The sequence below is a fragment of the Bremerella volcania genome, assembly GCF_007748115.1.
GTDB classification, from domain to species: domain Bacteria; phylum Planctomycetota; class Planctomycetia; order Pirellulales; family Pirellulaceae; genus Bremerella; species Bremerella volcania.
The window spans coordinates 519,045-576,715 of the sequence record NZ_CP036289.1 but is presented as its reverse complement, the minus strand read 5'-3'; the positions used below and the strand labels follow the sequence as shown (position 1 = coordinate 576,715).

Sequence of the window (57,671 nt, the reverse complement as noted above, 5' to 3'; positions counted from 1 at the left end):
GCGTCTGTTGGTCTTCACTTCGCATGGACCTATCCGCGTCGATGTTTTGCTTTGGATCGACGACAAGCCGTACGACCACGCCTTGGAAGAACTGGTCGATCATGTCCTGACGCTGGCCGACGCCAACCAGGATGGCAAAGCAACCTGGGAGGAGTTGGCCAATCAGCCGGAGCTGCGCAGCGGTCAGTTCGGTAACCTCTCGTTCGAAGACCCCCGTCAACGAAAGCAAAACATCGATCGCTACGACACCAACCGCAACGGTTGGGTCGACCGCGCCGAAGTGCCCCGCATGGTCAGTCGCAGCAGCGCCCGTACGGAAGCGTTCTCCGTTCGTCGAACCTCGTATGCCGTGAATCGCAGCCGGACCGATTCCCCCTTGCGGCAACTGCTGGATGAAAATGGGAATGGCGTGATCGATCACGACGAGATCACCTCGGCCGCGCACCGACTTCGCCTGCGTGACCTGGACGACGACGAGATTGTCACACCGATGGAACTGATCACGTCTTCGGGAAGTTCCATGGATGACATGACACGCCGCGGCGATCGGCGTCGTTTCTTCGGTGGCCAAGGCATGTTCACCCTGGACGACAACACCCCGTGGAACGACCTGCTTTACGCCATGCAGGAAAACTACGAACGCGGCGGGCAACTTCAGCTCGACAAGTTTCCGAAAGACAACCTGCTGCATACGATCGACGCGGATGGGGATGGCGTGCTGCATCGTGACGAGCTACCCAAGCTCGCCAGCTTGCCGCCCGAATACGAATTGACCATTCGCTTTGGTGGAGACTTGAAAGAGCAGCCGCGAATTGCCATGGTTCCCTTCAAAAAGTCTTCGGCCGAACCGATCACCAGAACGGACGAAGTTGCCGTTAACCTGGGCTCGGACTGGCTTGTCTTCCGCACCAGGGATAATGTAAGTTCCGAGTTTGCCCATCAGCAGGCCGAAAATCTATTGCAGATTTACGATGGCAACCGGGATGGTTATCTCGAGGAAAGCGAACTCCCCGAGCAAGGCACAAACATCAACTTTGCCCTGGCCGACAAAGATGAGGATGAAAAGCTATACGTCGAGGAAATCGAGGCCTCGCTCTTGCAGCGAAATTGGATCCAGCGCTGTCACATTCGCCTGCAGGGGATCGACGGGGATGATCCCCTGTTTCGTGCCATCGACCCAAACCGGGATACCAGGCTATCGGCCAGGGAATTGCAGCAACTCAAGTCGCAGCTCAGTCAGATGGACGTCGACCAATCGCAGTCCGTCGAGTTCGAGGAGATTCCTGCCCTGTTGGTGTTCGAGTTCTTTCGCGGAGATCAAGACAACAATCCGGTAGTGCCGCAGCTTTACAGTGAATCGCAAGACGCGACCGCCACCAGCAACCTGACGCCGGAGTGGTTCCAAGGCATGGACTACAACGGAGACGGCGATATTAGTCTTCGCGAATTCCTGGGCACTCCGGCCCAGTTCTCGGAATTGGATGCCGATCACGACGGCTTCATCACCGATGCCGAGGTTCTCTCGCACCCGAACCTGTTCTAACAGGCCCTTTCTGGCTGGCCCGCCGGACCGTGACAGGCGCCGTCCCTCCCCCCGAAAGCACCGCAGGCATTGCCTGAGATATTAACGTTTTGTAAATATAACCACTCAAAAGATGTAAGGGCTTTCTTTGCCAGGGGTTATGCCAGAAGATTAACCTTCGCTGGAATGGCCCCAAAAACTCCGAGAAATCCGCTTATTCTTAGTCGAATTGGTCGCCTGGAGACGAGCTTTTCCGAGTGTTAGCGCATTGTTAATGCTAATTTCTCCCCCATGCGAAATCGTGGTACTTACTGGACCACCTCCGATTTTGTTTGCCCTGCTTCTGGAAGGATTTGACCTGATGTTGCGTCGCCACATATTCGCGCTTTCCACACTTCTGGCATGCCTTTGCCCTGGAGTGTTGATGGCTCAGCTGCAAGTCGATCCGAAGCTGCCGGTTTACGAGCGAGTTTCGGGTGTTTCTGGCACGATCAAGAGCATCGGCTCGGACACGATGAACAACATGATGACCCTGTGGGCAGAAGGGTTCCAAGAGATCTACCCGAACGTCCAGATCGAAATCGAAGGGAAAGGATCGTCGACCGCTCCTCCGGCCTTGATCCAAGGGACCGCGACCTTCGGTCCCATGAGCCGTCCGATGAAGGCCAATGAAATCGACGACTTTGAAAAACGGTACGGCTACAAGCCAACCGAACTGGGTACCAGCATCGACATGCTGGCCGTTTATGTGAATAAAGACAATCCGATCGCAGGCCTGGCACTTCCTCAGGTCGATGCGATCTTCTCGACCAACCGCAAAGGGGGCGCCAGCAAGGATATTTCTCGCTGGGGCGAACTCGGCCTGACCGGAACATTCGCTCAGTCCCCGATTAGCTTGTATGGACGTAATTCGGCTTCGGGTACGTATGCGTTCTTCAAGGAAAACGCACTGTTCGGCGGCGACTACAAGCCTTCGGTCAAAGAACAGCCTGGTAGCTCTTCGGTCGTGCAAGGGGTTGCCACCGACAAGTTCGGCATTGGCTACAGCGGCATCGGCTACAAGACCTCGGACGTTCGTGCTTTGCCGCTCTCGATCGAAGGCACCGATTTCGTAGAACCAACCGCCGAGAACGCCGACGACTATCCGTTGTCACGTTTCCTGTTCATTAGCGTTAACCATCGCCCTGGCAGCGAACTGGATCCGCTGCGCCGTGAGTTTTTGAAGTACATCTACAGCCAGCAAGGACAGAAGGCAGTCGTCAAAGATGGCTATCTGCCCATCCCGGCTGTCATCGCGGAAGCTCAGTTGGAAAAGGTCGGTATCAAGAACTGAACCGTCACCGCGCCATCGTGTGAACTCCGCTTTTTCGTATCGCCCAGTCGATGTAAGAATCGCGGGGCTCCTTCCTGTTGTTGTTGGCATCACACGTTTCGCCGTTGATGGTTAAACCAAGGTTTCTCGCTATTCCATGAGTGGCACGCAGCCAAGATTCACCGGAAGAAAACGCAAGCTCAAGACTCATTGGAGCGTGCGTTGGTCGGACATTGTCTCCGAAGGCGTCATCACGGTTGGCGGGATTGGTACGATCGTCGCGGTCTGCCTGGTGGCGCTCGTTCTGGTGATGGAGGTCATTCCTCTGTTTCGCGGGGCGTCGATCAAGCCGCTGAATATCCGCGAAGCCCCATGGAGTTCTGGCGAGGTCGTTCACTTGGAACTGAACGAATACCAAACCATGGGATGGCTATTGACCCAGGACGGCACGCTGAAGGTCGTCCGTTTGATCCCGTCGGCCAAAAAGGATTCTGAAGCGGAATCGATGAGCCCCCTGGCTTTCGAGGTGGTTAAAGAAACCAAGCTAATCGACGACAGAGAGATCACGGCGATCTCGACGTCGACAGGGCAAACCGATTTCGTCCTGGGCATGGACGACGGAACGGTCCGAGTCGGCAACGTCGAATTCGAGACGACCTTTGTGGACCCGGTCGAAATCAAGAACTGGTTTGTCGACCAAACCAACAGCGTCTCTGGCAAGCAGCTATCGCAGCCTGGTGATACGGCGATCTACAAGGACGGGGTCGTCCAGATGACGCCCCAGGGTCAGTATCGGGCTCAGAGCGTCGACTGGACGCTTGGCGACCCGATTGCCGTCAGTGATTCACCAATTGTCCTGCTGGATCATCTTCCTGAAGCGAGCACGCGTTCGAGTCTGAGCGGAAAGTCGACCACGTTCGTGACCCTCACCGGCGACGACCAATTGAAGCTGGGCGTCGTGAGCGAAAAGAAAAGCCTGCTCAGCGGCAAGGTCAAGCTGGACACCAAGCTGTACGATCTTCCCCCGGCAACGGAAGACGACGGCGATCCCAAGTTCGTGCTTATCGATGATCTCGGAAACAACGTCCTGGCCGTCAAACAATCAGGCCAGCTGAGTCGATACGACATTCGCGACAAGAGCAACATCGTCATCGCCGAAACCATCGATCTTACCCCTGATTCCGATGCGCTGGTTACTTCGTGCGACTGGATTTTGGGGCGTGAGACCTTGTGCGTGGGAGACAGCGATGGCAATTGCTCAGGCTGGTTCCAGATCCGCCTGTCGGATCGAACGGATGAGAGATTTGCCAACCGCAAGAGTTCCGACGGGTTCGCTTTAGTGCGTGCCCATACGTTTCCTCAAGGCCCCGGAGCGGTCAGTGCGTTCGGAGCTTCATCCCGCAGCCGCATGTTCATCATTGGTTATGCCACCGGTCAATGCTCGCTGTTCCATATGACGACCGAAAAGTACGTTGCCGACCTGATGATGCCTGGAGGCGGCCTGGTAAAGCTGGCCAGAATTGCTCCTCGCGATGACGGTCTGTTTATCGAAGCCGATGGCAAGATTGCTCACTTTGCGCTCTCCCCTGGTTTCCCCGACATCACGCTGGCTTCACTCTTTTTGCCGGTTTGGTATGAAGGTTATGCCGAACCGCTGAACATGTGGCAAAGCTCTTCCTCGAAAACGGAAGACGAACTCAAGTTCTCTCTCTTCCCGCTTATCTCCGGTACGTTCAAGGCCACGTTTTACTCGATGCTGTTTGGGGCACCACTGGCCTTGTTGGCAGCCGTGTACACCAGTGAATTCAGTACCCGCCGTACGCGAACGTTGGTGAAGCCCACCGTCGAAATGATGGCCAGTTTGCCGAGCGTGGTGCTTGGATTTCTGGCGGCACTTGTCTTCGCGCCCGTTGTCGAAGAAGTGGTCCCTGCGTGCCTGGCAGCCCTTTTTACGGTTCCCTTCACGATCCTGCTGGGTGCGTTTATCTGGCAAGTCATGCCGCAAGCTTTCACGCTCCGGCTTCAGCCTTTCCGACTTTGGTTTCTCGCTCCTGTACTGATGCTGGGGATCTACCTGGCATACTGGTTCGGGCCGTCGATCGAGCAGTGGTTGTTCCTCGGCAACATCAAGTTCTGGCTTGTTCATCCCGAACAAGGCTCCGGCGTGGGTGGCTGGCTGCTGATCCTGATTCCCTTTTGTGCGTTCGTTACGTTCTTGCTGGACGTCAATGTTCTGAATACCTTTTGGCGGGGCAGTGTCGCCAAGGCGCCCCGGTTCACCTTCTCGCTTTTGAGCCTGGGAAAGTTTGTACTACTGTCGATCGTCACCTTCTCTTTGGCCTACGCCCTGGGAACTTTATTAGACCTGGCTGGCTGGGATCCTAGAGGCACTTACATTGGCGAGTTCGACCAACGCAATTCCTTGATCGTCGGCTTTGTGATGGGCTTTGCGGTGATTCCCATTATTTACACGCTGGCAGACGATGCCCTTTCCACGGTCCCTTCCCATCTACGGTCCGCTTCGCTCGGATGTGGTGCCACCCATTGGCAAACGACCGTGCGAGTCGTTATCCCAACCGCCATGAGCGGTCTGTTTTCGGCGCTGATGATCGGCCTGGGACGAGTCGCCGGAGAAACGATGATCGTGCTGATGGCCGGGGGCAACACGCCGATCGAAGACTGGAATATCTTTAACGGCTTCCGAACCCTTAGTACGAACATCGCGATCGAACTACCGGAAGCCGTCCAAGGAAGCTCGCACTACCGTGTGCTGTTCCTCTCGGCGTTGGTACTTTTCCTGCTGACGTTCTTGATCAATACGGTCGCCGAGGTCGTGCGACTTTATTTCCGGAGGAGGGCCTACCAGTTATGAGCCAACCTCAGGAAAACGCGAACAGCCACGTTAAGAAGTATCAACGCAAGGTCCGCCCAGGGCTCACGATCCTCTCTCAAGGGGAACCGATGATCTGGCTTTCGGGCGGAGCTTTGGCCTTGGCGCTATTGATGATCTTCGGACTCCTGGGGCTCATCGTCTATCAAGGCATGGCCAGCTTCTGGCCCGGCAGGCTGTACCTGGTCACGCTGAAAGATGGCTCGGTCTTGATGGGAGAACTCACCGACGAGGAAGACTACACGTCTGGCAGCACTTCGTCCGATCAATCCGAGAACGGGACGGCCAAGCCTAAGCCTTCCCATCGGTGGCAATACCGGACCGATAACTTCGAGTTCAAAGCGGCTCAAAGCGGCACGTACCAATGGGTGACCCAGGAAGAACTTTCCGATACGCCTCCGACGATGCCTGAGTGGGCGATGCTCTTTGAACGGACAAAGCTGGGACGCTTTATCGGCACGCCGCAGAAGTTCGTCACCTCGAAGGCTCGCCCGATCTCATCCGATGAAGATGACTTGAGCGATATCCACTCCTTCTTTGCCAATAACCAATCACGCCTGCCTGGGCCCGATGTGCAAGACGAAGATGCCCAAGCGGAATGGGCTGCCACGCTCGAATCGCTCAAGCAAGAGATTGACTCGGTCCAAGAAAAGCTAAATGCCCTTCAGGCCGAGAACACTCAGAGCTTCATCACCCAGAATCGAAACGGCAAGCAAGATCTAGTGGGTGTTACCGAGAGCGGCGAAGTCCTTCCCCTTTCCGACGTCGCGGTCGGACAGAACCTGGTTGCCATCCGAGAAGTCCTGGAGGGCCCCCAGGCAACCTACGATGCTTACCGGCAACATCATGACTCCGCGAGGGAGAGCGTTCATGCGATTGACCGCATTGCCGAGTACGAAGTCGGCGAGAGCAGTCGGCGTCAGGAACAAGCCCGTCTTCAACTTCGATCGCAAGAGCTAGAGCACGACGTTTTCGTCGAGGGCCTGGCCAACGAGATCTATAACTTGAAGATCGAATTGAGTGCGATTCAAGCCGACAAACAAAAAGACGTCCGAATCGTCGAACGTGCGACGCGTGTCCTCGGCAAAGACTCGGCGATGGCCAAAGTCGGCCCGGACCTTGTGGCGGCTTTAAATTCCCAGCGGACGAGCGAAGAGTCGCGGATCGAAGCCAGGCTGGATGAAATCGAACAGCTCTTGGAACAAGTCCCACCTGCTGCCCGGCAAGCCGTGGATCACTTCGTGGAGGTTCGTTTCGAGGTCGACAATCAGATTGCCGCGCTTCAGGAACGGATCAATGAAATCGAGGATCGCAACAATCGCTACGGGTTGTTTGCTACCACCGCCGAAGGAACGGAAGCGGAGCTAAAACTTGGCGACATCGTCCGAGCTTTCCCGGCGAATCAACTTGATTGGCTGGGGCGGCTGAACGTCTACTTCTCGCGCTGGGGCGAGTTTCTTTTGGCCGACCCGCGTGAAGCGAACTCCGAGGGGGGCGTTTTCCCGGCGATTTGGGGCACGGTTGCCATGACGATGATCATGTCGCTGATCGTCGTGCCGTTTGGCGTTTTAGCAGCACTCTATCTGCGCGAATATGCCAAGAGCGGCCCGATCGTCAGTATCATTCGCATCAGCATCAATAACCTGGCCGGCGTGCCGAGCATTGTGTTTGGGGTGTTCGGCTATGGCTTTTTGATTCTTGTGGTCGGTGCCTACATCGATGGTGGTCCCAGCAATGCCAACCTGCCGACCATGCCGAAACTGTGGTGGTGGTTGACCGCGGCGGGCCTGGCTATCGTGGCCTTTTCCGCGTTCATCACCACATCGTATTCGCTGGGCAGCCGAAAGGTGCTCACGCGGATGCGAACGCCGACGCTTGGCATCGCGAGTCTTCTGCTGTGGATCTTGACGACCGTCGCATTCATTGCGTTGGTGGCCTTTACACCCAACTTCCATGGCATGTATCAGGCCAACCTTCCGAACCCAACCTTCGGCAAAGGGGGCTTGCTGTGGGCCAGTTTGACGCTGGCGCTGTTGACCTTGCCGGTCGTGATCGTCGCGACGGAAGAAGCCTTGGCAGCCGTTCCCAATTCACTCCGCGAAGGCTCGTACGGCTGTGGAGCGAGCAAGTGGCAGACGATTCGCCGCATTGTTCTACCGCACGCCTTGCCTGGCATCATGACCGGCATGATTCTGGCCATGGCTCGCGGTGCCGGTGAAGTCGCGCCCCTGATGCTGGTCGGCGTGCTCAAGCTTGCTCCGGAGTTGCCGGTCGACCTGAGTGCCCCTTTCGTCCATCTTGACCGAAGCTTCATGCACCTCGGTTTTCATATATTCGATCTAGGTTTTCAAAGCCCCAACAGCGAGGCGGCCAAGCCGATGGTCTTCACCACGACGCTGCTCCTGATCACCGTGATCGCCACCTTGAACCTGTTCGCCATATGGCTGCGTGCCCGGCTGAGAAAGCGATTTCAGTCTGGTCAGTTTTAGCCCCATACGACGCCCATGTTTCGCCTTCGTGACTAGCAGAAGCCAAACTCCATGAGTCAACCACAATCAGGAACTTCGGAAACAAGCCGGCTCGAATTGATCGCCCAGGGGCACAACTTCGCTCCCGTGGTGCACGATGCCGTCTTCCGTGAAGAAAAGGTCCTGGAGATCAAGAACTTCAATCTCTGGTATGGAGACAAGCAGGCCCTCTTCAATATCAGCATGCCCATACCGCGCGGTCAGGTAACGGCACTGGTCGGGCCATCCGGGTGCGGCAAGTCGACCCTGCTGCGATGCGTCAATCGCATGAACGACTTGATCGACACCGTTCGGATCCAAGGCGATATCTTCCTGAACGATCAATCGATCTGCGATCGGGGGGTCGACGTCATCGAGCTTCGCAAACGAATGGGGATGGTTTTTCAGAAACCTAATCCATTCCCCATGAGCATCTTCGAAAACGTCGTTTACCCTTTGCGGATCGACGGCGAACGCAGCCGTAGCGTGCTCGAAGGGGTTTGTGAACATAGCCTGAAAGGTGCCGCAATCTGGAGCGAAGTGAAGGACCGACTCCACGAAAGTGGCCTGAGTCTCTCAGGCGGTCAGCAACAACGCCTGTGCATTGCACGAGCCATCGCGAGCGAGCCGGAGGTATTGCTGCTGGACGAACCGTGCTCCGCGCTCGATCCGATCGCGACCGGCAAGATTGAAGATTTGATTCGCGAACTCCGCGGCGAGTATTCGATTTTGATCGTCACGCACAACATGCAGCAGGCCTCGCGAATCAGCGATTACACCGCGTTCATGTACCTGGGTCGGCTCGTCGAATATGGCCAAACCGTCGATATATTCACCAAACCCAAACTATCCGAAACCAACGCCTACGTAACGGGACGATTTGGTTAGGATTCGCCCCACTTACTTTTTGCGAAAGGACGCCGACGATGATGCCTCGATTGCCCGTTGCAGCCAGACTGCTGACGCTCTTGGTGTTGACGACCTTTATTTGCTGCGCGGCCGTTGCCCGCGCCGATGAAACGGCCGCGCGTTCCGCGGACCACCAGAAATTCACCGAAGACTTCTGGACCTTCCTGCAAGACAAATACAGTGATTGGAAGCAGTTGGAAGGCTTCCCTCAAAACGTTCCTGCTCCCGAGGCCGGCACCGACGGCACCATCTACGTCAACGATGCCGCCGCGAAGGATCTTGCTAAACTCGATTATGGTTCGATCGTCGTTGTCGAGTACCAGCGGGACGGCAAGCCCTATGCCCTGTCGGCGTTGTTTCGTGCGCGCCCTGGCGTCAATAAAAAGAATGACGACTGGTACGAACTGTACTACCTTGCCGACGGCACGATCGTTAAGTCCTCGGCCGATTCTTCCAAGTACAACCGACCGGGATTTCTCACCAAGGTAATCGATGGCCGCCTGTGGGTTCTTTCTTTGGATAGCCCAAGCATCTCAGATCTGGTTGCCGGGGAAGGTCCCGAGAAGCACGTTACGCTGCCTGGTGCCGGTCCCGATCGGAAGACTATCAAAACGGATTCGCGAGAAACGGCCATCCATTACCTGTTTGCCAAACCAGGTTTCGTAACTTACTTCGAGGATGGCCGTGCCTGGATCTTCGCCAAGAATACCGAGGCCGCGACGCACTTCAAAAAAGAAGGGCTTCCCGAAAAGCACGTCACGCGTATTGGTGCCGGTCCGATGCGAACCACGATCAAAGCTCCCGACGCCGAAACGATCGACATGTTCCTCGGTAAGCCTGAAAAGTAGAAATCTGAAAGCGACCACTCATGACCCGCCACTGGATCCGACAGATCGAAGCCGTTCGTTCGCACCTCCTCTCGATGGGATCGCACGCCGAGGCCCAAGTTAGCGAGGCGACGCGGGCACTGAATGATCTCGATCGAGAGCGGGCCCTCGATGTGATCGCCGAGGACGACCAGCTCGATGAAATGGACGTTGCCCTGGAAGAAGAATGCCTGCACTCGATTGCCCTCTTTCAGCCGGTGGCGTCGGATCTTCGTCTGATTATTTCTTCGATGTCCGTGGGCCACGAACTGGAACGAATCGGTGATCTCGCGGTGAACATCGCCGAAAGCGTGGTCCGACTTCGCGACGGTGGTATCGCAACCAATCAGATCGTCCTGCCAGAGTGTTTGAAGCAAGCAAATCAGCAAGCCGTCGAGATGCTGCGCAAGAGCCTGGATGCATTCATCGATCGCGACGCGTTAACTTGCCGTCAGTTGATTCTTCAAGACCGCGAACTCGATCGATTGCATCGCCAGATATTCCAGTGGCTCAAGGACGGCATCTCGAACAATCCCGGTGACCTCGACTGGATGATCGAGATCACCGGCATTTCCAAACATATCGAACGAATCGCGGATCACGTCACGAATATCGCCGAGATCGTCATCTATTGGATCGAAGGCGAAATCGTTCGCCATCGTCAATCGTTCGACGACAACGAGGAAGCGGCACAATGATCTCGCAAACCATCCAGACCACGGAAGGCTTTAGAGTATCAGATCACACTGACCCAACCTGTTTCCTTCAACCAAAGCGTGAAGACGAACCGTGGCTCAACGCAGCATATTGATCGTCGAAAAAGCAGGGGGGCCGCTTCACACAGTCGCGCACAACCTGCAACAAACCGGCTGCCAGGTTTACCTGGCCAGCGGAACGCGTGATGGCCTGCAACACGCGATGGAATACGTACCGGACGTGGTCGTCTTGTCGCGGTCGTTGGAAGAAGTAGAAACTCTTGATCTTTGTCGTTCGATCCTGCGTCACCTGGGAGAAGACTCGACACCAGCCATCTTGATCGCCCCAACCGGCGGGGATTTAAGCGGCATTGATGACCCTGCCCACGATTCTCGCTTGGCCGAGTCGCTGGCTCTCGACCTTTTGGCTCAATCGGTCAAAACGCTGACCTTTCGTGCCCGCCACACCGTCGACACGCAAGCTGTTCTCGAGTGCCATGGCATCCGGCTCGACCCTCGCTTTTCCCTGGTCGAAATGGACGGCAATCGTCTGGACCTGACGCCTACCGAGTTTCGGCTACTGCAAGCACTGCTATCGCGTCCAGGACACGTTCTTACCAGGGCTCAGCTCGAAGAAGCCGCCGGCCTTCCAGCCAAGGACCGCGAGCCGGAGTCCGATTCCGAGAACGCTAGCAGAACTCGCCGGATCGATGTTCATGTCAAATCGATTCGCGGCAAGCTCGACCGGAAGGGGATCCTCATCGAAACCGTCCGGGGGGTGGGCTATCGTTTCCGCGAAGCCGCTTGGAATATAAACTCTTTGAATTAAATCTCTTACGCCAAAAACCACACCAGCGAGGGTACGTCTTCCCGCCAAAATTCTTTCGCGCATTTTGCGGAGCTACGTACTTGAAGATGAACTGGCGATTAAGGTATCGTTAATCAGGCGTGGTGAAGCTTGTCAGGGTTCTTAACCCGAAGACAATCAGTTTCGCCAGGGATGTCGTGCTAGCAAGTACGGTTGGCAGGCGATGCCAATCGGAACGGAATCCACCAAAACGATGGAAAGCGCGACGGATTATCGTGCTGATTCGGGAGTCATTGAAGACCCCGCGACATGGAACGGATTTCCTTCCCGTGATGATTCTCTCTCGAATTGACGATAGAGAATGGAAGGAAGATAGAAATCATGGTCGGTTTGAAAGCGAATAACAGTTTGAGTGGTAAAACCCTCTGGGAACGGCGTGAGCTTCTCCGAAGCCAAGCCAATGTGCGATTTGTCGATCCCGAACAGTTTTGTGCCTTAGCGGTCTCTTGCCGCAAGATTACTCGAGCAGATGAATCCGCAGCTGGTCTTAAGGGCCTGTTCAGCGAAGACGATGGCCTGACGTACTACGTCGAGGAAGAAACGCTCGATAAGTACCGCGATGGGGCCGATGTGCCTGATACGTCGTTGGAACTTGTTTAGTCGCCCTATCGCTGCCTACCTGGCTGGCGATCTCATCTCGATGGGTTCAGCACATTCTTGTTGCTGAATCATGGATGGACTTATTGAATTCCCCCACTACTTCGGTGGGAGCTGCCGACCCTCTGCCAGCAGCCGCATCACCGATAACCCCTACGGGTTGTCTGCTTCCGCATCCGTTTCGTCGAAGTGTGCTTCCGGAGCGTGTGAGCCACGCGGAACGCGAACGCTCTCGACCAGATCCTGGACCTCTTCCGGAGGTGGAGACGTCATCCGGCTGATCACGACCGCCACGATGAAATTCAGCGCCAGGCCTATCGCCCCGACCCCTTCCGGACGAAGGCCATTGGGGATCCAACTGCTTCCCTGGAACCAGGGGGTCATCAGTGGCTCGTCAAAGCCCAGCACGCGGTCCGAGCGGCAAAGGATGATGTAAACGGCCGTGAACAGAATGCCCACGATCATCCCCAAGGTCGCTCCCTCTCGATTCATTCGCTTGTCGAAGATCCCCAGGAAGATAATCGGGAAGAAGCTTGCCGCTGCTAGTCCAAACGCGAACGCGACCACTTCGCCGATGAAACCTGGCGGAGCAATCCCGAAGTAGCCAGCCACCAAAATCGCTCCGATGATCATGATTCGAGCGATGAGCAGTCGCCGGGGCTCGGAAGCATTCGGTTCGAAGAAGTGCACGTACAAGTCGTGAGCCATCGAACTGGAAATCACCAAAAGCAAACCAGCGGCCGTACTCAATGCGGCTGCCAGCCCTCCGGTAGCGACGATCGCGATCACCCAGGGCGAAAGCTGCGCGATCTCAGGCGTGGCCAGCACCAGGATATCTTTGTCGATCTTGACTTCGTCAAAGTTGCCGTCGACGTTCTTCAGCGAAAGAATGCCGTCCTTGTTCTTATCTTCGATCGTAATCAAGCCGGTCTTCTGCCAGGTATCGACCCACTGAATGGGGACTTCCTTGCCTTCATCATTAACCCGGTAAACCGGGATGTACTCTACGTCATCGTCCGACTTGGCAACTTCGCCAATCCGGGCACCTTCGAGCGTATTCAGAATGGAGTAGCGGGCAAACATGGCCAGCACTGGTGCCGAGGTGTACAGCAAGCAAATGAACAGCAGGGCCCAGAAAGCGCTGTACCGAGCTGCCCGAACGTTGGCCACCGTATAGAAGCGCACGATCACGTGCGGCAGGCCTGCCGTGCCGGCCATCAACGCGAACATGATGAGAAACACGTTCGCCATGTCGTAGTTGGTAAACGGCTGCGTGTAGGATGAAAAGCCGAGGTCTTCTTGAATCAAGTTAACCTTCTCAGCGATATCCCCCGTCGCAAAACCAATTTGTGGAATGGAACTGTCGGTCAACATTCCCGACAAGGCAAACGTCGGAATCAAGAACGCGGCGATCAGCACGAAGAACTGCACCACCTGGGTCCAGGTAATCCCCTTCATGCCACCTAACACGGCAAACACGCCGACGATGACCATCCCCAGCACGACCCCCTGCCAGGTCTCGACTTCCAGGAAGCGGGCAAACACGATCCCCACGCCACGCATCTGACCGGCGACATAGGTAATGGAAATGAACACGGCACAAACGGCGGCCACAATTCGAGCCGTTTCGCTGTAGTAGCGTTTGGCGACAAAGTCAGGCACCGTGTATTGACCAAACTTTCGCAGGTAGGGCGCCAGCAACATCGCCAGAAGGACGTAGCCACCAGTCCAGCCCAGAAGAAAGACCGAGCCATCCGAGCCCAATCCGCTGATCAGGCCTGCCATGCTGATGAACGACGCGGCGCTCATCCAGTCGGCCGCGGTGGCGGCTCCGTTGGCAATCGCAGGCACCCCCTGCCCGGCCACGTAGAACTCGCCTGACTCCTTCACACGGCTTCGCCAGCCGATGTACAGGTAGATCATGAAGGTGATCGTCACGAACCCAAAAGTCCACGCTCGCGTCGCCGTCATGGCGGCGCCTATTAGCGGCATTTGTTCGATAAAATCCACGGACTACTCCTTCACGTCATGTTTGCGATCAAGATAGTCCATCACCAGAGCGTAGACCAGGATCAACACCAGAAACACATACATCGACCCCTGCTGAGCGAACCAGAAGCCCAGGGGCAAATTGCCGATCTGGAATTGATTAAGCCACTCGATAAAGAAAATCGAACAACCAAAGGCCACAAAAGCCCAGATGGTAAGCAGCACGCCGATGACCATCAGGTTTTGCTGCCAATAGGCGACCTTTGGTTCCGGGCGGCTGGGAGGTGGGGAAGAAGACATGCGGGATTTTCCGGGACAACAATTTTCGAAAGAAAAGAAAAGTTGTCGCTAGGAAAATCAATTCTTATGCGTCTGTCAACTAGACGCATCCCTAAGTACCGCTTGAAAAGGGGGTGAAGAGCTGCAAATCGTGAACGATCCGGGGAAAGCGTGTGGCTTTGGTGTCCTTTCCCGATGCTATCCGAGTGCAGCTAGTTCCGCTCCAAGGTTACTTGACCAATCATGGCCCATGTCGCCAAAAATGCGACGCCTAACCAAGCGTGGAGTAATTCGACAGGCATATGCAACGGTCCCAACCAAGTGGTTTCGCTTTGCCCATCCATGAGTCACTTCACCCATCCGTGGCTAGTTACATGTATCGGACAGTGCATGCATACTTTTTTCAGAATTTGGCCTGCCTCGGATTTAATGGATTAAACGTTACCTACGCCCCTGCTCCCCCGGACAATCGACGCGCCAGGGGTTGCCTGTCCCGCACCGGGTTGTAACGGATGTAGCGACTTGGCCAGTTTTACGCAGCACGTGCGGGGGACAGGCGCCGTCTAGGTCGGCAAAAGAATCTCGCCTCGACCCATTTGGGCCAGGTCGCCGTGGAACAGGTCGTAGTCCCGCCAAGCAATCAAGCGAGCGACCTCCGGTACTTCCTGACAGGCGAAGTCTTTGGCCAACAGCGGCATCATGGTCGGCTTGAAGCGACAGGCATGCACGAAACCTGCCATCAGATCACTTTGCTGATTCCCGTGCAGAATGATCGTTCCGCGGCGCATCATCAGCCCCGGGTTGGTTCCCGCCTTACCGCCGACGAAGATCGTTCCGGCCAGCATCTCGTACCCGACAAAGTCGCCGCAATCGTTGGCGATGGCGATCGTTCCGCGCCGCATCCGGTGTCCTACTTCACTGCCGGCCGAACCGAGAATAAAAACATGGCCACCAGCCATGCCACGATTCTCGCCAGGCAGGGGCGCGCCGACACGATCGCCGACGTTGCCCAATACCTTCAGAAAGCCCCCTTTCATCCCTTCAGCCAGATTGTTTCCAACGTGGCCATGAATGAAAAGCGAACCCTCCCGCATCTCCTGGCCGGCGTGATGGCCGACCGAGCCTTGCACGAATAACGTGCCGCCATCCAGACCGGCACCAACGTTGTCCGCTTTCGAGAGATTGCCGATGATCCGGAGCGTCTCTTCGCGACGCGTCTCGATTTCGACGTCAAAGAGCTCCCCCAGTTCGACGCGTCGGTTTCCTTCCCAAACCGTCACCTTCGCCACCTCTGAAAGCGACATCGGCAACAGACGTGAAGGCAACACGCCTCGTAGATCGAGGCCAACCGTGATATCGTGACGTAAGCGAAGTCTCATGAATCTATTACGGCAATCCTGGGCGACATGATACGTCCTTTAATATAACCGACCCCGACCCAAGCGACATGACCACCCTGCCCCGATACCAGCGAGCCGCTTTGATCGTCTGTGGCGGTGAAAGCCGCCGCATGGGGCAATCGAAGCCGCATCTTCCGTTCGGCAACGAAACGATGCTCGAACGCGTCATACGGATCGTCTCGCCGTTGGTGGAAGAGGTCGTGCTGCTAACGGGCAAGAGTCAAGAACTTCCACTGCTTCCTTTTGACTACGTCGAACTGCCAGATCGTGTCGAACAACAAGGCCCGGCGGCGGCGATCTATGAAGGCCTGAAGTATGTGACCGGCTGGTCCGAAGCCGCGATCGTGCTGGGATGCGATCTGCCTCTGGTAACGCAGGCGTCGATTGAATACCTGTTCGAGCAACTTTCGTCGTACGATGCCGTCATCCCCCTGCACGAAGGAATGCCTCAGCCATTGGCCGCCGTTTATGCCAACAGCGCCAGGGAAACCTTCGAGAATATTCTCTTCTCGGGTAACCAGCGTCTGTTGTCGTGCATCGAACCTCTGAACATTCACTGGATCGATCCGCGCGAGCTTGCCGGCGTCGATCCTAATTTAGGTTTACTAAGAAACGTCAACACGCCGGACGCGTATCGCGAAGCGTTACAGATCGCCGGCCTGAAACATCCACTGGAAGATTGACTCACACGGGGAAAGAAACCACATGGCTGACGCAGCTCAATGGGAATTGACCAAACAGCGGATTGCCTTCACTGACAAGATGTTCCGTGACTTCATCGACGGCCTGGAACCGGAGCTTTGGTTTCGTATGCCACAAGAAGGAGTCACGCATATCGCCTGGCAGGTGGGGCACATCACCATTGCCAACTATGGCTTGGGGATGCTTAGAATCCGCGGCAAACGGGCCGAAGACGCAGGCCTGATTCCTGAGAGCTACTCGGCGAATTTCGGCCGCGGCAGCGTTCCCTCGCAGGATCAAACGATTTACCCCTCTCAGGAACGTCTTATTGAGATCTATAAGCGAGCCAACGACCAACTGCTGGAGGAACTGGAAACCTACACGCTCGAGCAACTCGACGAACCGAGCTTGCCGGATCATCCCCTTTTCAAGACCAAGTTCGAGACGCTCGTCTTTCTCCCCTATCATATGATGATGCACCTAGGGCAGATGGGGCTGTTGCGCCGTCTCTCAGGCAAACCGCCGCTACGCTAAGAAGCGGCCCAACGGGGAGTGCTGGCTTGCCGAAGAGACGTTCGCTACGTTCTGATCTTCTTACAGAGCCGAATCACACAAATCGGACGGGCAAGCCCCAGGCAAAGCTAACTACCCCCAAGAAGCAGCAAAAGGACTCGCGTCCAATCGACGTAAGTCCTTATGTGCTCGAATATTGCCTTTGAGCGGAGGACAAGGGATTCGAACAGATGAAGAAACCACTGGAAAAACGATATCTTCCGAGCAAGGCGGCGCAGAATCCGGCGCACTTCGCGCCACATTGTCACCTGATCTTTTGTCAGTAGTCAACGCCTGGGATAGCCTCTCGGAGTCCGTACGCCGCGAAATTATGCTGCTTGTTCAAGATGCTCGTATCAACAACGCCCCCTAGCCGCCGGAGATTCACCCCCGTTGATCTCATGACGTTTCCCTTGTCGAGAAAATGACTTGGTAGTCTCGAATAATCAACGACGGCACCTAACCCTCGCCAGCCCAATTTGCACGGTCAACGAAATCGGCGCATAAAAAATGCCGCCCTGCACTAGACATGACGGCTGGTTGCTCCGTAGAGCAGTGCCTGCGAATTTTTCATTCTTGTTACGAAAAGAGTCACAGGCAGGAATCAGATACACGCCCTGAAGTATAGCCACTCCAATTGGGGTGTCAACGCAGTCAAATGGTGATATTCTAGGCTAGTGAATTTCTCCTATATCTTGTCCGCAATACAACGACTGCATTCTAAAAAGACAATTACATGTCTGATCTTATTCTTGGCCTCGACATTGGCCCAACTTCCCTTGGATGGGCTTTGTTTTCTGAAAACACTCTAGTTGACTGTGGAGTGCGAATATTCCCCGAAGGTGTCGACCGTGATCAGCAAGGTGGCGAGAAATCGAAGTCGCAAAGCCGCCGCGTGGCACGGGGGATTCGGCGGCAGATTCGTCGTCGTGCTCAAAGGATTCGGCAGTTGACCAAGGCTCTTGTTGACGCAGGTCTTTTCCCAGTTGAACCGCAGGAGCAGGAGAAGGTTTTATCACGGAACCCGTACGAACTTCGAGCGAAGGCACTTCGTGAAGAGCTTTCACCGCATGAACTCGGCCGCGTATTTCTGCATTTAGCAAAACGTAGAGGCTTTCTGTCTAATCGTACGACCGACCGGAGCGGCGGAAGTGAACTGAAGGGCATCAAAGCGGATATGGCTCAGCTAGATGCAGATATTACATCTGCTGGCTACGAGACGTTAGGTGAATATCTCTATCATCTTGGTAGTGGCAATGACGCATTTCCGGTACGACTGCGTGGACGCCATACGCTTCGTGCTATGTACGAACATGAATTCGAGAAAATTTGGAATGCTCAGGCCAACTATCATCCTAAGCTACTCACGGTTAAGTTGCGTTACGGCCAGGAAGGCAAAAGCAGCTATCCGCTTACCCCAGTTGCGCGTCGTAAAGATGAATCGCTGCTAGAACGCTTTGGGCTACATGGCCTCTTGTTCTTTCAACGCAAGATGTACTGGCCGAAAAGCATCATCGGACGTTGCGATTTAGAGCCCAGGGAAAAACGCTGCCCGAAAGCGGATCGCTTGGCGCAGAGATTTCGGATCTTGCAGGAAGTCAATAATCTGCGGCTTATTTCACCCGCGGACCGAAAGGAATATACATTCGCCGAGTTCCTCGGTCCCGATTCCGATAAGAAGCTCGTGGACTATTTGTGCGAGGCCAAAGAGAGAACTTTTCCTCAGATTCGCAAGAAGTTCAAGCTGCCAGAATCAATTCAGTTTAACTATGAGCGTGGCGAGCGTTCCAAATTAAAGGGGCATGAAACGGATGCCCTCTTTAATGGGAAGAATGGACTGGGCAAAAAACGCTGGAGCGAAATCGCTGATAGGGTCAAGGATGAAATCATCCGGATTGTGCTGGAGGAAGATCGAGAAGATATAGCATTATTGAAGTTGACCAACGAGTGCGGCCTTACATCGGAAGAAGCCCAGAAGGCTGCGTCTCTCCACCTGCCTTCTGGGTATACGAATTACTCGCGGCTTGCCATTTCCAAGTTGCTTCCCCATTTGGAGATTGGCATGCCTTTGATGGGAAATGACGCTTCTGATTCCGCGCTGCATGCGGCTGGTTACCTCCGGCCTGATGAAAGAGAGGTAAGACAGTACGACCTTTTACCTGAGCCGCCTGACGTTCCCAATCCCCTGGTTCGCCAAGCACTCTATGAAATTCGGAAAGTGATCAATTCACTCATTCGTGAATACGGCAATCTAGGAACTATTCGTGTGGAATTGGCCCGCGAGGCGAAGAAATCCGCAGAAGAACGGACCCAGATTCGGATTGCAAACGCAAAGCGAGAGCGAGAAAACGCCAAAATTGCCAAAGCATTGCAGGACATGTCCCCCGCTATCAAGCCGACTCGGCGCAACATTCAGCGGTATTTGTTGTGGCAGGAACAGGGAGGTGTTTGTATTTATTCAGGCAAAAGTATTAGCCAAGCTCAGCTGTTCAATTCCGGAGAAGTAGATGTCGATCACATTCTCCCTCGATGGAGAAGCCTCGATGACTCCATGTCCAACAAGGTAATCTGCCATCGCTCCATCAATAACGAAAAAGCGGATCGAACGCCATGGGAGTGGCTAAGTCATAATAAGGAACACTTCGACGAGTTGCTCCTTCGTACCCAAAAGTTGCCTTATGGAAAACGCCAGCGTTTCATCAAGCAGGACGTTGAGCTTAATGAGTTTGTTGAGCGTCAACTTCGTGATACGACGTATATTAGCCGTCTACTTGCTCAATATTTAAAAGGGCTTGGTGTTCCGATTACCACCGTCAAAGGGTCGATGACAGCGGAGTTGAGACATCATTGGGGGCTGAATGCTTTGCTGAACGAGGATGGATCGAAAAAGAAAAATCGTTCCGACCATCGTCATCATGCAATCGACGCGATTGTCATTGGCCTGACGGATGCGAAACGCCTCCATGCTTTGGCGAACGCCCGCGGCAAAGACGTGGAATTGCCATGGAAGGACCTTCGTCATGATGTCGCAAAAGCATTGGGACGCATGAACGTTTCTCATCGTGTTCGCAGACGCATTCAAGGGGCATTGCATGAAGCCACCATCTATGGGCCTACCCAAAAGAAGGAGCGCCCGATACCGAGTGAACAAAGGCCTTGGGCTAAGGATTGGATTGAAGATCAGCAAGTCGTTGTCCGCCGCAAGAGTGTTTCCGACCTGACCAATACCAAGCATCTAGCAAAAATTCGCGACAAAGCGACTCGCCAGATCCTTGAAGATCATTTGCTTCGACAGAAGATCGATCCAGCCAAGCCCGGAGCAATTCCCAAAGAAGCTTTCACCGGCAGCAATACCCCACAGATGCCATCTGGTGTGCCTATCAAAAAGGTTCGTATGGTAGAGGAGGGACAAACTTTTCGTCCGATCCGAGAAGGGGACAATAGACAGCTTACGAAGCCTGGTAGCAATCATCATATTGCTTATTTCGCCGTGGAAGAAAACGGAGAAGAGGTCTGGAAAGGCGAAGTGACCGTTATGTGGGACGCTGCTCGCCGGGCGAAAGACCTTGATAAGTGCGGAAGCATGGTTTGTCGCGACGATGGCCATCAGGGGCGATTTGTCATGTCACTGTCTATCGGCGAGATGTTTGAGATGACCCAGGATGATGGCGAGATCGTCCTTTGTGTTGTTCGGAAAATCGACCAACGTAGCAGGCGAGTCTTTTACAAAAAGCACACTGATGCGAGACCGGTAGCAGATCTTAACTATGATAATCTCTACCTAACGCCCAAAAACATGCAACTGCGCGATGCCCGTAAGGTGACAGTGACTCCATTGGGACAAATACGAGATGCAAGCGATTGATATATTGAATACCTCACGGGTGTAATTACAATTTCTTCTGACGCGCTAGTTGCGCATTTATGTCACGGACGACCCAACTTCATCTGTGTATTGTGGAAGTTTGGGTTCTATGATCAAACGCACCGTTGAAATTTCCCGTGAGTCGTTCCATTTAGGGTTGCGGCACAAGCAGCTCACTCTCAAGCGAGAAGGGGATATCGTTCACACGATTCCCTGTGAAGAAATTGGAATGGTGGTTGTCGATCATCCTGGCACCACCTATACACATGCGGCGCTCCGGCATTTGGCGGAATCTGACGCAGCCGTTGTCATTTGTGGAGAGAATCACCTTCCAGCCGCGATCTTGCTTCCTTTGGCCGATCATAGCCAGGTTGTATGGCGGTTGAATGAGCAGATTGAAGCGTCAAAGCCGCTATGCAAACGACTTTGGCAACAGATCATCCGCGCGAAGATTGACGCCCAAGCTTCGATATTACCAAAGCATTGTCCTGGTCGCAGGAAGTTAAAGGCACTAGTCCCTGAGGTTAAGTCAGGCGATGCATCCAATGTGGAAGCAAGGGCAGCCAAAATTTATTGGCAGTTCTGGTACCCAGAAGTGGAGTTTCGCCGCGATCCTGACAGCAATGGAATCAACTCATTGCTCAATTATGGATACGCGATTGCTAGGGCAGCCATCGCCCGCGCCATTGTTTCCGCCGGATTGACGCCCGCATTAGGGCTTCATCATCGAAATCGCTCCAATCCTTTCTGTCTGGCAGATGACTTGATTGAACCTTTTCGTCCCATGGTCGACGAACGGGTTCGGGAACTCCATCGTCAAGGTTACGAATCTCTAACCCAAGAGTGTAAGGGAGAGTTGTTAAAGCTCCTATCTCGCCAGACAACGATTGTGGGCGAAAGCGGTCCTTTCATGGTTCATTTGCATCGTATGCTCGGTTCCTTGGTTAGGTGCTTGCGCAAAGAGCAGACTACCTTGGAGATCCCAGTGCCATGCGAATAACAGGGTACCGTGCGATGTGGATCATGGCCATGTTCGACTTGCCGACCGATACGAAACAAGCACGAAAGGAATACGCTCTATTCCGAAAGCGTCTGCTTGAAGATGGCTTTCATCGTATGCAATACTCTATTTACCTTCGCCCATGCTCATCGAAGGAAAGCACGGAAGTTCATTTGCGACGGATTCGCGCATTTCTCCCACCTGAGGGAGAAGTGGCAGTGCTCTCCATCACTGACAAACAGTATGAACGCATGGAATTTATGCTCGGAAAATTACGCGAATGCTCTCCTCAAATGCCCGATCAACTCGAACTTTTTTAAGGTCGTTTAGGCGTAACTCATTGCGACTAAGCCACTTAGCAGGAAGGTAGTGTATCTGATTCCTGCCTGGGACCAATCCGCAACTCGCCGAAGTAATGGCATACCGCGTGCACGAGTGTATCTGATTCCTGCCTGGGACCAATCCGCAACTTGATCGGGTAGGGCAGGATGTAGTTCTTGAGTGTATCTGATTCCTGCCTGGGACCAATCCGCAACGCTTCAGCAGCTTACCGGCTCGGCGATCCAGTGTATCTGATTCCTGCCTGGGACCAATCCGCAACGCATCTAATCCACCGTTGCCCGTGCCCGCCAGTGTATCTGATTCCTGCCTGGGACCAATCCGCAACTCCTGAGTTGGGTTTTCATACTGGCAGGCGAGTGTATCTGATTCCTGCCTGGGACCAATCCGCAACATCTTGCCCTTTGCATCGGCAAGCTCTTCTAGTGTATCTGATTCCTGCCTGGGACCAATCCGCAACATGCGACCCACGCAAACGCATATCGGTCCAAGTGTATCTGATTCCTGCCTGGGACCAATCCGCAACGGCCGAGGCGACGTGGCCGGTGGTCGATGCAGTGTATCTGATTCCTGCCTGGGACCAATCCGCAACTCGACCCAGTAATCAAGCACCGGACCGCGCAGTGTATCTGATTCCTGCCTGGGACCAATCCGCAACCACGGCGAGTGATCGCCGCATGAAAACTAAAGTGTATCTGATTCCTGCCTGGGACCAATCCGCAACTAGTTCGACGTCGAAGGCGTCGATCGAGAAAGTGTATCTGATTCCTGCCTGGGACCAATCCGCAACCACCAGTCGCCAGCATCCGTCGAGTTCTTTAGTGTATCTGATTCCTGCCTGGGACCAATCCGCAACCGGCCACTCGCTGGGCTCGCCGCCATGGGAAGTGTATCTGATTCCTGCCTGGGACCAATCCGCAACTACCACGCCCTCGGGGCGATGCGCTGGGATAGTGTATCTGATTCCTGCCTGGGACCAATCCGCAACCGTTATCAACCGTGCCGAGCGTGATCTCTGAGTGTATCTGATTCCTGCCTGGGACCAATCCGCAACAGTTCGGGGAAGCGGGAAGTCGATTGATAAAGTGTATCTGATTCCTGCCTGGGACCAATCCGCAACGCTTGGTCCTTGAGGTTGCCAAGCTTCACGAGTGTATCTGATTCCTGCCTGGGACCAATCCGCAACGAAAATCGTACCGACCTTGTACGAGAATTGAGTGTATCTGATTCCTGCCTGGGACCAATCCGCAACATCTCTCGCATCATGCGGCACAAGTCGTACAGTGTATCTGATTCCTGCCTGGGACCAATCCGCAACACTGACCGCCCAGGGCTGTTACACCTGCACAGTGTATCTGATTCCTGCCTGGGATGGCCAATTGGTGCCACTGATAAATGATAATATGCAAAAAGGATTCTCCCGGCTCCTTATGTATTTCAAAAAATTTGCGGGCACCCAATCGCGGATTTTCAGAGTCGAATCATATGATTTTCGACCATGCGTGGTATCAGTGGTCCTTCCCCCATTCGAACATTGGCGGTTTTCTCCGTAGAATTGGGCTACAACCAGAAAAGCCGGCGCAATTTGCGGCGCGGAAACCGGTTTTCCGTACGCATGCGAGGCCCCTCCATTTCTGTCCGTGATGACCGGTATCGAACACCCCTATAGTTCAATATCTAGCAATAGGCCCAATATGCCGGGAATATCGTATTTTCCCGAGTGAAACGCGTTTTCGCTATAGGTGATCAGAGCCGCGAAAAATTACCAACTCGTTGTTGTTCCTTGTCGATGAAACTCAACCAAACCTGCGCCAAATGACAGCAAAACAACTCCCAATATATGTCGGTTCACCTGAGTCCATTCAGACTTTCCTGGCTTGGCTTGATGACTTCGAATCGGCGTTAGTGACGCGAAGCGAAGACGGGAGTTTCGTCTGCGATATCGGCAAGTTAAATGCAGTCATTGCCACTGCAGACAACTATCTGCATTGCTTGAATCCCGTCGATGCCGAAAAGGTATCTGATCTACTTCGTGACTTGCAGAAACATACGGCCGCCTTACTGGCGGCTGGTAGAAGTGCGTTCATATCGCCAACGGCTGCCGATCTTGAACTACGTCAGAAGGTGGCCCACGCAAAAAAGGCTGCTTCAGACTATATTGTTTGGCTCAGGCTACAGTCCAAAAATGTCGTAACTACCCCAGCGAAAAAGACCAATTCGAAATCAGCTCCCACCTCTACTAGCTGGATGGGCGTTCGGGAATTAGCGGACGCCTATAAAGTACCCGCCGACAAGTTTGATGCTTTCTCCAAGGCACTCCAACGAAAACGCTTGAGTCTGGGCGATGAAGCGTGGCAGGAAGTCCATAATCCGCAACCGAACCAACCGCGTTTTCTCTATCGTGCGGATGCCACGGCAATACAAGAACTGGCTTCCAGGTACGTCAAGTAGCGGCAGCCTAGTTGTCCGCCCATTGTCCGCCCAAAACTTTTCCTAGCGTTTTCTTGCGACTACAGGCCGTGTCCTGCGGGAGGACAAATGTCCGCCCAACGTCTTTCCGCAACTCTAAACGCTGATTTCCGGGAAAATACAGATATGCGAGCCACACTTCGTGGTTCGGACCTGTCGCACAAAGGAATGTACGACCATGAACGAAGACACCGGCAAACTACTCGTGTCCCCCAATGAAGCCGCGAGGTTACTGTCCATCTCGCCAAGGAAGCTCTGGGACATGACCTTCACCCAAACCCCAGGCCTTCCGCACCTGAAGATGGGTCGATTGACCCGATACCGGATTGCGGACCTGCAAGCCTATCTGGAAGCGAATCTGAAGGGAGGCCAGCATGACGCCCGTTAATCTTGTTCTTAGTAGTCTCAAGAACGTGAAAAAGACTAAATCGGGCTGGCAGGCGCATTGCCCAGCCCATTCTGACCAGCATTCCAGTTTGAGCGTTACCGAAGGCGAAGACGGAAGAGCCCTCATCCACTGTCATGCTGACTGCCCTCCTGATCAAGTTTGCGCGTCGATGGGCCTGCAAATGTCGGATCTCATGCCAAACGAAACGGAATTCAACCCAAGCAAGAAACCAGACAAAGGTAAAATCGTGAAAACATACGCCTACGAAGACGAGGCCGGCAAGTTGCTCATGGAATCGGTGCGATACGAGAATAAGACATTCCGTCAGCGAAAGCCCGATGGGCATGACGGATGGGATTGGACAGTGAAAGGGGTTCGAGTTGTCCCGTTTCGCCTTCCCCAGCTACTAGCCAACCCAGACGCTTCTGTTTTCATCGTCGAAGGAGAGAAAGACGTTCATTCTCTGGAAGCAATCGGACTCGTTGCCACTTGCAATGCCGGCGGCGCTGGAAAGTGGAATCAAGAGCACGCTCAGTTCCTCCAGAATCGCGATGTAATCATTCTGCCTGACAATGATGAAGCCGGAGAGAAACACGCTGAGAAGGTCGCACAGACGCTTGTAGGGCTTGCTCGTAGCATCAAACTCATTCACTTGCCCGGCTTGCCGTTAAAGGGTGATGTGAGCGACTGGATTGAATCAGGCGGAACCGACGACAAACTAGCTGAACTGGTGCAGGAATCTGAAATATGGCAACCGCAACAAGTCGCCTATGAAACAGGCGATAGCTTGGATTTCGAGCCGTTTCCCATCGAGTTTTTACCCGAGCCAGTTTGCAGTTTTGTCCGAGACGGCGCAAGAGCGATCGGGTGCGATGAAGTCTTCCTTGCACTTCCATTGCTTTCCGCTCTCGCATCTGCGATTGGTGATTCTCGTTGCTTGCGACTAAAAGATGGGTGGGAAGTGCTACCGATCCTATGGACAGCCGTCGTTGGGGAAAGTGGAACTGCAAAAACACCGGCCTTCAAAGCAGCATTGAGCGCCGTTCGAACTCGTGAGAATGAAAACCTCGAAGAATACGACGGTTTGATCCGACAGCATGAAGATGCGATAGCTATCTACGACAAGCAGTTCCAGAAATGGAAGAAAGGTAGCAATGCAGACGAGTTACCACCAGTGAAGCCGGTAGAACCTCAGGCGACTCGCCACATTGTCGACGATACCACGCTCGAAGCATTGGTCCCTATTCTCAAATCAAATCCCAGGGGCCTGCTTCTTGCACGAGATGAACTCTCAGGGTGGCTTTCCTCTTTTGACCGATATACGCAGGGTAAAGGGGGTGGAGACGCCGCACGCTATCTTTCGATGCACACAGGCGGGGAGGTGACGATTGACCGAAAGTCAGGCATTCCCAAAACGCTTCGGGTACCTCGTTCCATTGTTTCGATCACCGGCGGAATACAGCCGGCAGTATTAAAGAAGACTCTTGGCCGCGATCATTTCGAAAGCGGTATGGCCGCCCGATTCCTTCTCAGTCATCCACCACGCAGAGCGAAGAAGTGGACCGAAACGGGTATTTCCTATGAGCAGCAGCAATGCCTCTCTGATGTGTTTGATCGACTGTACTCGCTAGAGCCGGAGATAGTCGAAGACGTGAATCGTGATCCGGCAGTAATAACACTTTCGAAATCGGTTAAGTCGTTGTATACGACGTTCTATGACCGACATGCCAAGGAACAAAGCGAACTCAGCGGAGAACTTGCATCGGCCTGGTCGAAGCTTGAAGAATACGCGGCGAGGCTGGCACTCGTGATCCATTGCGTTAGATGGGCCGCGAAAGACGCCAATTTGAAGAATGATCGATCGATTGACGGCGATACACTTTGCATGGCCTTAGAATTAACCGAGTGGTTCAAACATGAGACGCGACGCGTCTACCAGATAATGGCAGAGTCACAATCTCAACGAGAAGAGAGAGCCCTAGTCGATTGGATTAAGAGAAGGGGCAATCCGATAACTGCTAGGCAAGCACGGCAAAGTAGCCGCCGATTTGAGACAACAGAAGATGCCGAGTCAGCACTAGACAATCTGGCCCGGAAGGGGTTGGGATCCTGGGAACAATCATCCATTGGAAACACTGGGGGACGTCCTACGCGTTATTTCAGCCTCAATTGACTGTCTACTGTCTACGTATCCCCAACAGTCTTCGAATAACTCCCGGGTTTCGTAGACGTTGACTGCGAGTAAGTTCTCACACTCGCATCCAAGATACTCTCGGCGACCTCTCGCCCCGATTCACTCAAGACCGGTAAGTGATTTCTTGGGACTTGCCGGCTTGAACAAAAAAACAACTAGCTAGCCCGCACGAAGCGGCATACAATCGCATAGAACAGTAATTACGGAGAATCAAAGAATGGCATCGATTTGTAATGACCCGAACGGTACCCGTCGCATTCTATTTGTCGCTCCCGACGGCAAACGTAAGACGATCCGTCTCGGTAAGATTAGCAAACGCAACTGCGAGGCCGTAAAACACCGAGTCGAATTGCTGCTATCAGCAAAGATTACCTGCCATGCCTTGGACGGCGATACTGCAAGATGGGTTGCAGCCTTGGAACCCCCTCTAGCAAAGAAGTTAGCCAAGGTAGGTCTAATTGAGGATCGAGAAAAACAGGAGCGGGCATTATTGGGACAGTTTCTTACGGAATACGTTGCCAAGAGAATCAACGTCAAGCCGGCGACGCGGGAAGTCTGGTCCCAGCCAATCCGCAACCTGAAGGAATTTTTTGGCGAAAATCGTGTCCTCGATACTATCACGGAAGGGGACGCAGAAGACTTTAAGCTTCACCTGATCGGCACTGGACTAGCGTCTACGACGATCCACAAGCGACTACAGTTTTGCAGAACGTTTTTTGGAAATGCCAAGAAACGAAAATTGATTCCGGAAAATCCCTTTGAGAACGTCAACCATAAAGCGATAGGCGTAAAGGATAGACAACGCTTCATTACGCGCGAGGACACGGAACGGCTTCTAGAAGTCTGCGATCCTACATGGCGGGTAATCGTCGCGCTGGCACGGTATGGCGGTTTGCGGTGCCCTAGCGAAGTGCTCTCACTGCGATGGCAGGACGTTTACCTACCGAAATGCCGGATGATTGTTCGATCCCCCAAGACCGAGAACCACGGCAAAGACCGACGAGAGATTCCAATCTTCCCTGAGTTGTTTCCGATCCTCCGAGACGCCCAGGAAATTGCCCCAGATGGCGCGATCTACGTTATCGGAGGCAACTATCGAGACAAAGCGAATACTCCCCAGGGATGGCGCAACATCAACCTGAGAACTCAATTTGAAAGAATTATCGATCGAGCCGGCCTTACACCATGGCCCCGACTGTTCCAAAACCTTAGATCTAGCAGAGAAACCGAACTTCTCGCCGATCAGCACTCAATCCATGTGGTAGCAGATTGGCTTGGGAACACCCCTAGCATTGCCATCAAGCATTATCTTCAAGTCACGGAGGAAGATTTTCAGAGGGCAATTAAAGGATCGAAGAGAGACGCACAAAGCGGCGCACAAGTGGCGCAGAAAACGACGCAGCACCGGCATGCTGGCGTTCGTAGCAATTCGCAGGAGTCGCCCCTAAAGCGTGATACAGAGGCCACTTCTGCGAAGCGTTGCGAGACGCAACCTGTTGCTACAAAAGACTTTAGCGGAGGACAAGGGATTCGAACCCTCAACCGGTTACCCGGCACTTGATTTCGAGTCAAGCTGCTAGCCAGTTCGCGTATCCTCCCGGCTTGGGAACTACTCAGTTTACTGTCTCTTTGGTTTCTATCAACCCGGTCTGAAATCGTTCCTGGGGCAAAACTTGGGACCGATTTCCGCGGGCCGAGGTTCGCGCCAGGTCGGAGACGGACATTTCGCATCTTTCGGTTTTTGCGTTTCTATCTCCGAAATCTGAATTGTCCATTAACTTCACCATCATAAGATGCAGTTTCTAAGCTGTTTGATGCCCTGATCTTGCGAGAATCTTTTCGCCAATAGGGAATATGATGGACAACTCAAGTGATCAACTATTCACGACTTTAATCGACTCCCTGCTTCAGCTTCGCGAGGGGGCCCTCAAGTTGGAAGAGGATTTCTCCTCTTCCCTGGCGAAGATCCCTGAGTCGCAGCGGCAATGTGGTCGGAACCTGGTGCATTACCTGAGTGTTCGCCAGCATGATATCCGTGAATTGCAATATCAGTTGCATGCCTTGGGATTGAGTTCGCTCGGCCGCATGGAAGCCTACGTGCTGCCGACAATCGATGCCGTGCTTACGGCCCTTTATCGCCTGGCCGATCGGACGCCGCCTAAGATCGATCTGCAAAACTCCTACGAGGGCTTCCAAGCCGGCCGCGCCCATCTCGATCAGAATACGAATGTTCTGTTCGGCGAACCAGGTAGTTCTCGGCAGCAGCGCATCATGGTGACGATTCCCAGCGAGGGCGCCCGGCAGTATGGTCTGATCTTTGAGCTGTTACAGGCAGGCATGGACGTCATGCGCATCAATTGCTCGAAAGATGACCACAAGACCTGGGCGCAGATGATCGAACACCTTCGGCGCGCCGAAAAGGAAACGGGCCGTCGGTGCAAAGTGCAGATGGACCTGGCCGGTCCTAACCCACGAACCGGCCCGCTGGAATCGAAGCCCGGCGTATTGCATTGGCGTCCCCGTCTGAACGACGTCGGGAAGATCCGGTCGCGCGCGAAGGTATGGATTTCTTCTCGGGACACTGGGCATCAAAACGCCGATGAAGTCCTGCCAGTTCCCCCTGATGCCATGGGCAACATTCAACAGGGGGACAAGTTACTGGTCACCGATACTCGCGGCCGCAAGCAAACGCTTACGGTCATTTCCGTGGAAGACGGCGGCTGCTGGGCTGAGGGGGAAGACGAAGCATTTGTCGAACCCAATGCCCCTTTCTGTGTGCTTCGAAGTGACGAGCAGGTATTTCAAGGAAACATCGCTCAAACGTTTGCCAGACAAACCGACCATGAATTCAATGTTCGAGTTGGCGATCTTATCGTGCTGACTGATGGCGATATTCCGGGGCACCCTGCCCGAAAAGATGCCAACGGCAACATGACTGAGCCTGCGAGCATCGGTTGCAACTTGCCTGAAATCTACCAGGACGTGCGTCCAGGCGATCGCTTTTTCTACGACGACGGCGAACTGCAAGCCGTTGTTCGCGAAGCGTCCGCGGAAAAGGTTGTCATCGAAGTCACGCAAACACGCAAAGACGCGGTGAAGATCAGGAGTGACAAAGGAATCAACTTTCCGGACACCCATTTCAATCTGCCTGCGTTGACTCAGAAGGATCGGGCGGATCTTGATTTCATTGTCGCGAACGCGGATCTCTTAGCCTATTCGTTCGTGCGGCATGTCCGTGACGTGGAAGACTTGATCGACGAGTTGAATGCTCGCGGCGCCGATTCACTCGGAGTCATTCTTAAAATCGAAACGCAACAGGCCTTTCAAAATCTCCCCGAGTTGCTGCTCGCGGCACTTCAGCATCCGCCGATTGGGGTGATGGTGGCTCGCGGAGACATGGGTGTCGAGATCGGCTTCAACCGTATGTCGGAAGTTCAAGAGGAAATCCTCTGGCTGAGCGAGGCGGCTCACGTACCGGTGGTCTGGGCGACGCAGGTCCTGGAGAGTCTGGCCAAGAAAGGACTACCGACCCGGGCAGAAGTCACCGATGCGGCCATGAGTGGCCGCGCAGAATGCGTGATGTTGAACAAAGGAGAGCATATTGTCGAAACAGTCCAGTTTCTCTCCGATGTCTTGGAACGAATGCAACACCATCAGCACAAAAAACTGGCGACGCTGCGAAAACTCAGCGTGTCGAATATCTATTCGAACTCTTAGAGCGGTTCCAATTCATCTGTAGCGTCTTTGGCTGGCTGCGGCTGCGCGGGACTTCGTTGACCTGCATCGACGAATCTAGAGGATTCGCCTGCTTCGGTCGCCTTGTCCAGCTTGCCTCTCCGACGCCCAGGACGCTACCCCTAACCTGGAAACTCTCTAGCCGCTGGCCGTCGTGAAATAGTACCGCGTCAAGTGAAAGAAGACCGGCGCGGCGAAGCAGATGGCGTCGATACGGTCCAACACGCCAGCGTGCCCTTCGACCAACGTGCCGTAGTCTTGCACGCCGCGATCACGCTTGATGGCACTCATCGCCATGCTACCGGCGGCACCCATCACGGCGATCACGATCGACATGACGGCACTCTGCCAAGGGTTAAACGGCGTGGCCCCGGTAAGACTCAGCATCGCTCCGACGACCGCGGTAACGCCAGTTCCCGCGAAGAAGCCTTCCCAGGTTCGGCTGGCGTTGATGTTCGGGGCGATCACATTCTTACCCAACAAGCGGCTACAAACGAAGTGCAACAGATCGCTGAGCTGCGCTATCAGCAGAAAGTAAAACAAAAGGCCCGCGGTGCTCTTGGTCGAGTACTCCGGATCGGTCCAATCGGTCAGGTAAAGAAGTGCTGGTGCATAGCTGAGCGAGTAGACGCAAATGTACAGGCCGGCCTGGATCTTGGCGATGCGTTCCAAAAAACGTTTGTAGTCGCCAGCCACGGCGATCCGTGCGGCAATGAACAGGAAGCCGTATACGGGGATCAAAATGCTGAACAACTCGTACTGCGATTGTCCCATCGCTACCAGTACGTATTGGGCCGGCGTCAAGATAAAGAAGACCCAGAACAGCGTACGGTGGTCGCCCAGCCGCGTGGGTGTCAGGGTAATGAACTCGCGGAGCGCCCAGAACGAGATCAAAAAGAACAAGATCACCGTGGCAACAGGCGACGGAATCGTGAACGTGACGGCCAGGATCGCGGTCATCAGCCACCAGGCTCGCACGCGGCGAATGAATGCCTGAACGATGGCCGGGTTCACGCTTGAATCGGGCTGACGCCGCAGGATCTGTCCTGCCCCGGTGGCGATCAACAAGCAGCTGATCACGACCCCCAGCAAGATACCGGTCGCACCATCCAGCAGAAACGCCGTTTGTTGAGCCAACAACGGTGCCGTGAGAATCGTGCTAAGGGATGCGTGCAGCAAGTCCATGATGTCGTTTCAGCGTCAGACGTCTCGCAACCGGGAAACCGCTTCCCGAGCGCGGACGAGAAAGTCGGTCTTCGGTTCGCCGTTTTCCAGCCAAATAGGCGGGCCGAAAATCACACGGCTCAACAGGGGAACCGGTAAGTATTCTCCCTTGGGCAAGATGCGAGTCATATTGTCGACATACACCGGCACCAATTCCAGGTCAGGTCGCTTCTTTGCCAGGTAAAAAAGACCACTTTTGAAATCGCGGAGGTTCGTTCCGTCGTTGCGGCTTCCCTCGGGGAAAATGATCGCCGAGTACTTATCCCCGATCTCCTTGAGCATCGATTCCACCGGGCTGCGATGGACCTTGATGTTCTCGCGATCGATCAGCATCGCATTCAACGAATGCGCCAGGTAACGGCGGAACCAGCCACGGTCCCAATAGTCCTTCGCCGCGACCGGCTTGGTCAACTCGCGACAATGCTTGGGAAGCGATGCCCAGATGATCACCGCGTCGATGTGACTGGTGTGATTGGCAAAGTAGATCCGTTGGCACGTATCAGGGTGGCAATCCACCCAACGTACACTGCTTCCAGCGACTACTTTCGCCAGACCAGCCAAGAACGGACCCGTGAAGTTGAATTTCACTTGCTCTGAAACCTTGCCTCCAGCACGACACAAACGGAATACCTCCATCGTATCGCACGACCGCCAGTAAGACTAGCGGACCCTGAGTACGAAACTCTAGTGCTGACGGGACTTTACGATGCTTTTGCGTCGGTTCTTTGGGGAACCAGGACCGGGTTGGAAGCCGGCTGGCGGGCCGCATGCAAAGCCGCTTGAACCTTCTGGCGGTAGACTCCGCTGATCAAGTCCTGGTAGCCGGAGACCATCGCGTCAAGCGAACCGTACCGCAGCACTTTCTCCCGGGCAGCTTTCCCCATTTCGGCTCGCTTTCCGGCATCTTGCATCAGCGTGGCCATTGCCTGGGCCGTTTCCTCCAGGTTGCTGGCCGTCACCAGCAAGCCATTCACGCCGTCGTCCACGGCATCCGGGATGCTCCCCACGCGGGGGGCGACAACCGGAAGCTGGGTCGACATCGCTTCAAGAATCGAGACCGGGCTGGCTTCGTTTTTCGAGGTAAGCGCGAAGCAGTCCATCGCCGAAAGAAGCTCAGGGATATCGCTACGACTGCCCGTCATCGTGACGTGATCCTGAAGGCCAAGCTCGTCCCGCAGCGACTCGATCCCTGTTCGCTCAGGCCCATCCCCCACGATCACGAAGTGCGATTTTGGCGACTGCTGAATGACGCGAGCCGCGGCCTTCAAAAACAACGCGTGATCCTTTTCAGGTCGCAGGGCCGCCACGATTCCGCACACAGCGGTATCTTCCGAGACTCCCCACTCACCGCGGATCCTTTCGCGAGTCTGGGGATTGGCGACGAAACGATCGGTATCGATTCCGTTGGGAATGACCGTGACCTTCTGCTGCGGGAAACCTTCCACTTCGACCAGGTGCTTGCCATGGGGTGCCGCCACTCCGATGAAGCGATCGGTGATCGAGGTCAATCGACGGTTGAGCCAGTTGATCGAGTCGGGCCAGCCTGTGGAATGGATGGCGGAAGCGACGACCGGCACGCCTGCCAGCCAGGCACACAAACGCCCCCAGAACATCTTGTCGCCGGCACCCACCGTGACGACTGCGTCGATTTCGCGCATAGCGAATAGTTCGGTCAGCCGCGGAACGACGCGCAGGTCATACTTCCCGCTGAGCATGTTATGAAACGTGGGAACTTCCTGCTGCATCTCTTCCCCCAAGGGGCCTAGTTCTTTCATGCAGCACAGTTCCGGTGCGAACCGATGGCGGTCCATCCGCCGAATTAGGTTCACCAGCAGCGTTTCAGCACCACCGACCGGCATACTGGTGACCAGGTACATCACACGCAGAGGGCCGCGGCCATCGAGCGGAAGATTGATTCGTCGTCGCATCATGGTTCTTAAGGCTCTCTAAGTTCGTGACCGAAATTTATTCGTCAGCACACTGACGCCACCCCACAGCGTTTGCTTCTCCCGGTCGTCAAATACCAGGCTGCCGGCATAGGCCTGCCATAGCAGGACGATCCAAACGGAAAGCGCAATCGGCCAGCCCAGACCAAGCAGAAACGGGGCCGCCGCGAGCAGTAGCGTCGACTTCTGGATCTCCATGCCGTGACGATGAGCCAAGTACAATGCCAGAACGATCGCGATCGCGTTGGCCAGTGCCGTCGCGACAACCGCCCCGGTGAGTCCCCACATCGGCAACAGCAAGGCATTCAAGCCGACGTTCGCGGCCAGCCCGACTCCAAAGACGATCGCGCCGACATGGGTCTTCTCGGCACAGCAGAAATAGAGCATCGCGCATCCGACCAGGCTGTACCACACGCAGTAAGTCAGCGTCCACGGCAGCACTTCTAGGCCGCCGCTATACTTGCCTTCGAATACGTATTCAAACAGAAGCGGAGCCGTCAGCCCGATCACGATGGCACCGGCCATCATCACCATCGAGCTGGCCTTCAGCAGCAGATTAAGTTGCTGCGAGACCTTCGAACGTTCGCCCCGTTCCCAATCGGCCGAAAGATGCGGCAGCAGGATCCCGCCAAACAGGTTCGCCACCGCCACCATCAGCCATGGCACCACGCGGCTGCTGTGATAGTCGCCGACCAGGGTAATGCTTTCTTCCGCCGTCAATCCGCTGAAGTGCACGATCATGTAGCGATCGACCACTTCAAACAAATTCGAGAGCAGGTTGATCGCCCACAGCCACGCGGCGAAAGGAAGAAGCTTCTTCCAGAACTCCGACTGCATCGGCACGCGATCGCACAGCGGGACCTGCTTCCAATCGCGGGCTAGGACAACGCCCCCCATCACCACGGTCACGCTACAGGCGATCCCGTACGAAAGGATGACGCTTTCCGCCGACGTGTCGTACCACATCAGCAGTCCCAAACCGATCGCAGCGAAGAGAACGCTGTTGACGAATTGCAGCGCCGAGACCATCCGCATCTGCCGCATGGCAATGAACAGTTCGACGAAGTAGTTGAAGCCCACGACCGCGATCAGCGTAAGAGCCACCACGGGAATGATCGGAGCCAAACTGGCATCTTTAAACAGCACGACGGCCGCTTGTTCGTGAAACAACCATAAGAGGCCGCAGCCAACCGCCGACAGGACCACCGTGGCCACTGTCGTTCGATAGAGGAACGTTCGCAGCTGCCCCTTTTGACGATAATGCTCGACATACCGGCCAAACGAGCCAGGGATGCCCAGCACGACCAGCGGACCTGCCAGCATCAAAAAGCCAAACACCAGGTCCCAAAGCCCTAGCTGTTCCGCAGGTAGCCAGCGGCAAAAGAGCACTCCGCGGACAAACCCGATGCCACGCTGGAACACCGTCAGCATGGCCAGCAGCAACATGCTTTCGGCCAGTGAAGTCGTTTGATAGGTCGGTGTGCTGGGTACTTCAGCCGTGTTGTTGACCGTCGAGGCAGCGCTCATGCGTCTCCTCCGACCGCCACGGTCTGTTTGACATAGCGAGGTTGATAACGTTTCACGCCGTTCAATTTACGGGGATCGATCGTCATCCAGTTACGCAGACGCGAGAGTTCCGGATCGCCATGAATTCGCTGGATGTGGTACGGATCGTCGCCGGGAAAGTTGTAGCCGCCGTAAGCGGAACAAAACCCAAGGATGCCGTTGGCACGCAGCATGTTGATCGCCGCGTCATTCAGATTGGCATGCTGGCCAAACGGAAACGCGAAATAGCGAATCGGCTGATCGATCAACGATGCCAACTCCTGGGTCGCCGCAATCACTTCGTCGTGTAGCATGTCTGCATCACGAATCGCGCCCACGTCAGGATGGGTTCGCGAATGCCCACCGATCTCGATCACGCCACTGGCTGCCATCTCACGCAGTTGGTCGATCGTATTGGGTCGGGTCTCGATCCCCAGCTTCGCATCGTGAGGAAACGGCTGGCCACTTAATACGTTGCCCAGCGTCACGAAGTAAGTGGCCGGCATGTTCCGTTGAATCAGCTCGCCGATGGCCTTATCGCAGTTCTCACCGTAGCCGTCGTCGAAGGTAATCGCGACGCAGGCGCGTGGGTTGCATCGCAGAGCAATGCGGCGCTGGGCTTCGGCCAGGGTCACCACTTCCAGGTTGGCCTCTAGCCAATCGAGGTGTCGGCGAAACCCGTCGTTGGTGATCGTCCAGTCGTTCAGATTCTGATCGGCAACGCGGTGATAGAAAAGGACCATCACCGGCGCAAGACCAACCCGCGCGCGGACCTGGCGGAACCGGGCTCGCCAGGGCCAGGTCGCGGCGTAGTAGCCGTCGATCAGGTGTTCTTTCAGTCGCTGCATGTTTGTCTTATTCGTTCTTTCCGAGCGACGCTTTGAGCCAGCTTTTTACCTGGGTTTTCGTCGTCCAGATCCCCTGTCGGATCAATCCAAAGGTCGTATTTGGCACGATGCGGATCGTCTCGCAGGCTCGTGGCTCGGCTCGCCAATGGGCTTTGTACGGTTCATCACCCCGCAGGAAGTCGACGGCAGTCTTGCCTTGTTCTATCGCACGGCGAATGACGGCGATCTGCATCAAGCTGCCTGGTTCGTCACTCAGGCGATCGGGATCGATGCCTGCCTGATAGGCGTACGCGATGTCTTGGCAGGGGAAGTGAATCTCGGCGGCGATCGGCACGTCGTCCAGATCGAGCCAGAGAATCTCGCACTTGCCGTCGGCCATCATGTGGCTGGCAGCTTCGTACAAGAACTTCGTGAAACGATCGTCGGCAAAGCAGCCGGGCTGATCGAGCGACTTGCGCCGGCGCATGTGCAGGTCGATCAGAATCGGCATGGCAGCGTCCAGGCTCGTCGTACTGTCGCACACGTGCAGCTGGCAGCGATCGGTATCGAGCACGCGACTGATTTGTCGTCGGATCTGTTTGCGATGCGACTTGGACTGCTGCATCTCGAAGTCGTACCAGGTCTCTGGTAGTTCGAGTCGCCAGCAGTTGAGTCCCGGTAATCGGTGCACCATCGCCTGACAATGCATCATCCGCTGACTCAACTCGGCCGCGATGGGTGTTCCTTTTTCCAGGTTGTCCCACTCCATCGCATCCCACGCATTGGAGGTCGTCAGGGCTTCCTGTAGCCAATCGACCAATAGCGGAGCGACGCGATTCGGGTCATCCGGGGTAATCAGGATATCGAGATAGTCACTGCACACTTCACCATCTCCGAGAAAGCGAAGCGTACGTCCGCCCGTTTTTCCGGCGGCTTTGTACCAAGGCGCCAGTCCAATCAGTCCGTCATTGTCAAACACACCGACGACGAACAACTGATGACCGTCCCCATAGTGCTTCCACCACGACATCATCCAGTCGTAAGTGCGAAAGGGCACATTGCCAGCCAGTGCGTTCCAGGCAGACCGCAAGGATTCGACCGATTGTGGATCTGAAAACCGTTCGACGTGCATAGATATCTTGGGGGACGAAGTTAACATTCTGGCCAACGGTTGCGCACCGGCGGCCCTTCTGTTCTCGACAACGGACTATCAAACATTCCCCACTGTTAGGTAAAAGCAAACAAAGTTGGACGGGATTGAAGGGGATGCATCCTTGTCGCTCAATGATTGTTTCCTCGCGGCATCATGCGTTGCTTTTTCGCCACACCGTTTGCCATTCGGCATCATCGCGGCAGAGGTAGGAAGCCAACACGTCACCGCATCTAAGTGCTTTCCTAAGAGACGCTTACCACACGCTGACCCTCAATCTTTCGAATTCTTGGCACTCGGGTTGCCTTCTAGCTCCAGCGAATCGGGGTTGTGGGAAGCAGGACCTCCGGCCCATGCGGCTGCGTCTTGCTTCCCGCACGTTTTTCACTCCCTTCTGACGTGCCCTTTCGCGAGGCAATGGTTATGTTCAACCCGGCCGACATCCTCTTCGCCCTTATTCACTATCGCTTGCGTTGGATCATTCCTATGGTCCTGGTCGCCACCGCGGCACTAGCGTACGCCGTGATTAAGCCGAACTCCTGGGAGGCCACGCAAAGCATCGTCCTGCGTGATGAAGCGGTCAGCAGCTTAGGCCGACCGGGGCAATTCTCCCGAGTCGAAGACATGAAGCACGCCCAGGAAACGGTACTCCAACTGACGCGTTCGCGAGAGGTGATTCAGGAGGCACTGACCCAACTGGGGGCACCGGCCAATCGCTGGTCGACGTCTGCCTGGCCGAGCAAAGACGACATCGCTACCGCTCGCAAATCGATAAGCGTTCACTCCCCCAGCGGCACCGAATTCGGTACGACCGAAATGCTGTACATCACCGTCGAAGCCGACACGCCAGAGCGTGCGAAAAAGCTGAACCAACTGATCTGCGCCCAGCTCGATCAGCAACTGGGTGAAATGCGAAACAGCCGTGCTTTGAGCCTCGTGGAAGAACTCAGCTATCGCGAACAACAAGCCGACCAGGCCCTGACCGGCGTGACCAATCGGCTTTCGGAGATGGAAGAAGAAGTCGGCACCGACCTGGCCGAACTGCGTATCCTGAACGAAGTCGGCTCAGGCAACGGCAACCTTCGCGAACAGATGGTACAGATCAAGAACGAACTGCGAACCGCCTTGGCCAATCAGCAAAGCTCGCAGCGACTGCTGGAGATCTTGGAAGCGGCCCAGCAAAACGCGAGTGAACTGATTGCCACTCCCAACCAGTTGCTCGATTCGCAACCGGCCCTGCGCCGGATGAAAGAGGGTCTGATCGACGCACAACTTCGCTCGGCTCAATTGCAAGGAATTCGTACTGAAAGTCACCCTGGCGTCGTCGCGGCTCATCATGCCGAAGAAGAGATCCGCGGTCACCTGCACCAGGAAATCGCCGTCGCCATTCGCAGCCTGAGCGCCGACCGAAGCGTGAACGCCAGCCGCATTGCTCAACTTCAAACGATGCTCGACGACGTCAGCGGCCGAATGACCAAGCTGGCTTCGCTACGTGCCGGGTACAACAACCTGGTGGCGGAAGTACGCGAGAAGAACAACAAGCTGACGCAAATCCGCACCGACCTGGCCGACGCTCGATCGTCGGTCGAAGCGGCAACCACCACCACGCTGATCACCAAAGTGAGCACTCCGGAAGTGAGCGACTATCCGGTCGGTCCTTCCCGCAAGGCGATCGCCGGAGCCGGCGTTGTCGGTGGGCTGGCCTTGGGGCTGGGAATTCTGTTTCTGACCGTCCCGATCTCGGACGCATCATCGGCACAACCCGCATCTTCGGCAGGCTCCGCGAACAATGCATCCGGTGCGGCTGGGCATCCTGCTCCTGTGGCGGGGCATGGCCTATCTTTGAAGGAAGCTTTGTTCAACCTCGCACATCGCAACCCTTCAACCAACTGATTCGCGTTTTCAGCACTTTCGAGCCACTCGGGTCCTGAAAACTGAATGCTGAAGACACTGAAATGACCGCCATTGTTGCCATCTTCGTTCTCGTCGGCCTGGTATGGGGAACCATCCTGGCCACGCGCGGCAACTTGCTGATGGCATGCGTCGGTCTGCTGGTGGCAACGGCGACTGCTGGCGTCTACTTTCTGCAATTCGATCTGGGTGGCATCACCCTGTCGATCGACCGCCTGGCGATTGTCGGCCTGGCTGCCGCATTTGTCTTGCAGTGGAAGATGGGCAAGGTGGAAGTCCGTCCCTGGATGACGATCGATACGGTGATCGCCATCTTATTCGGCGTGCTGTTCTTCAACACATTTACCCACGACTTCCGCAATATCGAGCCAGGCCAGGTTCCGCCGGTTCAGCACTTGATCAATGGCTACCTGATTCCCCTGTCGGTTTATATCGTCGCGCGAAACCTGAAGTACGACGAAAAACAGATCGACTGGTTCCTGATGGCGATGACCGCGTTTGGCGTTTATCTGGCGGTGATCGGGATCATGGAAGGCCTGGGCCTGTATGGCTTCGTCTTTCCTCGTTACATTGCCGATCCGAAGATTGGTTTGCACTTCGGTCGTGCTCGCGGTCCGATGGTTCAATCGGTGAGCTACGGCGTTTACTTGTGCGGATGTCTACTGACGACCTGCCTGCTCTGGACGCGGGCGTCGAACAAGTGGAAGTGGTTCATCTTCAGCCTGATACCCTTGTTCCTGGCGGCAATCTTTTTCACCAAGACACGAACCGTCTGGGCGGGCTGCGGCTTGAGCCTGATGGCTGGCATCTTTTTGACTATGCAAGGGAAGACACGAACCGTACTTCTCACCGGCATGGTTGCCTGTGGTCTCCTGGCCGTGGTTGCCAAGTCGGACGCGATCATGGGGCTGCAGCGTGAAGGCTCGGTCCAAGATACGCGTCGTTCGGTCAGCATGCGAGCCAGCTTCACGTATGTCTCGTGGGAGATGTTCGTCGATCGGCCCATCCTGGGACATGGTTTCAGTCAGTTTAAGAAAGCGAAACTGCCGTACCTGGCCGACCGCAACGTCGATCTGGTGCTCGAATCGATTCGTGACTACGACCATCACAACACGTTCCTCAGCGTGCTGTGCGACCTGGGCCTGATGGGTTTCATTCCGTTTTTAGCCATGTATGGAATGTGGCTGCGAAACGGCTGGCGTCAGGCCCGCAGCAATTCGCCTGGCTGGGCGAAAGCGGTTGGAACGCTGGGCGTCGGCGTGGTCCTGATCGCATTCTGCCAGATGATTGGTCACGAGATTACCTTCATGCCTTACGACCATCTGTTGATCTTCCTGGTCGCCGGTATGAACGCTTCCCTGGCTTACGACTTTGGCCTGGTGAAACGCCCCGAGCGAACCACCCCACCCACTGCCTGGCAACCCCAGGCCGCCGCGCGAGGTTAACCCTACGATGAGTTCTGACCGCATTGAAATGTTTGGAATCGAGATCGATTCGCTCCGCATGACGGGTGCCGTTGATCGGTTGATGACCTGGCTCAATAGCGAAACGGAGGCAACGTGCCGTTTCGTCGTTACCCCCAACGTCGATCACACGGTGCTGCTGCAAACCAGTGCTCCCCTGCGTGATGCCTACGCAGACGCCGACCTGGTGCTGGCCGACGGATGGCCGGTGGTGCTGGCTTCGCGGATGTTCGGCAAGTCCCTTCCCGAACGTGTCACCGGAAGCGACTTGATCCCGGCCCTGTTTCGTGCGGCGGACGATTCGGCGCCGCTGAAGACCTTCCTGCTGGGCGCTGCTCCTGGGGTGGCTCAGCGAGCGGCAGTCAACGTTCACAAGCAGTATCCCAACGTGCAGATCGTCGGCACGTACAGCCCGCCCCTGGGCTTCGAGAACGACGTGGAAGAAAATCGGCAGATTTTGGAACGCATTGCCGATGCCCAGCCGCAGCTGCTGGTGATCGGTCTGGGGGCCCCCAAGCAAGAGCTTTGGATCCACAAGGTCCGTCACCAGGTGGCCGCCAAAGTGGCAGTCTGTGCCGGGGCCACGATCGACTTTCTGGCCGGCGAAAAGAGCCGTGCTCCCAAGTGGATGCAGCGAACCGGCTTGGAATGGGCGTACCGCATCGGCACCGATCCTAAACGTCTGGCCAAACGCTATGCAAAGGACGCAGTCGTCTTTCCACGCATTCTCTGGAACGAATGGATGAAGCCAGGCCTGCGGAGCCCCGACTTTTCCAAATAGCACCAGCCCTCTATAGTTGCGACAAGGAAGTCGAATCATTCGCTCGCTTTCGGGTGTTCCCCGGACAGTTTGAGCCTTAAGTAACGAGAAGGACTAATCGTGCGTCGCGCGCTGGTATTGGTGGTTGATGGTTGGGGAGCCGGGTTTCTCGGTTGTTACGGGAACTCGTGGCTCGATACGCCGGCGCTCGATCAATGGGCTTGTCAGTCGGTCCTCTTCGAGCAGTGTCTGTCCGAGTGCCCCGCCCCGCTGGACCTCTATCCGCATCTTTTCGAAGGCTCGCATCCGGTTGGTCCCGTCGAGCCTAACGGCCTGATGAGTGCTTTGACCGATGCCGACATTCCGGTTCATCTACTATCAGACGATCCACGCTTGCTCGCACTGCGGGAGACGACGCGTCTCACGTCGGTCGAAACGTTTCCCGAGGTTGCCGATGTCGCGGCGGCTTCGCCGGAAGAGACGACCCTTGCCCGCTTCGCCGGGGTCCTTCTCGATTGGCTGGAAGAACCGGCCCGCGAGGAAATCATCTGGGCTCATGCCCGGGGAATGCTCGGGCCGTGGGATGCCCCGTATAGCTTTCGGGAAGACCTCGCCGACGAAGAAGACCCTGCTCCGCCGACGATAGTGCATCCTCCCTTTGAACGCGAAAACCGCGAATTCGATTCGGACCATGTGCTGGGCATCACCCAGGCCTACGCTGGCCAGGTCACCGTGCTCGACATGCTGCTTGGGGAACTGCTGGCGACGATTGAAGAACTGCCGGAAGATGAACAACCACTGGTCGTGTTGACCTCGACCGGTGGTTACCCGCTCGGACTGCACGGTCAGATTGGCCGCGATGACGATTCGACCGTCCGTCTCTATAGCGATACGCTGCACGTGCCGCTGTTGATTCGTCAGCCAGGTGGAAAGGATGGGCTGGCCCGCTGCCAAGGCCTGGCACGGCTCGGGGACATTCTGCCCACGATCGCACAGGCGTTCGGACTTGAAACGGCCTCGCAGGAAGGTCTCAATCTGTTGGAAGCCCAACTAAGGGACGAGCGCGAATTCGTTCTGTGCGGCCTGGCCGACCAGCGATGCTTCCGCTGCGATCATTGGAGTCTGCGATATCATCTGCCAGACCTGGAAACGCCGCTGGATGAAATCGACATTCATCAGATCGTGACCGAGCTGTTCGTCAAGCCGGACGATCGCTGGGATGTGAACAACGTCGCCGACCGCTGCAAGAATATCGCCGAGACAGGTCTTCAAACGGCGATTGCTCTGGAGCATGCCTATCGCAACAATCTACCCCTGCCAGAGATGCCGGACGAACTACGCTTGGTCGTGCAGTAGCGAAACTATTGGAAACGGGGAAGACGCGGCGTGTAGCTGCGGAAGGTCTCGAGCCAGGTCTTCGCCTTGGGCTCTTCGGGAGGGGCATTCTTCTGGGCCATCGATGCCGCGCGGGTTTGCTCCAATTGCTGGGCAAGTGCCGGCGAAATGGGAACGTGACGTTCTAAGAACTTCACCCAGTAGCTACCCAGCAGACGATGGCAATCTCCGACGTCGGCCTGTTGGTACTTGGCATAGGCCAGCGTTACCAACTTGTTGAGCTGGTTGATTTCGTTATCGCGGAAGGCGACATCGTAGACTTCGATCCGATCGACCAGGACGTTCCCCTCACCCATCATGTCGAAGCCGATCTTCGCGCGTTCCAACTCTGGCGGCAGATCGAGCACTGGGTAAGCGAACTCGCTCCATTCCGATTGCAGCGGAAACGGTGTGCCGGAACCGACCGAGACCGGCCGGTAAACGTTTTGATTGCCGATGTATCCATCCAACACGATCCGCAGGTTCGGCTGAATGTTGCGTCCGTCGTTCATCAGATGCATCTTGAGCATCATTCGCCGACTATCGGGGATTTCGATTTCCTCGCTTCGTGCCCAGACGACCTGGCCGTTGCTTTGCATTCGCAGCGATTGCAGGCCTTCGTAGACCTTTACTTTCTCGAGGCCAATCGTCGTGCCTGGCTGATTGCTGACCGTCCAACCGGGGATCGCGCCGCCGCTGGAGGCCTGTTCGAAGTCGCCGTTGGAAAGGATTGCAACGGGGGGCATGGACCGAATGCTTCGCAGGCGTAGCGCCAGGGCATCGAGCTTCTCACGCATCGTTCGCATCACGCCGGTCGGCAAGTAGACCTTGGCCCCGGTGATGGCGACGTCGTAGACGTTTACCTTACAGGCAATCAGACCATACGCCGGGATCGTGATGCTCCATTGGCTTTCTCCCTTGGGTTGTGGACCGCGAGATATCTGGCTGCTTGCCAGCGGAGTAATCACACCATTGCTGGGAAGCTGCACCGTGAGAGATGCATTCAAATCCCAGGGTGTTGGGTTGACGAAGTAGAGGGTCGTTTCGCTGCCGGTCGATAGCTTACGAATCACCAGCGGCTGCGATTGCGGCACATTCAAGCGATGGTAGTTGCCACGCGGCAGCAGCTTGTAGACTGACAGGAATTCATGCAGCGACTGGTCCTGTCCCATCGGAACCATCCACCCGCCGTAGAAGATGGAGAGGTCGTCTTCCTGGGCCAAGTGCTCGACCAGCGGACGCCGCACTTCGGCACCGCTACCAGCAAACTGCGAAGCGATCCAAGTAAACGTTCCGTCCCGTCCGAAGGGCTTGGCTTGATCGAAACCGGCGACATGCAACGTATCAGGCACGTGGAAGTGCAACACGCTGCGGTTGTCTTCGTCGCCGTAGGAAACCTCTTCTTCGCGTGCGGCCTGGTAGTGAGCGTACCAACGGGCTCGCTTCTCGTTCCCTTTCGGACGAACGAAGTTGGTTTCCAGCAAGGCAATGTTGGGGTGCGCCTTGTAACGCTTGGCATCGATGCCCAGTTCCAACAGCACGTCGGTCGTGGTGACCGTGCGGGGAAGCTCCGGCGTCAGACGCAGCTTGGCATGCGGTCCGTGGAAGCAGCCGGCCGTGTTCAGATACAACACGGCATTCGAGTTCGCACTTCGCAAAATGGTTGCCAGACGGGCATGCAGCTGGAACATCCGTTGGCCGCGCCACTTGAGCCAATCTTCTTCGTGTTCCTGCAGTACCCAGTTACTGCGGGTCATCACATCGCCAGGCAGATTCGCGAAAACTTGCTGCTGTACCGCAGGCAGTGTCTGGGCGAATAATAACAGCGTATTCTCATCCATGCCCCATTGAGGCCCCGGCAATATCGCGTACCCGTCGCCATCCAGGTTCAACGAAATTCCCGCGAACGATGGGTGATGGCCGTAGCGCGAAACAAAGTCGAGCACCAGGTCGCTGATTGCCTGCTGCACGTCTTCATTCAATGGATTGTAGTAGGCACCTTCCCCGACCGATGAACCAAGTTGGTCCATCGCCGGCTGACCGAGGTGATTCAACGGCGCGGCATAGTTGGGATCGGCCGAATTCACCCGGGCTTCTTCCAGGCGGACGATCGGCGAGTTCAATTCCATCGCCGGAATGAGTCGCAGGTTCGCTCGATCAAACTGTCGGAACAAAAGTTCGGCGACGTCCTTCTTGAAGGGATCGCGACCGTCATCAAAGAACAACCCCTTGTCGAACTTGGGGGTCGAGCGGAAGTGCGGGCTCGGGTACAGGGCTCCTCCTTCGCTCATCACGCTGATGCACGCGGCATTGAAACCGACGCGCTTCATATGCTCGACGACCCGATTGCTCCCTTCCAGGAACGTGAGCCAGTCTTCCAGCGATCGATTCGATGCCGTGTTCAAATCTTCCGGCGCACCGAATCCCTTGGCAAACAACGGCTTGTCCCAAAAGGCGATCGCTAGACGGTCATCGTCGGATGACGGGGTACCGTCCGGACTTTCGGCTTCGCTACCCGGCATGACCGGTCGGCCTGCCAACACGCTAATACGACCGAAGGTCGATGGCAACTCGGCATCGCGACATGTCAGCAGCACCATGGGTGTGCTCGTACGCGGCCAGAAGACGATTCGATGCTTCGCTTCACCTGGCTTATCCCCCGGCTGTGGCTGAGGAACCTCGACGCCGGAATCGATTCCGATCGGGGTGATCATGCCGGCTGCGTCCGGCTCGACAATGCTGATCCCCAGGCTCTGAGCCATATCGGTCGGGTATTCTATCTCGACGACCAGCGGCGTCCCCATGGTCTCGATCGGCAAAGGATACGCATGCCAACCACCAGGCTGAAGCTGTTGCCATTTACGATCGTTATGATCGATCGTCTTGGTCAAATTGTTATGCAGCTCCGACGTCTTCGATTTCGTCCAGGGATTGTACGAAGCCAGTTTCGAGAGTCGGGGCCACCAGTCGGCATGGGTCGGATCGAAGGAAGCCAGCATACGCGGTTCTTCGCTGCTGGGAACGTACTGCAATTGGGGATCGACGACGACAAACTGAAGAATGCGCTGGTGCGTCGGCTTCGATGCGAACACCAGGCTACTGAGCCGCTGCTCGGTCATCGTGATGGCGAGTTCGTAAACCCCTTCTTCCGCCGGCACTTCGACTTCGACCGCCTCGCCCAGGTCGATCTTACCTTCGACATCCACCGTATTGGTGAACTTCTTTTCCCAGATCGATCGACCGGAACGCGCCGGGCGCAAGCGTACCAATGTTTCCACCGTCGTTCCGGTGGGGAATTGCGTTCGATAGCCGGTAATGCTGGCTCGTAATGCCTCTTGGGGAGAGAAGACCAGGTGATCGCGATAGAGTTCGGCCCGGATGATATCCCCGGGAGCACGCTGCACCAGGATCCTGGAGCCCTGGTCATCGAGTGCTGCCTGGTAGGGCTGCTGAAGTAGCGACGCCACCGGGATCGAAATCGGCGCGATCTGATCGGTAGGACTGCCTGAAAGTTGAATGGTGAGTTGAGCGCCAGGGGGTGCTTCGATCTGCACATCGAACCCATCGTAGATACGCGGGGTGAGATGGTTAATCTCGATCCGCCCTCGATCCGGTTGTACGGCCCTGGCTTCGTCCGCTTCCATCCCCAGTAGATGGACCAGGCGAATCTTGCCAGCAGTCAACGAGATGTTGCCTCGCCAGCGTTTCTCGGAAGAACCACCCCAGGCGATGCGCAACGTACTGCGAATGGTCTCGACCGGTCCATCCGTTTGAGCGTGCGACCTGGCAGTTGCCGACAGCGCAATCAACAGCGCACAGAACGACGCAAGCCGCCAGGCGAACTTCTTATTCGCGTGAGGGCGCAGACGATCGGAGTGCTGTCGGCCGGGACTTCCCTGTACCAGTCGTTCCAGCATAACGCTGCATATCTCAAAGGAATGGAAAAACGTGTCCTGATCGGACAATGGCCGCGGATTATAGACAGAGAACGGAAACCGCTGCCAGAGCGAAATTAGCTGGCGATTCCTCTCCCTCGCATTAGCTGGGCGAAGGTGCTTGTCGAAGATCGGCGAGAGCGCCGGGTGGTTGAGAAACAGGGTAAAGGAGAGAAACTCTCCAATACCCAGTTCTGGAGAATTCTCGTGCAATATTTCTCAACCACCCGTGATCCGCGCTTCTCGCTATGGCGACCGCCGAGAACAGGATACTCGGCGGGATCGCCCGGGAGGGTGACTCATAGAGCGGTTTCGACCTATCGGAAAACCGCGTTAAGTTCAATTATGATTTAGCTTTCGGTGGCGGCAGCATCCGGAGCGGCCGTACGACGGCGACGACGCTTCGGCTTGGCGGCACCCCATTCCTTGGTCAGCGTTTCAAAGACCTCAGGCGATTCATAGCGGATGATGGTCTTGCCTTCGGGCATCGGACCAATCAGACCGCGGAACACAGGCATCCCCCGCAGAGCGAGATCGGTGCTGCTGTCTTCGGTACCGACTTGGGAGTGCATCTTGAGCAGTGGCTCGGCCGAGTCGTAATCTTTGATCCGGATCTCGCCGTTTGCTCCGCGGGTTACTACTCGGAAGGTGTCTTTCTTCGCCATGTCTACCGATGCCTCCTCAATACCGACTGGCCACATTGCCTTTCACACAAGCAGGTATCGGAGCGCGTGCTAGCGAAGCCAAACCTTTTTCTCATGGGAAGTTACATCAGTCTTCACAGGCACAGAGCGAACAGCCGGCATATCGTGCAGGATTGATAAAGAAAGGGACGCGGCCAAACCGCGTCCCTTGATAATCCTCAGAATCACTACCAGGCGAATCGATTCACCTATCGTCGCAGGTTACCCATCGGCGTTAGCGAAGTCGAACCGATGCGTGGCGGGTCGTTCTGCAAGTTAGAAACGCCGCCAATGGCATTGCGCGATGCGACGCTTGCGGCCGGTTGTGGCGGTGGGGCGATCGCAATCCGCGTGACTTGTTCCTGCTCGACCATCTTCAGCGTCGTGACCGGACGCGAGACGGTCCGCTCGGCCGGAACCAGTTCGCGGCGCGTGACCGGCGTGCGAACCGTTTCGGTGCGCTGCTCCCAGTGCGTCCGCGGTACCCAGCGATAGGCAACTCGTGGCGGGGCGAATGGATTGATAGTGAACGGCGTGTACGCTTCCCAGCGGTACTCGGTGACCGGCGTCAGGTAAGCTCGCTGCGACTCTTGAATATCGGTCGTCAGACGTTCTTGATAGAACTTCTCGGTATGGGTCTGGTAGTTGGTCTCGGAGACCGGCACGTTGACTTTCTGTACGACTTCGCGATAGGTCACACCGTTGCGTTCCACATAGCGAACGTCATCGGCCAGAAGTGGTTGAGCGGTCCCGAAAAGCAGCATCCCCAGGAGAAGTTCGCGGCAGCGCATCCTGCGTACCCCCTTGCGTCGAAATCGATGTAGAAGCGAGTCAGCTAGTCGCATCCTTGCGAAAGCCAAGTCGAAAGAGAACTCGCCGGGAGCACGCATCTTGCCGCACTTTCCAGCTTCTCCTAAGTACCGTTTCGGCACGCGGTTTCACACGAGTTCACACAATTTCCTCCGCTAGCGATGCCATCACGAAGGTGCACAACGAGCATCCAGCGGCATCGATGAAATCTAAGTCACCATGGCAACTTAGGTTGGTTAAGAGACGCTCCGATGGCGGCATGCATTCATCGACGATCGCTTGTACGAAAATTTTCTCACCAGCTTGAACTGCCAACGGGAAGTGGTAGCCTGAACAGCGTATCTGCTTCCCTACTGCAAAGGCACCACGATGTCAGAAAAGACGATCTTCAAGCGAATCATCGACAAAGAAATCCCCGCCGATATCGTCTACGAAGACGACCAATGCCTGGCCTTCAAAGACATCGCCCCCAAAGCCCCGACGCACGTGCTGATCATCCCCAAAAAGGAAATCGCCACGGTCGACGACCTCACCGATGAAGACGCCGCATTGATCGGCCATATCTGGATCGTCATCCGAAACCTGGCCCGCGACCTGGGCCTGGAAGAAGGCTACCGCGTGATCGTCAACTGCAAAGAAGCGGGCGGGCAAGAAGTGCCGCATTTGCATTATCATTTGCTGGGTGGGCGGCAGATGACTTGGCCTCCGGGTTAATTGCCTATATGGGACGGGTTGCGAATCGAAGAGAGTCATGCTGTTTTCGCTTGAAACCGCTCAGGTCACGCCCTCCTTGGGCACATTGAACGCTCGGACATTTTGAACAAGAGCGGTTTCTCACCCCGCAATAGATCCGCCGACCACTTCTGCTTGCCCGATTGACACCTGCAGATTCTTGGAAATTTTCTTCTGGGGAGGGAAGAATTGGTGATCTCGATCGTTTTGGTCTAAAACAGGTGCATCCGCATGTCTAGCGACCGACCGCTGTACCGGCCTACCGATCGATATCACCACGTACTTCGAGGACTCTTCCATGCGATTTTGGTTACCACTTTTGCTAGTCGCTGGGCTCGCTGGCTGGGCTGAGCCGCTCGTATCAAACTGCGATGCGCAAGACCCAACGAAACAACAGCAACTGGATAAGGCGACCGAGCTAAATGGCCTGGTCAGCCAACATTTCATCGCGGGCCAATACGCCAAGGCTGAACAATACGCCAGAGAAGCCTTCGCCATTCGAAGAAGGGTACTGGGCGAAGAACATCCCGATACCGCCACGTCGCACAACGACCTAGGCGTTCTGCTAGGCGTTCAGGGAAACTACGCCGCTGCACGCACCCATTACGAGCAGGCCGTGGCCATCCGTAAAAAAGTCCTGGGCAAAGAACATCCCGATACGGCTCATTCACTCAACAACCTAGGCTTACTGCTATTTACTCAACGCGACTACGCCAATGCACGCCCCTATTTTGAGCAGGCCCTGGCGATAGAAATAAAAGTTAGGGGAGAAGAACATTCTAAGGTCGCAGGGTTGCACAACACCCTAGGTGAATTGCTTATTACTCAAGGAAACTACGCCGCCGCACGTCCCCACTGTGAGCAGGCCCTGGCGATCCGTAAAAAAGTTCTGGGGGACGAACATTCCGATACCATCGATTCGTTTAACAACCTAGGCACTCTGCTGTATTATCTAGGCGACTACGCCGCCGCGCGTCCCTACTACGAATATGTCCTGAAAATTCGCAAAAAGGTTCGGGGCGAAGAACATCCTGATACGGCTACTTCGCTCAACAACCTGGGCTTACTGTTTCAAGCACAAGGAGACTATGCAGGCGCGCGTCGCAACTATGAACAGGCCCTGGCCATCCGTATAAAAGTTCTGGGGGAAGAGAACTTTAATACCGCGACTTCATTTCACAATCTAGGCTCTCTGCTGGTTGCTCAAAGAAACTACGCCGACGCTCTTCCCTACTTAGAACGGGCCGCGGTCATCCGTAAGAAGGTTCTAGGCGAGGAACATCTCGATACCGCTACGACATTCGACAACCTAGGCTCACTATTTTACTATCAAGCGGAATACGCCGGCGCACGTTTCTATTATGAACGGGCCCTGGCTATCCGCAAAAAAGTTCTGGGGGAAGATCACCCCGCCACTGCGGCTTTGCTCAACAGGCTAGGTGATGTGTTTAGTGCTCAAAGAGACCTTACCACTGCGCGGCCCTTCTACGAGCAGGCCGTGACAATTCGTAAAAAGGTTCTGGGGGAAGAGCACTTCGATACCGCGACTTCACTCCACAATCTAGGCTCTCTGCTGATTGCTCAAGGGAACTACGCCGAAGCTCTTCCTAACTTAAAACAGGCCTTGGTCATCCGTAAAAAGGTTCTCGGTAAGGAACATCTCGATACCGCTACGACACTCGACAATCTAGGTTCTCTATTTTACTATCAAGCGGACTACGCTGGCGCTCTTCCCTACTATGAGCAAGCCCTAGACATCCGAAAAAAGGTTTTGGGGGAAGAACATCCCGACACTGCGACTTCGCTCAACAGGCTAGGTGATCTGTTTGGTGCTCAAGGAGACTACGCCAGCACACGTCTCTATTACGAACAGGCCTTGGCGATCCGTGAAAAGGCTCTGGGGAAAGAACATCTCCTTACGGCTGCTTCGCTCAACAATCTAGGCGCTCTGTTTCAGGCTCAAGGAGACTACGCCGACGCACGTCGCTATTATGAACGAGCCCTGGCGATCCGTAAAAAGGTACTGGGGGAAGAGCATCCCGTTACGGCTACATCGCTCAACAATCTAGGCGCTCTGTTTCAGGTTCAGGGAGACTACGCCAGTGCACGTCTCTATCATGAACGGGCCTTGGCGATCCGAAAAAAGGTTCTGGGGGAAGAGCATCCCGTTACGGCTACTTCGCTCAACAATCTAGGCATTCTGCTTATGAATCAAGGAGACTACGCTGGCGCACGTGGCTATCTTGAACGGGCCTTGGCGATCCGTAAAAAGGTTCTGGGGGAAGGACATCCCGATACGGCTAGTTCGCTCGACAATCTAGGCGGTCTGCTTTCTGCTCAAGGAGACTATGCCGGTGCGCGTACCTCTTATGAACAGGCCTTGAAAATTAAAGAAAAGGTTCTGGGGAAAGACCATCCCCTTACGGCTGCTTCGCTCCACAATCTAGGCTCTGTGCTTTATTCTCAAGAAGACTATGCTGGCGCTCGTTCCTGCTGTGAACGGGCCCTGAGAATTAAGGAAAAGGTTCTAGGGGAAGAACATCCTGATACGGCTAGTTCGCTCAACGACTTAGGCGTTCTGGCCAGCGTTCAGGGAGACTACGCCGGTGCGCGTTCCTATTATGAACAGTCCCTGGCGATCCGTAAAAAGATTCTGGGGGAAGAGCATCCTGATACGGCTAGTTCGCTCATCGCTATAGGCTTTCTGCTTTATTCTCAAGGAGACTATGCTGGCGCGCTTCCCTACTATGAACAGTCTCTGGCGATCCGCAAAAAGATTCTGGGGGAAGAGCATCCCGATGTGGCTATTTCGCTCAACAATCTTGGCTGTCTACTTCAGGCTCAAAGGGCGTGGCAAGACGCGATCGAGAGCTTTGATCGATCTCGCAAGGGTTCGTTGAACTTCATGACCCGGACCCTTACCTCGATGGATCCTCCATCGCAAGCTAAGTTTCTGGCTACCCAAAACGGATCTTTCCATGGTGCGTTGTCACTCGGCTATGTCAATCGCATAAGGCCTGTTGCCGTGGAAGCTGCCGCGAGCTGGCTAATCAATGGAAAGGGAATTGCCAGTACGGCGTTGGCGCAACAGCAACTGCTTGAGCGAGATTCCAATGATCCCAAGGTCAAAGAAGCCGTTAAACAACTTAAGGACGTTCGGCATACGTTGGCAACGATCGTGATGTCGAAGCCCAAACCCGATCAGACGGAAGCTCGGACTAAGTCAATCGCGCAGCTAACCCTGCAAGAACGGAAGTTGAGTCGTCAGATTGCCCAGGCCGTCGGAAGTTCGGCGGGAACGGGCGAGTGGGTGGAATTAGACGAAGTACGGGCGGCACTTCCGCCGCAGGCGGTCCTGGTGAACATCGTTCGGATGCCCATCCTTGATTTCCAGGCTACCGTCGACCGGCCACGCTGGAAACCGGAACGGTACGTGGTGTGGATCATACCTGCCGCTGGCCAGGGAGAAGTGCAGTTGATCGATCTGGGCCCGGCCGACGAGACGGACAAGCAGATCGAACAGGTCCGCCAGCAGATGACCGATATTAAATCTGCCGAAAAGCTCACCAAGAATCTCAGCCAGCTTAGCGGCGATATCTGGCAACCTATCGCCGACAAACTTCCCCCCGAAACCGAGAATGTTATTCTCAGTCCAGACGGCGCAATGTGGCTGCTGCCTTGGAGCACGTTGCCTGTGAGCGAGGATCGCTTCCTGATTGAGGACTACGCGCTTCAGTACGTCATCAGCGGTCGCGAGTTAGTTCAAAAGGCGCAACCGGTCAGTCGTCAAACGCCACTGCTCTTTGCCGACCCGACCTTTGATTTATCGCCTGACCAAACCCAAACGGCCGTGGAAGCGATCTTCCGCGGTGAAAAATTCGACCGGGAAGCCACCCGCGGGCTCGTCTCGCAAACGGCACTGGGGAAGGTACCGGCACTGCCCAATACGCGAGCGGAAGCAGCGGTGATCGCACCGAACATGGAAACGATTGCCGAAAAGAAGCCGGTGAGCTACCTGGGCAAGTACGCGCTGGAAACGGTTGCCAAGCGAGTCGACCGGCCGCGGATGCTGGTCCTCAGCACGCATGGCTTCTTTCTGCCCGATCAGGAAGTCGAGCTGGATGATCGTGACCTTGCATCGAATGATACTCGCAGTGCCGCGCTGCTCACCGTCGATGGAAAGCCGGTCGAGAACCCGCTTTTGAGGTGCGGGATGCTGTTTGCTGGCTGCAACCAACCGGCAGCCGGGGCCGACGACGGCGTACTGACCGGCATGGAAATCGTTGGCATGGATCTTCGCGGTACGGAACTCGTGGTGCTGAGTGCCTGCGAGACGGGGCTGGGCGATGTGAAGACCGGGGAAGGGGTGGCCGGTTTGCGTCAGGCATTTCAATTGGCCGGGGCTCAAAGCGTCGTGGCAACCTTGTGGACTGTGCCTGACCGTGATTCGGCGATCATCATGAACGACTTTTTCCAGAACCTGGCCGCCGGCAAAAACAAATCGGAAGCCTTACGCAGTGCCCAGCTAAGACGGATTGAAAGTCGACGGGAACGCTATGGTTCGGCCCACCCGTTTTACTGGGCGGCTTGGACAGTCACAGGGGGCAAATGACACGATGATGTTCTTCTGCGCCGATGAATTAATAGCAATCGACTTTGCCAATTCCATGGTAGCCCAGGACGAACCGTCATGAGCGATTCACTCAGGACAACATCTGCAAGCACGCAGCAACGAAATGTTTCCCTAGATTTCCTCTGAGAACAAGCAACCAATCCAGTAAGAACCCACAGCATGTGAACACCATAATGCCTATAGTCGCCCTTTTACATCGGAAGGCTACAACTCTCTCCTCCCCGCATTCGCTTCCCTTTACAACCGAGCCGGATTCACCGGCGCGGTTGGCGTCTTGCCTGAGGCCTTTTTCCTAAGCTGACTCTGAAGCGCCGCCAATACCTTTTGGGCTTGCTCGTCAGGTTCCTGGGCCAGGTTGTTGAACTCATTCGGGTCGGCATGGTGGTCGTATAGTTCGACGCCGTACTTGCCGTCGCCCCACTCGGTGTAGCGGTAGCGATCGGTGCGGATGCTGCACCCCATGACCATTTCCGGCAAGCGGTCATCGGCCGGGCGGAGGACTTGCGTGATGGCTTGGCCGTTCCATGGGGCATGTGGATCATCGATCAACGGGCGGAGGCTACGACCGGCCAGGTGGTCCGGCGCTTCGACGCCTGCCAGGTCGGTTACCGTCGGGTAGATGTCGACGAACTCCACAATCCGGTCGCAGGCCCCCTGCCCTTTCTGACCTGGAACATAAACGATCAGCGGAGCGCGGGCTGCCTGCTCGAACAGCGTTCGCTTCTGCCAGATGCCATCATGCTCGCCCAGGTGGTAGCCGTGATCGCTCCAGAAAACGACGATCGTGTTCTCGGCGAGGCCAAGCTCGTCCAAGGCCGACAGCAGACGCCCGACCTGGGCATCGACCATCGAGACGCAGGCGTAGTAAGCCTGGGTCGCTTTCAACAACGTCGATTCGTCGAGGCCATAGTTCGGCACGGGGCAGTTGTGGGCGAACGCGGCCGTGGGGATGTCGTCGCGGTCATTCTCCGGAGCGTAAGGCAATCGCAACGAATCGAGTGGATACAGGTCGAAGAACTCTTTCGGAGCCACGTACGGTGTATGGGGGCGAAAAAAGCCGACGCCCAAGAAGAATGGTTGGTCCTTCTTCTCGCGCATGATCTTGATCGCTTCGGTGGCGATCATGCCGTCGGTTTGCTGCAGAGCAGTACCCTCGGCGGCTAACCAACTGAGGGACGCGCTGATCTTGCGATGTGGTTCCGCATTGAAGATCAGCGCCTCTTCGTCCTTGTCGCGTCCCTTCGGATTGACGGTCCGGTCCCACGAAGGAGGATCGTCGAAGCCATCGGTTCCAATCGAAGCAGGCACGTTGTAGTGATAGATCTTCCCGACGCGCGCGGTGAAGTAGCCTGCCTTTTGAAAGGCCTGCGACAACGTCACCACATCGGGCACTTCATCGCGAAAGTGACGATCGAGATCGTACACCTTAATCTGATCGGGCCGCAGTCCCGTCATGACCGATGCCCGCGTCGGATTGCACAGCGGCAACTGGTTATAGGCCCGCCGAAAGCAGGTGCCCGCGGCCGCCAACCGATCGATGTTCGGCGTGCGTGCGACGACGTCGCCGTAACATCCCAGCGTGCAAGCCAAGTCATCCACGGCAATGAACAACACATTCGGCTTGGCAGCCTGAGCAGAGGAGAAGAGGCTTAGCAGAACAGCCACCGTAACAAGAATCACTGAGGCAGAACGGACAGGTTTCATGATGGGTCTCGAAGAGGTTTCGCAGCGGCAAGTGAATACCCAGGAGGACGTCGACTTCCATGGTACTCCAACCCAACAACCCGAATCGAGCCCCAACGCAAAATGGCCGTTCAGGTTGCCCCGAGCGGCCATTTCGATCACGTGTGGATTGCTTTGTGATTGTTATCGGTACAGCGAAGTCCCGCCTGGTAGGTAGAACGTCGGAGCACTCTTGGCCTTGCCCGGGATCGGCATGGCATCGATCTGGCGAATCTCGCGGCGATCGGCAGGGACCGATGAAGTTCGCGGTTCGGTTTCTTCCGAGGCCAGGCGGCCTCCGCTTGAGTAGAAACCACCACTGACGCCTTGTTCGCGGGGCGTGATGTCTTCCTGATGGCCGACCGGCATGATCGGTCCGGTCAGGGGTGACGGACGGTTCTGATCATCGCGGGCCGAAGCGATTTCGTTACCCTTGGCTTGAGGGCTTTGACCGCGGACGATGCCGACGCCGTTATCCGGTTGCTGCTGATTGGAAACCAGCTGGGTCGGCGTGTAGCTGTCGATCATCCCTTCGTTCGATCCATCGCGAACCCAATCCAACCAGGCAATCTGTAGGCTGCTCAGGCTGGGGTGTCCGTAGAACTTGTTGGTCGTCGCGGTCCAGTTGTTGGTTCGCATCCCTTCGCCGACGTACTGCACGTACTTCTGCTTGCCACCTTGGGCGATCAAGAAGCGAGCCAGCGAGTAGCCTTGGGCGTACAGTGGCAGGATGTCGGCCGGATACTCTCTCATGGCGAACATCTGGTTGAACGCGATGCCGCGGTCGCTCTTCAGGAAGCGATACAGCAGCGTCGTGTTTTTATCTTTTTCGGACGTGTGTTCGACCGTGGTACACGCTCCTTCGTCGGCCCAGCGCGGCAGCGGTCCGCCGAAATGGGTGGCGAAGATCGTGTGCAGAATCTCGTGAGGCAGAACGCTATCGAGGATGCGTTCACGCGGGCCGAAGATTTCCATGGTCCAGTTGAACGGCACGCCTTGATGGAAGGCGAAGCTCGTTTGCCCGCCTGCACCGCCGCCGACGCGAACGGTGATGGGGCATGGCTGCGACCAGGGAGACAGTTCGCGTCCGAGCCACTCGTTGGCCAGGTCACGACGGTAGACTTCAGCCAATTCAAGAACTTGTTTGGCCAGTTGCGGGTCTTGGGCGGTAACCAGGAAATTGGTTCCGCGAACGCTGGCGGCAGAAGCGGCGGCGACTAGAAAGGTCCAGACGCACATCGTCACCAAAGCGTGACGAGTCACGCGAGCATCCATGCTCATATAGCAGGCTCCAAGCAATGGGGTTCCCGTCCACTCCGTCGCATCATGCGGTGGCTTGGCGGCAACGTATTCAGGCTTCGCTGTCGTGCATCCCGTGGGTTGTTGGGGTCATCGGAGCACAGACAGCCCAGTTCGATACGCGTCCCGGCGTCAATCCGTTCAGCCGTGGCAATGCGTATCGCCGACTTGTAAAGTTTTCAAAGGCTAACCAAATGGACGTAACGTTCCTAGGGCAAATTTCCGCAAAAATGACGCTAGCTGCCCATTTTAGCTAAAGCCGTGGCGGTAAAGCGTTGCTACGGCGGTAGATGATAAGAAGTTATTTCTCGTCGTTCGACTTCTTTGCAGATAGCAAAACGAACGCGACCAGACCACCCACACCGATCAGACAGCCGCCTCCCATAGCGGCCAGGATCACGAGTTCAAATATGCCGATACCGAACGTTGGCCCTGACATAGTCTGTTACTTCTTTCCGTCCAGCATCGGAATGCGGAACAATTCAGATGGCGTGTGAGCTTCTTTCATGGCCGCTTCTGCCTTGGCTACCATTGCGGGGTTTTCGGCAGCGACGTCCTTCGATTCGCCTGGGTCGCTCTTCAGATTGTACAGTTCGAGCT

General features: G+C 55.6%; 41 protein-coding genes, 1 tRNA gene and 1 CRISPR repeat array (2 of these 43 cut by a window edge). Of the genes, 25 read left to right on the top strand and 17 right to left on the bottom strand.

The window, feature by feature from the left end:
* The 9 genes from Pan97_RS02365 to Pan97_RS02325 all read left to right on the top strand — a co-directional run.
* Positions 1-1,543: the 3' portion of an EF-hand domain-containing protein gene (locus Pan97_RS02365; RefSeq protein ID WP_144978087.1), read on the top strand. Its footprint begins 212 nt before the window's first position; 1,543 of the gene's 1,755 nt are visible here — the last part of the coding sequence; the start codon falls outside the window, past its left edge; its stop codon occupies positions 1,541-1,543.
* A 340-nt stretch (positions 1,544-1,883) separates the two neighbouring features.
* On the top strand, positions 1,884-2,855 hold the full coding sequence (locus Pan97_RS02360) for a PstS family phosphate ABC transporter substrate-binding protein (RefSeq protein WP_144970404.1): 972 nt from the start codon (positions 1,884-1,886) through the stop codon (positions 2,853-2,855).
* Between the two features lie 136 nt (positions 2,856-2,991).
* A complete protein-coding gene (locus tag Pan97_RS02355) occupies positions 2,992-5,706 on the top strand; it encodes a hypothetical protein (RefSeq protein WP_196782255.1) in 2,715 nt (904 codons plus the stop codon).
* A complete protein-coding gene (locus Pan97_RS26720) occupies positions 5,703-8,213 on the top strand; it encodes a phosphate ABC transporter permease PstA (RefSeq protein WP_196782254.1) in 2,511 nt (836 codons plus the stop codon). The genes Pan97_RS02355 and Pan97_RS26720 overlap by 4 nt, the downstream gene beginning before the upstream one ends.
* 51 nt (positions 8,214-8,264) lie before the next feature.
* Positions 8,265-9,119 (top strand): phosphate ABC transporter ATP-binding protein PstB, encoded by an 855-nt coding sequence (gene pstB / locus Pan97_RS02345; protein WP_144970402.1) that lies wholly within the window; start codon positions 8,265-8,267, stop codon positions 9,117-9,119.
* A gap of 38 nt (positions 9,120-9,157) precedes the next feature.
* A complete protein-coding gene (locus Pan97_RS02340) occupies positions 9,158-9,988 on the top strand; it encodes a hypothetical protein (protein WP_144970400.1) in 831 nt (276 codons plus the stop codon).
* Positions 9,989-10,008: 20 nt separating this feature from the next.
* Positions 10,009-10,704: a phosphate signaling complex protein PhoU gene (phoU, locus tag Pan97_RS02335; protein ID WP_144970398.1), complete on the top strand. Its 696-nt coding sequence runs from the start codon at positions 10,009-10,011 to the stop codon at positions 10,702-10,704.
* A gap of 91 nt (positions 10,705-10,795) precedes the next feature.
* Complete coding sequence (locus Pan97_RS02330; protein WP_144970396.1) at positions 10,796-11,530, top strand: winged helix-turn-helix transcriptional regulator; 735 nt, start codon at positions 10,796-10,798, stop codon at positions 11,528-11,530.
* 360 nt (positions 11,531-11,890) lie between these two features.
* The gene (locus tag Pan97_RS02325; RefSeq protein WP_144970394.1) at positions 11,891-12,169 is read left to right on the top strand and encodes a hypothetical protein; all 279 of its coding nucleotides are present in this window, start codon (positions 11,891-11,893) and stop codon (positions 12,167-12,169) included.
* A 150-nt stretch (positions 12,170-12,319) separates the two neighbouring features.
* On the opposite strand, the gene Pan97_RS02320 is transcribed toward Pan97_RS02325, so the two are convergent.
* The 3 genes from Pan97_RS02320 to Pan97_RS02310 all read right to left on the bottom strand — a co-directional run bounded on the left by Pan97_RS02320 (position 12,320) and on the right by Pan97_RS02310 (position 15,813).
* The gene (locus Pan97_RS02320) at positions 12,320-14,176 is read right to left on the bottom strand and encodes a sodium:solute symporter family protein (protein WP_196782253.1); all 1,857 of its coding nucleotides are present in this window, start codon (positions 14,174-14,176) and stop codon (positions 12,320-12,322) included.
* 3 nt (positions 14,177-14,179) lie between these two features.
* Positions 14,180-14,455 (bottom strand): DUF4212 domain-containing protein, encoded by a 276-nt coding sequence (locus Pan97_RS02315; protein ID WP_144970392.1) that lies wholly within the window; start codon positions 14,453-14,455, stop codon positions 14,180-14,182.
* 542 nt (positions 14,456-14,997) lie between these two features.
* Positions 14,998-15,813, bottom strand: coding sequence for a formylmethanofuran dehydrogenase subunit C (locus tag Pan97_RS02310; RefSeq protein ID WP_144970390.1), 816 nt, complete (start codon positions 15,811-15,813; stop codon positions 14,998-15,000).
* Between the two features lie 68 nt (positions 15,814-15,881).
* On the opposite strand from Pan97_RS02310, the gene mobA reads away from it, so the two are divergent.
* The 9 genes from mobA to Pan97_RS27110 all read left to right on the top strand — a co-directional run bounded on the left by mobA (position 15,882) and on the right by Pan97_RS27110 (position 28,883).
* Positions 15,882-16,517, top strand: a complete 636-nt coding sequence (mobA, locus tag Pan97_RS02305) for a molybdenum cofactor guanylyltransferase (protein WP_144970388.1) — start codon at positions 15,882-15,884, stop codon at positions 16,515-16,517.
* Positions 16,518-16,539: 22 nt separating this feature from the next.
* Positions 16,540-17,049: a DinB family protein gene (locus Pan97_RS02300; protein ID WP_144970386.1), complete on the top strand. Its 510-nt coding sequence runs from the start codon at positions 16,540-16,542 to the stop codon at positions 17,047-17,049.
* A gap of 754 nt (positions 17,050-17,803) precedes the next feature.
* On the top strand, positions 17,804-20,932 hold the full coding sequence (gene cas9 / locus Pan97_RS02295; RefSeq protein ID WP_144970384.1) for a type II CRISPR RNA-guided endonuclease Cas9: 3,129 nt from the start codon (positions 17,804-17,806) through the stop codon (positions 20,930-20,932).
* A 109-nt stretch (positions 20,933-21,041) separates the two neighbouring features.
* Positions 21,042-21,932 (top strand): type II CRISPR-associated endonuclease Cas1, encoded by an 891-nt coding sequence (cas1, locus tag Pan97_RS02290; RefSeq protein ID WP_144970382.1) that lies wholly within the window; start codon positions 21,042-21,044, stop codon positions 21,930-21,932.
* A gap of 23 nt (positions 21,933-21,955) precedes the next feature.
* Positions 21,956-22,252 carry a CRISPR-associated endonuclease Cas2 gene (gene cas2 / locus Pan97_RS02285; protein ID WP_196782252.1) on the top strand — a complete coding sequence of 99 codons (297 nt, stop codon included), beginning with the start codon at positions 21,956-21,958 and terminating at the stop codon, positions 22,250-22,252.
* 48 nt (positions 22,253-22,300) lie between these two features.
* A CRISPR array of direct repeats spans positions 22,301-23,589; the repeat unit is 36 nt; unit sequence AGTGTATCTGATTCCTGCCTGGGACCAATCCGCAAC.
* Positions 23,590-24,044: 455 nt separating this feature from the next.
* Complete coding sequence (locus Pan97_RS02280; RefSeq protein ID WP_144970378.1) at positions 24,045-24,722, top strand: hypothetical protein; 678 nt, start codon at positions 24,045-24,047, stop codon at positions 24,720-24,722.
* A 196-nt stretch (positions 24,723-24,918) separates the two neighbouring features.
* The gene (locus tag Pan97_RS02275) at positions 24,919-25,128 is read left to right on the top strand and encodes a helix-turn-helix domain-containing protein (protein ID WP_144970375.1); all 210 of its coding nucleotides are present in this window, start codon (positions 24,919-24,921) and stop codon (positions 25,126-25,128) included.
* A complete protein-coding gene (locus Pan97_RS02270) occupies positions 25,115-27,301 on the top strand; it encodes a YfjI family protein (RefSeq protein WP_144970373.1) in 2,187 nt (728 codons plus the stop codon). The genes Pan97_RS02275 and Pan97_RS02270 overlap by 14 nt, the downstream gene beginning before the upstream one ends.
* A gap of 238 nt (positions 27,302-27,539) precedes the next feature.
* The gene (locus Pan97_RS27110) at positions 27,540-28,883 is read left to right on the top strand and encodes a tyrosine-type recombinase/integrase (protein ID WP_144978080.1); all 1,344 of its coding nucleotides are present in this window, start codon (positions 27,540-27,542) and stop codon (positions 28,881-28,883) included.
* Here the strand turns inward: Pan97_RS27110 and Pan97_RS02260 are convergent.
* Positions 28,838-28,920, bottom strand: a tRNA-Ser gene (locus tag Pan97_RS02260). The two genes, Pan97_RS27110 and Pan97_RS02260, sit on opposite strands and share 46 nt — an antisense overlap.
* A gap of 256 nt (positions 28,921-29,176) precedes the next feature.
* Between Pan97_RS02260 and Pan97_RS02255 the strand changes: the two genes are divergently transcribed.
* Complete coding sequence (locus Pan97_RS02255) at positions 29,177-31,039, top strand: pyruvate kinase (RefSeq protein WP_144970371.1); 1,863 nt, start codon at positions 29,177-29,179, stop codon at positions 31,037-31,039.
* A gap of 156 nt (positions 31,040-31,195) precedes the next feature.
* Here the strand turns inward: Pan97_RS02255 and Pan97_RS02250 are convergent, their stop codons facing one another.
* The 6 genes from Pan97_RS02250 to Pan97_RS02225 form a co-directional block, all read right to left on the bottom strand.
* Positions 31,196-32,242 carry a phosphatidate cytidylyltransferase gene (locus Pan97_RS02250; RefSeq protein ID WP_144970369.1) on the bottom strand — a complete coding sequence of 349 codons (1,047 nt, stop codon included), beginning with the start codon at positions 32,240-32,242 and terminating at the stop codon, positions 31,196-31,198.
* Between the two features lie 15 nt (positions 32,243-32,257).
* Positions 32,258-32,869: a lysophospholipid acyltransferase family protein gene (locus Pan97_RS02245; RefSeq protein WP_196782251.1), complete on the bottom strand. Its 612-nt coding sequence runs from the start codon at positions 32,867-32,869 to the stop codon at positions 32,258-32,260.
* 113 nt (positions 32,870-32,982) lie between these two features.
* Entirely contained in the window at positions 32,983-34,212 is a 1,230-nt protein-coding gene (locus Pan97_RS02240; protein WP_196782250.1) for a glycosyltransferase, read from the bottom strand.
* A gap of 15 nt (positions 34,213-34,227) precedes the next feature.
* Positions 34,228-35,754: an oligosaccharide flippase family protein gene (locus tag Pan97_RS02235; RefSeq protein ID WP_144970365.1), complete on the bottom strand. Its 1,527-nt coding sequence runs from the start codon at positions 35,752-35,754 to the stop codon at positions 34,228-34,230.
* Positions 35,751-36,620 (bottom strand): polysaccharide deacetylase family protein, encoded by an 870-nt coding sequence (locus Pan97_RS02230; protein WP_144970363.1) that lies wholly within the window; start codon positions 36,618-36,620, stop codon positions 35,751-35,753. The genes Pan97_RS02235 and Pan97_RS02230 overlap by 4 nt, the downstream gene beginning before the upstream one ends.
* A 7-nt stretch (positions 36,621-36,627) precedes the next feature.
* Positions 36,628-37,731 carry a GNAT family N-acetyltransferase gene (locus tag Pan97_RS02225; RefSeq protein WP_165698577.1) on the bottom strand — a complete coding sequence of 368 codons (1,104 nt, stop codon included), beginning with the start codon at positions 37,729-37,731 and terminating at the stop codon, positions 36,628-36,630.
* Between the two features lie 441 nt (positions 37,732-38,172).
* On the opposite strand from Pan97_RS02225, the gene Pan97_RS02220 reads away from it, so the two are divergent.
* The 4 genes from Pan97_RS02220 to Pan97_RS02205 all read left to right on the top strand — a co-directional run bounded on the left by Pan97_RS02220 (position 38,173) and on the right by Pan97_RS02205 (position 43,239).
* Positions 38,173-39,642: a GumC domain-containing protein gene (locus Pan97_RS02220; RefSeq protein WP_165698576.1), complete on the top strand. Its 1,470-nt coding sequence runs from the start codon at positions 38,173-38,175 to the stop codon at positions 39,640-39,642.
* Between the two features lie 62 nt (positions 39,643-39,704).
* The gene (locus Pan97_RS02215; protein ID WP_144970356.1) at positions 39,705-41,105 is read left to right on the top strand and encodes an O-antigen ligase family protein; all 1,401 of its coding nucleotides are present in this window, start codon (positions 39,705-39,707) and stop codon (positions 41,103-41,105) included.
* Positions 41,106-41,112: 7 nt separating this feature from the next.
* Positions 41,113-41,904, top strand: coding sequence for a WecB/TagA/CpsF family glycosyltransferase (locus Pan97_RS02210; RefSeq protein ID WP_144970354.1), 792 nt, complete (start codon positions 41,113-41,115; stop codon positions 41,902-41,904).
* Between the two features lie 99 nt (positions 41,905-42,003).
* Positions 42,004-43,239: a sulfatase-like hydrolase/transferase gene (locus tag Pan97_RS02205; RefSeq protein ID WP_144970352.1), complete on the top strand. Its 1,236-nt coding sequence runs from the start codon at positions 42,004-42,006 to the stop codon at positions 43,237-43,239.
* A gap of 5 nt (positions 43,240-43,244) precedes the next feature.
* On the opposite strand, the gene Pan97_RS02200 is transcribed toward Pan97_RS02205, so the two are convergent.
* From Pan97_RS02200 to Pan97_RS02190, 3 genes are all read right to left on the bottom strand, one after another.
* The gene (locus Pan97_RS02200) at positions 43,245-47,174 is read right to left on the bottom strand and encodes a family 10 glycosylhydrolase (RefSeq protein WP_144970350.1); all 3,930 of its coding nucleotides are present in this window, start codon (positions 47,172-47,174) and stop codon (positions 43,245-43,247) included.
* Positions 47,175-47,542: 368 nt separating this feature from the next.
* Positions 47,543-47,857, bottom strand: a complete 315-nt coding sequence (locus tag Pan97_RS02195; RefSeq protein ID WP_144970348.1) for a hypothetical protein — start codon at positions 47,855-47,857, stop codon at positions 47,543-47,545.
* 227 nt (positions 47,858-48,084) lie between these two features.
* Positions 48,085-48,666, bottom strand: coding sequence for a hypothetical protein (locus Pan97_RS02190; protein WP_144970346.1), 582 nt, complete (start codon positions 48,664-48,666; stop codon positions 48,085-48,087).
* Positions 48,667-49,054: 388 nt separating this feature from the next.
* Here Pan97_RS02190 and Pan97_RS02185 point away from each other — a divergent pair, with 388 nt between their 5' ends.
* Together Pan97_RS02185 and Pan97_RS02180 are read left to right on the top strand one after the other, a co-directional pair.
* Entirely contained in the window at positions 49,055-49,399 is a 345-nt protein-coding gene (locus Pan97_RS02185; RefSeq protein WP_144970344.1) for a histidine triad nucleotide-binding protein, read from the top strand.
* A gap of 316 nt (positions 49,400-49,715) precedes the next feature.
* The gene (locus tag Pan97_RS02180) at positions 49,716-54,029 is read left to right on the top strand and encodes a CHAT domain-containing protein (protein ID WP_144970342.1); all 4,314 of its coding nucleotides are present in this window, start codon (positions 49,716-49,718) and stop codon (positions 54,027-54,029) included.
* 258 nt (positions 54,030-54,287) lie between these two features.
* On the opposite strand, the gene Pan97_RS02175 is transcribed toward Pan97_RS02180, so the two are convergent.
* From Pan97_RS02175 to Pan97_RS02165, 4 genes are all read right to left on the bottom strand, one after another.
* Complete coding sequence (locus tag Pan97_RS02175; RefSeq protein ID WP_144970340.1) at positions 54,288-55,754, bottom strand: sulfatase; 1,467 nt, start codon at positions 55,752-55,754, stop codon at positions 54,288-54,290.
* Between the two features lie 162 nt (positions 55,755-55,916).
* Positions 55,917-57,053 carry a hypothetical protein gene (locus tag Pan97_RS02170; RefSeq protein WP_144970338.1) on the bottom strand — a complete coding sequence of 379 codons (1,137 nt, stop codon included), beginning with the start codon at positions 57,051-57,053 and terminating at the stop codon, positions 55,917-55,919.
* Between the two features lie 319 nt (positions 57,054-57,372).
* Positions 57,373-57,510, bottom strand: a complete 138-nt coding sequence (locus Pan97_RS26160) for a hypothetical protein (RefSeq protein ID WP_165698575.1) — start codon at positions 57,508-57,510, stop codon at positions 57,373-57,375.
* 6 nt (positions 57,511-57,516) lie between these two features.
* Positions 57,517-57,671, bottom strand: partial view of an arylsulfatase gene (locus tag Pan97_RS02165; RefSeq protein ID WP_144970336.1) — the 3' end only. 1,306 nt of this gene lie beyond the right edge of the window; 155 of the gene's 1,461 nt are visible here — the last part of the coding sequence; the start codon falls outside the window, past its right edge — the gene reads right to left on this strand; it ends in the stop codon at positions 57,517-57,519.

Bases quoted from the DNA above. Each gene is read 5' to 3' on its own strand.
- Pan97_RS02360 (WP_144970404.1), top strand. From the start codon at position 1,884: ATGTTGCGTCGCCACATATTCGCGCTTTCCACACTTCTGGCATGCCTT.
- Pan97_RS02355 (WP_196782255.1), top strand. From the start codon at position 2,992: ATGAGTGGCACGCAGCCAAGATTCACCGGAAGAAAACGCAAGCTCAAG.
- Pan97_RS26720 (WP_196782254.1), top strand. From the start codon at position 5,703: ATGAGCCAACCTCAGGAAAACGCGAACAGCCACGTTAAGAAGTATCAA.
- pstB (WP_144970402.1), top strand. From the start codon at position 8,265: ATGAGTCAACCACAATCAGGAACTTCGGAAACAAGCCGGCTCGAATTG.
- Pan97_RS02340 (WP_144970400.1), top strand. From the start codon at position 9,158: ATGATGCCTCGATTGCCCGTTGCAGCCAGACTGCTGACGCTCTTGGTG.
- phoU (WP_144970398.1), top strand. From the start codon at position 10,009: ATGACCCGCCACTGGATCCGACAGATCGAAGCCGTTCGTTCGCACCTC.
- Pan97_RS02325 (WP_144970394.1), top strand. From the start codon at position 11,891: ATGGTCGGTTTGAAAGCGAATAACAGTTTGAGTGGTAAAACCCTCTGG.
- Pan97_RS02315 (WP_144970392.1), bottom strand. From the start codon at position 14,455: ATGTCTTCTTCCCCACCTCCCAGCCGCCCGGAACCAAAGGTCGCCTAT.
- Pan97_RS02310 (WP_144970390.1), bottom strand. From the start codon at position 15,813: ATGAGACTTCGCTTACGTCACGATATCACGGTTGGCCTCGATCTACGA.
- mobA (WP_144970388.1), top strand. From the start codon at position 15,882: ATGACCACCCTGCCCCGATACCAGCGAGCCGCTTTGATCGTCTGTGGC.
- Pan97_RS02300 (WP_144970386.1), top strand. From the start codon at position 16,540: ATGGCTGACGCAGCTCAATGGGAATTGACCAAACAGCGGATTGCCTTC.
- cas9 (WP_144970384.1), top strand. From the start codon at position 17,804: ATGTCTGATCTTATTCTTGGCCTCGACATTGGCCCAACTTCCCTTGGA.
- cas1 (WP_144970382.1), top strand. From the start codon at position 21,042: ATGATCAAACGCACCGTTGAAATTTCCCGTGAGTCGTTCCATTTAGGG.
- cas2 (WP_196782252.1), top strand. From the start codon at position 21,956: ATGGCCATGTTCGACTTGCCGACCGATACGAAACAAGCACGAAAGGAA.
- Pan97_RS02275 (WP_144970375.1), top strand. From the start codon at position 24,919: ATGAACGAAGACACCGGCAAACTACTCGTGTCCCCCAATGAAGCCGCG.
- Pan97_RS02270 (WP_144970373.1), top strand. From the start codon at position 25,115: ATGACGCCCGTTAATCTTGTTCTTAGTAGTCTCAAGAACGTGAAAAAG.
- Pan97_RS27110 (WP_144978080.1), top strand. From the start codon at position 27,540: ATGGCATCGATTTGTAATGACCCGAACGGTACCCGTCGCATTCTATTT.
- Pan97_RS02255 (WP_144970371.1), top strand. From the start codon at position 29,177: ATGATGGACAACTCAAGTGATCAACTATTCACGACTTTAATCGACTCC.
- Pan97_RS02250 (WP_144970369.1), bottom strand. From the start codon at position 32,242: ATGGACTTGCTGCACGCATCCCTTAGCACGATTCTCACGGCACCGTTG.
- Pan97_RS02240 (WP_196782250.1), bottom strand. From the start codon at position 34,212: ATGATGCGACGACGAATCAATCTTCCGCTCGATGGCCGCGGCCCTCTG.
- Pan97_RS02235 (WP_144970365.1), bottom strand. From the start codon at position 35,754: ATGAGCGCTGCCTCGACGGTCAACAACACGGCTGAAGTACCCAGCACA.
- Pan97_RS02230 (WP_144970363.1), bottom strand. From the start codon at position 36,620: ATGCAGCGACTGAAAGAACACCTGATCGACGGCTACTACGCCGCGACC.
- Pan97_RS02225 (WP_165698577.1), bottom strand. From the start codon at position 37,731: ATGCACGTCGAACGGTTTTCAGATCCACAATCGGTCGAATCCTTGCGG.
- Pan97_RS02220 (WP_165698576.1), top strand. From the start codon at position 38,173: ATGTTCAACCCGGCCGACATCCTCTTCGCCCTTATTCACTATCGCTTG.
- Pan97_RS02215 (WP_144970356.1), top strand. From the start codon at position 39,705: ATGACCGCCATTGTTGCCATCTTCGTTCTCGTCGGCCTGGTATGGGGA.
- Pan97_RS02210 (WP_144970354.1), top strand. From the start codon at position 41,113: ATGAGTTCTGACCGCATTGAAATGTTTGGAATCGAGATCGATTCGCTC.
- Pan97_RS02200 (WP_144970350.1), bottom strand. From the start codon at position 47,174: ATGCTGGAACGACTGGTACAGGGAAGTCCCGGCCGACAGCACTCCGAT.
- Pan97_RS02195 (WP_144970348.1), bottom strand. From the start codon at position 47,857: ATGGCGAAGAAAGACACCTTCCGAGTAGTAACCCGCGGAGCAAACGGC.
- Pan97_RS02190 (WP_144970346.1), bottom strand. From the start codon at position 48,666: ATGCGCTGCCGCGAACTTCTCCTGGGGATGCTGCTTTTCGGGACCGCT.
- Pan97_RS02185 (WP_144970344.1), top strand. From the start codon at position 49,055: ATGTCAGAAAAGACGATCTTCAAGCGAATCATCGACAAAGAAATCCCC.
- Pan97_RS02180 (WP_144970342.1), top strand. From the start codon at position 49,716: ATGCGATTTTGGTTACCACTTTTGCTAGTCGCTGGGCTCGCTGGCTGG.
- Pan97_RS02175 (WP_144970340.1), bottom strand. From the start codon at position 55,754: ATGAAACCTGTCCGTTCTGCCTCAGTGATTCTTGTTACGGTGGCTGTT.
- Pan97_RS02170 (WP_144970338.1), bottom strand. From the start codon at position 57,053: ATGAGCATGGATGCTCGCGTGACTCGTCACGCTTTGGTGACGATGTGC.
- Pan97_RS26160 (WP_165698575.1), bottom strand. From the start codon at position 57,510: ATGTCAGGGCCAACGTTCGGTATCGGCATATTTGAACTCGTGATCCTG.